Source organism: Mesorhizobium carmichaelinearum, from assembly GCF_900199455.1.
In the GTDB taxonomy this organism is placed as follows: domain Bacteria; phylum Pseudomonadota; class Alphaproteobacteria; order Rhizobiales; family Rhizobiaceae; genus Mesorhizobium; species Mesorhizobium carmichaelinearum.
Genome location: NZ_FZQR01000009.1, coordinates 1 through 55749, shown reverse-complemented (window position 1 = coordinate 55749; position 55749 = coordinate 1). Strand labels below are relative to the sequence as shown.

52 protein-coding genes (1 of these 52 only partly in view) are annotated in these 55749 nt (G+C 62.7%); 31 read left to right on the top strand and 21 right to left on the bottom strand.

Features of this window, described 5'->3' with window-relative positions; all coding sequences use genetic code 11:
- From CKW40_RS20930 to CKW40_RS20915, 4 genes are all read left to right on the top strand, one after another.
- On the top strand, window positions 1–158 hold the 3' end of the coding sequence (locus tag CKW40_RS20930; protein WP_095201771.1) for a cupin domain-containing protein. 307 nt of this gene lie to the left of the window's left edge; only the last 158 of its 465 coding nucleotides appear in the window; its start codon lies beyond the left edge, outside the window; the stop codon is at window positions 156–158.
- Between the two features lie 238 nt (window positions 159–396).
- Window positions 397–774, top strand: coding sequence for a RidA family protein (locus CKW40_RS20925; RefSeq protein WP_095201770.1), 378 nt, complete (start codon window positions 397–399; stop codon window positions 772–774).
- Window positions 775–826: 52 nt separating this feature from the next.
- Window positions 827–1219 (top strand): RidA family protein, encoded by a 393-nt coding sequence (locus tag CKW40_RS20920; RefSeq protein ID WP_095201769.1) that lies wholly within the window; start codon window positions 827–829, stop codon window positions 1217–1219.
- Between the two features lie 310 nt (window positions 1220–1529).
- Window positions 1530–3110 carry an anti-phage dCTP deaminase gene (locus CKW40_RS20915; protein ID WP_179298051.1) on the top strand — a complete coding sequence of 527 codons (1581 nt, stop codon included), beginning with the start codon at window positions 1530–1532 and terminating at the stop codon, window positions 3108–3110.
- 100 nt (window positions 3111–3210) lie between these two features.
- Here CKW40_RS20915 and carB read toward each other — a convergent pair whose 3' ends face one another.
- From carB to CKW40_RS20890, 4 genes are all read right to left on the bottom strand, one after another.
- Window positions 3211–6714, bottom strand: a complete 3504-nt coding sequence (carB, locus tag CKW40_RS20910; protein WP_095201767.1) for a carbamoyl-phosphate synthase large subunit — start codon at window positions 6712–6714, stop codon at window positions 3211–3213.
- Window positions 6715–7029: 315 nt separating this feature from the next.
- A complete protein-coding gene (locus CKW40_RS20905) occupies window positions 7030–7992 on the bottom strand; it encodes an SH3 domain-containing protein (protein WP_244571235.1) in 963 nt (320 codons plus the stop codon).
- A gap of 181 nt (window positions 7993–8173) precedes the next feature.
- Window positions 8174–8932, bottom strand: coding sequence for a metallophosphoesterase family protein (locus CKW40_RS20900; protein ID WP_095201766.1), 759 nt, complete (start codon window positions 8930–8932; stop codon window positions 8174–8176).
- A 277-nt stretch (window positions 8933–9209) separates the two neighbouring features.
- Window positions 9210–9566, bottom strand: a complete 357-nt coding sequence (locus CKW40_RS20890; protein WP_095201764.1) for an ArsR/SmtB family transcription factor — start codon at window positions 9564–9566, stop codon at window positions 9210–9212.
- A 207-nt stretch (window positions 9567–9773) separates the two neighbouring features.
- Here CKW40_RS20890 and CKW40_RS20885 point away from each other — a divergent pair, with 207 nt between their 5' ends.
- Window positions 9774–10952: an MFS transporter gene (locus CKW40_RS20885; protein WP_095201763.1), complete on the top strand. Its 1179-nt coding sequence runs from the start codon at window positions 9774–9776 to the stop codon at window positions 10950–10952.
- Window positions 10953–10978: 26 nt separating this feature from the next.
- Here CKW40_RS20885 and CKW40_RS20880 read toward each other — a convergent pair whose 3' ends face one another.
- A complete protein-coding gene (locus tag CKW40_RS20880) occupies window positions 10979–11434 on the bottom strand; it encodes a MarR family winged helix-turn-helix transcriptional regulator (protein ID WP_095201762.1) in 456 nt (151 codons plus the stop codon).
- Between the two features lie 214 nt (window positions 11435–11648).
- On the opposite strand from CKW40_RS20880, the gene CKW40_RS20875 reads away from it, so the two are divergent.
- Window positions 11649–12443 carry an SDR family NAD(P)-dependent oxidoreductase gene (locus CKW40_RS20875; protein WP_095201761.1) on the top strand — a complete coding sequence of 265 codons (795 nt, stop codon included), beginning with the start codon at window positions 11649–11651 and terminating at the stop codon, window positions 12441–12443.
- Window positions 12444–12817: 374 nt separating this feature from the next.
- On the opposite strand, the gene CKW40_RS20870 is transcribed toward CKW40_RS20875, so the two are convergent.
- From CKW40_RS20870 to CKW40_RS20860, 3 genes are all read right to left on the bottom strand, one after another.
- On the bottom strand, window positions 12818–13468 hold the full coding sequence (locus tag CKW40_RS20870) for a dihydrofolate reductase family protein (RefSeq protein WP_095201760.1): 651 nt from the start codon (window positions 13466–13468) through the stop codon (window positions 12818–12820).
- A 116-nt stretch (window positions 13469–13584) separates the two neighbouring features.
- On the bottom strand, window positions 13585–14427 hold the full coding sequence (locus CKW40_RS20865) for a protein-L-isoaspartate O-methyltransferase family protein (protein ID WP_179298050.1): 843 nt from the start codon (window positions 14425–14427) through the stop codon (window positions 13585–13587).
- Window positions 14428–14481: 54 nt separating this feature from the next.
- Complete coding sequence (locus tag CKW40_RS20860; protein ID WP_095201758.1) at window positions 14482–15846, bottom strand: Nramp family divalent metal transporter; 1365 nt, start codon at window positions 15844–15846, stop codon at window positions 14482–14484.
- A gap of 232 nt (window positions 15847–16078) precedes the next feature.
- Here CKW40_RS20860 and mntR point away from each other — a divergent pair, with 232 nt between their 5' ends.
- Complete coding sequence (mntR, locus tag CKW40_RS20855) at window positions 16079–16531, top strand: manganese-binding transcriptional regulator MntR (protein WP_095201757.1); 453 nt, start codon at window positions 16079–16081, stop codon at window positions 16529–16531.
- A gap of 96 nt (window positions 16532–16627) precedes the next feature.
- Here the strand turns inward: mntR and CKW40_RS20850 are convergent, their stop codons facing one another.
- Window positions 16628–16927, bottom strand: a complete 300-nt coding sequence (locus CKW40_RS20850; protein WP_095201756.1) for a GlsB/YeaQ/YmgE family stress response membrane protein — start codon at window positions 16925–16927, stop codon at window positions 16628–16630.
- A 313-nt stretch (window positions 16928–17240) separates the two neighbouring features.
- On the opposite strand from CKW40_RS20850, the gene CKW40_RS20845 reads away from it, so the two are divergent.
- From CKW40_RS20845 to CKW40_RS20830, 3 genes are all read left to right on the top strand, one after another.
- Window positions 17241–17627 carry a DoxX family protein gene (locus tag CKW40_RS20845; RefSeq protein WP_095201755.1) on the top strand — a complete coding sequence of 129 codons (387 nt, stop codon included), beginning with the start codon at window positions 17241–17243 and terminating at the stop codon, window positions 17625–17627.
- A 1497-nt stretch (window positions 17628–19124) separates the two neighbouring features.
- Window positions 19125–19355, top strand: coding sequence for a hypothetical protein (locus tag CKW40_RS20835; protein WP_095202012.1), 231 nt, complete (start codon window positions 19125–19127; stop codon window positions 19353–19355).
- 188 nt (window positions 19356–19543) lie between these two features.
- On the top strand, window positions 19544–19732 hold the full coding sequence (locus CKW40_RS20830; protein WP_019860505.1) for a hypothetical protein: 189 nt from the start codon (window positions 19544–19546) through the stop codon (window positions 19730–19732).
- 132 nt (window positions 19733–19864) lie between these two features.
- On the opposite strand, the gene CKW40_RS20825 is transcribed toward CKW40_RS20830, so the two are convergent.
- Window positions 19865–21934, bottom strand: coding sequence for a hypothetical protein (locus tag CKW40_RS20825; RefSeq protein ID WP_244571234.1), 2070 nt, complete (start codon window positions 21932–21934; stop codon window positions 19865–19867).
- 257 nt (window positions 21935–22191) lie between these two features.
- Between CKW40_RS20825 and ypfJ the strand changes: the two genes are divergently transcribed.
- From ypfJ to CKW40_RS20810, 3 genes are all read left to right on the top strand, one after another.
- A complete protein-coding gene (gene ypfJ / locus CKW40_RS20820) occupies window positions 22192–23115 on the top strand; it encodes a KPN_02809 family neutral zinc metallopeptidase (RefSeq protein ID WP_095201753.1) in 924 nt (307 codons plus the stop codon).
- A 154-nt stretch (window positions 23116–23269) separates the two neighbouring features.
- On the top strand, window positions 23270–24535 hold the full coding sequence (locus CKW40_RS20815) for a TCR/Tet family MFS transporter (RefSeq protein ID WP_095201752.1): 1266 nt from the start codon (window positions 23270–23272) through the stop codon (window positions 24533–24535).
- Window positions 24532–25452 (top strand): aldo/keto reductase, encoded by a 921-nt coding sequence (locus CKW40_RS20810; RefSeq protein WP_095201751.1) that lies wholly within the window; start codon window positions 24532–24534, stop codon window positions 25450–25452. Before CKW40_RS20815 ends, CKW40_RS20810 begins: the two co-directional genes overlap by 4 nt.
- Before the next feature lie 222 nt (window positions 25453–25674).
- Here CKW40_RS20810 and carA read toward each other — a convergent pair whose 3' ends face one another.
- Entirely contained in the window at window positions 25675–26880 is a 1206-nt protein-coding gene (carA, locus tag CKW40_RS20805; RefSeq protein ID WP_095201750.1) for a glutamine-hydrolyzing carbamoyl-phosphate synthase small subunit, read from the bottom strand.
- 274 nt (window positions 26881–27154) lie between these two features.
- On the opposite strand from carA, the gene CKW40_RS20800 reads away from it, so the two are divergent.
- On the top strand, window positions 27155–27604 hold the full coding sequence (locus tag CKW40_RS20800; RefSeq protein WP_095202010.1) for a GatB/YqeY domain-containing protein: 450 nt from the start codon (window positions 27155–27157) through the stop codon (window positions 27602–27604).
- Window positions 27605–27611: 7 nt separating this feature from the next.
- Here CKW40_RS20800 and CKW40_RS20795 read toward each other — a convergent pair whose 3' ends face one another.
- Complete coding sequence (locus tag CKW40_RS20795) at window positions 27612–28547, bottom strand: LysR family transcriptional regulator (RefSeq protein ID WP_095201749.1); 936 nt, start codon at window positions 28545–28547, stop codon at window positions 27612–27614.
- 101 nt (window positions 28548–28648) lie between these two features.
- Between CKW40_RS20795 and CKW40_RS20790 the strand changes: the two genes are divergently transcribed.
- Window positions 28649–29440 (top strand): alpha/beta fold hydrolase, encoded by a 792-nt coding sequence (locus tag CKW40_RS20790; RefSeq protein WP_095201748.1) that lies wholly within the window; start codon window positions 28649–28651, stop codon window positions 29438–29440.
- A gap of 54 nt (window positions 29441–29494) precedes the next feature.
- On the opposite strand, the gene CKW40_RS20785 is transcribed toward CKW40_RS20790, so the two are convergent.
- On the bottom strand, window positions 29495–30493 hold the full coding sequence (locus CKW40_RS20785; RefSeq protein WP_095202009.1) for a hypothetical protein: 999 nt from the start codon (window positions 30491–30493) through the stop codon (window positions 29495–29497).
- Between the two features lie 245 nt (window positions 30494–30738).
- Here CKW40_RS20785 and CKW40_RS20780 point away from each other — a divergent pair, with 245 nt between their 5' ends.
- The 4 genes from CKW40_RS20780 to CKW40_RS20765 all read left to right on the top strand — a co-directional run bounded on the left by CKW40_RS20780 (window position 30739) and on the right by CKW40_RS20765 (window position 34183).
- Window positions 30739–31647 (top strand): AraC family transcriptional regulator, encoded by a 909-nt coding sequence (locus CKW40_RS20780; protein ID WP_095201747.1) that lies wholly within the window; start codon window positions 30739–30741, stop codon window positions 31645–31647.
- Between the two features lie 175 nt (window positions 31648–31822).
- Window positions 31823–32566: an SDR family oxidoreductase gene (locus CKW40_RS20775; RefSeq protein ID WP_095201746.1), complete on the top strand. Its 744-nt coding sequence runs from the start codon at window positions 31823–31825 to the stop codon at window positions 32564–32566.
- Window positions 32567–32865: 299 nt separating this feature from the next.
- A complete protein-coding gene (locus tag CKW40_RS20770; RefSeq protein WP_095201745.1) occupies window positions 32866–33576 on the top strand; it encodes a DNA helicase in 711 nt (236 codons plus the stop codon).
- Window positions 33577–33625: 49 nt separating this feature from the next.
- Window positions 33626–34183 (top strand): GNAT family N-acetyltransferase, encoded by a 558-nt coding sequence (locus tag CKW40_RS20765; RefSeq protein ID WP_095201744.1) that lies wholly within the window; start codon window positions 33626–33628, stop codon window positions 34181–34183.
- A gap of 287 nt (window positions 34184–34470) precedes the next feature.
- On the opposite strand, the gene CKW40_RS20760 is transcribed toward CKW40_RS20765, so the two are convergent.
- Window positions 34471–34887, bottom strand: a complete 417-nt coding sequence (locus tag CKW40_RS20760; RefSeq protein ID WP_095201743.1) for a MerR family transcriptional regulator — start codon at window positions 34885–34887, stop codon at window positions 34471–34473.
- A 112-nt stretch (window positions 34888–34999) separates the two neighbouring features.
- Between CKW40_RS20760 and CKW40_RS20755 the strand changes: the two genes are divergently transcribed.
- Window positions 35000–37213, top strand: coding sequence for a heavy metal translocating P-type ATPase (locus tag CKW40_RS20755; protein WP_095201742.1), 2214 nt, complete (start codon window positions 35000–35002; stop codon window positions 37211–37213).
- Between the two features lie 2 nt (window positions 37214–37215).
- On the opposite strand, the gene CKW40_RS20750 is transcribed toward CKW40_RS20755, so the two are convergent.
- The 3 genes from CKW40_RS20750 to CKW40_RS43045 form a co-directional block, all read right to left on the bottom strand.
- Window positions 37216–38400, bottom strand: a complete 1185-nt coding sequence (locus CKW40_RS20750; protein ID WP_095201741.1) for an MFS transporter — start codon at window positions 38398–38400, stop codon at window positions 37216–37218.
- 305 nt (window positions 38401–38705) lie between these two features.
- The gene (locus CKW40_RS20745) at window positions 38706–40370 is read right to left on the bottom strand and encodes a Na/Pi cotransporter family protein (protein ID WP_095201740.1); all 1665 of its coding nucleotides are present in this window, start codon (window positions 40368–40370) and stop codon (window positions 38706–38708) included.
- Window positions 40367–40696 carry a hypothetical protein gene (locus CKW40_RS43045; RefSeq protein WP_143748348.1) on the bottom strand — a complete coding sequence of 110 codons (330 nt, stop codon included), beginning with the start codon at window positions 40694–40696 and terminating at the stop codon, window positions 40367–40369. The genes CKW40_RS20745 and CKW40_RS43045 overlap by 4 nt, the downstream gene beginning before the upstream one ends.
- 61 nt (window positions 40697–40757) lie before the next feature.
- On the opposite strand from CKW40_RS43045, the gene CKW40_RS20740 reads away from it, so the two are divergent.
- The 3 genes from CKW40_RS20740 to rpoD all read left to right on the top strand — a co-directional run bounded on the left by CKW40_RS20740 (window position 40758) and on the right by rpoD (window position 45651).
- The gene (locus tag CKW40_RS20740) at window positions 40758–41126 is read left to right on the top strand and encodes an RcnB family protein (protein WP_095201739.1); all 369 of its coding nucleotides are present in this window, start codon (window positions 40758–40760) and stop codon (window positions 41124–41126) included.
- Window positions 41127–41267: 141 nt separating this feature from the next.
- A complete protein-coding gene (dnaG, locus tag CKW40_RS20735; RefSeq protein ID WP_095201738.1) occupies window positions 41268–43205 on the top strand; it encodes a DNA primase in 1938 nt (645 codons plus the stop codon).
- Between the two features lie 421 nt (window positions 43206–43626).
- Window positions 43627–45651, top strand: a complete 2025-nt coding sequence (rpoD, locus tag CKW40_RS20730; protein WP_095201737.1) for an RNA polymerase sigma factor RpoD — start codon at window positions 43627–43629, stop codon at window positions 45649–45651.
- Window positions 45652–45744: 93 nt separating this feature from the next.
- Here rpoD and CKW40_RS20725 read toward each other — a convergent pair whose 3' ends face one another.
- Entirely contained in the window at window positions 45745–46800 is a 1056-nt protein-coding gene (locus CKW40_RS20725; protein WP_095201736.1) for a TauD/TfdA family dioxygenase, read from the bottom strand.
- 232 nt (window positions 46801–47032) lie between these two features.
- Between CKW40_RS20725 and CKW40_RS20720 the strand changes: the two genes are divergently transcribed.
- The 4 genes from CKW40_RS20720 to CKW40_RS20705 all read left to right on the top strand — a co-directional run bounded on the left by CKW40_RS20720 (window position 47033) and on the right by CKW40_RS20705 (window position 49193).
- Window positions 47033–47326 carry a GYD domain-containing protein gene (locus CKW40_RS20720; protein ID WP_095202008.1) on the top strand — a complete coding sequence of 98 codons (294 nt, stop codon included), beginning with the start codon at window positions 47033–47035 and terminating at the stop codon, window positions 47324–47326.
- Window positions 47327–47433: 107 nt separating this feature from the next.
- Window positions 47434–47703 carry a putative hemolysin gene (locus CKW40_RS20715; protein WP_095201735.1) on the top strand — a complete coding sequence of 90 codons (270 nt, stop codon included), beginning with the start codon at window positions 47434–47436 and terminating at the stop codon, window positions 47701–47703.
- Between the two features lie 25 nt (window positions 47704–47728).
- Complete coding sequence (locus CKW40_RS20710; RefSeq protein WP_095201734.1) at window positions 47729–48787, top strand: DMT family transporter; 1059 nt, start codon at window positions 47729–47731, stop codon at window positions 48785–48787.
- 13 nt (window positions 48788–48800) lie between these two features.
- Window positions 48801–49193, top strand: coding sequence for a thiol-disulfide oxidoreductase DCC family protein (locus CKW40_RS20705; protein WP_095202007.1), 393 nt, complete (start codon window positions 48801–48803; stop codon window positions 49191–49193).
- 55 nt (window positions 49194–49248) lie between these two features.
- Here CKW40_RS20705 and CKW40_RS20700 read toward each other — a convergent pair whose 3' ends face one another.
- Entirely contained in the window at window positions 49249–49506 is a 258-nt protein-coding gene (locus CKW40_RS20700; RefSeq protein WP_095201733.1) for a DUF2798 domain-containing protein, read from the bottom strand.
- A 330-nt stretch (window positions 49507–49836) separates the two neighbouring features.
- Between CKW40_RS20700 and CKW40_RS20695 the strand changes: the two genes are divergently transcribed.
- Both CKW40_RS20695 and CKW40_RS20690 read left to right on the top strand, forming a co-directional pair.
- Window positions 49837–52701, top strand: coding sequence for a KAP family P-loop NTPase fold protein (locus CKW40_RS20695; protein WP_095201732.1), 2865 nt, complete (start codon window positions 49837–49839; stop codon window positions 52699–52701).
- 110 nt (window positions 52702–52811) lie between these two features.
- Window positions 52812–53498 (top strand): PadR family transcriptional regulator, encoded by a 687-nt coding sequence (locus CKW40_RS20690; RefSeq protein WP_095201731.1) that lies wholly within the window; start codon window positions 52812–52814, stop codon window positions 53496–53498.
- A gap of 77 nt (window positions 53499–53575) precedes the next feature.
- On the opposite strand, the gene CKW40_RS20685 is transcribed toward CKW40_RS20690, so the two are convergent.
- Together CKW40_RS20685 and CKW40_RS20680 are read right to left on the bottom strand one after the other, a co-directional pair.
- Window positions 53576–53836 carry a YiaA/YiaB family inner membrane protein gene (locus tag CKW40_RS20685; RefSeq protein WP_095201730.1) on the bottom strand — a complete coding sequence of 87 codons (261 nt, stop codon included), beginning with the start codon at window positions 53834–53836 and terminating at the stop codon, window positions 53576–53578.
- 61 nt (window positions 53837–53897) lie between these two features.
- Entirely contained in the window at window positions 53898–54575 is a 678-nt protein-coding gene (locus tag CKW40_RS20680; RefSeq protein WP_095201729.1) for a PspA/IM30 family protein, read from the bottom strand.
- A gap of 185 nt (window positions 54576–54760) precedes the next feature.
- Between CKW40_RS20680 and CKW40_RS20675 the strand changes: the two genes are divergently transcribed.
- Complete coding sequence (locus CKW40_RS20675; RefSeq protein WP_095201728.1) at window positions 54761–55402, top strand: TetR/AcrR family transcriptional regulator; 642 nt, start codon at window positions 54761–54763, stop codon at window positions 55400–55402.
- A 47-nt stretch (window positions 55403–55449) separates the two neighbouring features.
- Window positions 55450–55746, top strand: a complete 297-nt coding sequence (locus CKW40_RS20670) for an HlyU family transcriptional regulator (protein WP_095201727.1) — start codon at window positions 55450–55452, stop codon at window positions 55744–55746.
- Window positions 55747–55749: the final 3 nt, after the last annotated feature.

Genomic DNA, 55749 nt, shown 5'->3' with positions numbered 1-55749 from the left:
ACATGATCAACCGCTCATCGGTCACGGCACGCTACCTAGAGGTCGGCTCGCGCAATCCGGACGATGTCATCACCTGCTCCGACATCGACATGATGAGCCCGAGTTCGGATGGACGATTTCTGCACAAGGATGGCATGCCGTATCCGGGGCAGGGGTGAGCGCTGGACCATGCTTCGGCGCTGGCGTTCCGCCAGCGGCGGGGTAAGCTCCCGGTAATTACAGGTTGGCGCCAAGCCCCCTCATCCGACCGCTTCGCGGCCACCTTCTCCCCGAGGGGAGAAGAGGGAAGCGCTGGCGCTCGTAGTCTCCTCTCCCCTCGGGGAGAGGTCAGCCGAGCGAAGCGGAGGCTGGGTGAGGGGGCTTGGCGCCAACCTGCCAACCCAGGGGAGCATCACCATGAAAAAACAAGTCATCGAAGTACCCGTCATGTCGGCCAAGGTTCGCTCACTTGGCCTGCCCTGTTCGACGGCGGTGAGGGCCAACGGTTTCGTGTTCATCTCGGCGACGCCGCCGGTGGACATGGTGACCGGCGAGATGGTGCGCGGCGACATCGAGGTGCAGACCGAGGCGTCGCTGAAGGCGCTGAAACATTGCCTGGAGGCGGCCGGCACCTCGCTGGACAATGTGGTGATGGTGCGCATCTACGCCGTCAATTCCGGCTTCTACAACGCCATCAACCGGGTCTATGCCAAGTATTTCTCCACCAACCCGCCGGCGCGCAGTTTTGTGCCGGTGGCGTCGTGGCCGATGGAATTCGATATCGAGATCGAGTGAGTGGCCGTGGCGTGAGTTTTTCTTTTCTCACCGTAATCACAGGGAGATCGTCATGACCAAGGAAATCGTCGAAGTGCCGGTGCTGTCGGCGGCGGTGCGCGCGCTCGGCGTGCCGTTGTCGCTGGTGACCAGGGCTGCCGGGCTGGTCTTCGTCTCCGGCATGCCACCGCTCGATCTTGCGACCGGCAAGCTGGTCAAGGGCGACATCGAGGTGCAGACCGAGGCATCGCTGAAGGCGCTGAAACACTGCCTAGAAGCGGCTGGCACCTCGCTCGACAATGTGGTGATGGTGCGCATCTACGCCGTCAATTCCGGCTTTTACGGCGCCATCAACCGGGTCTATGCCAGGCACTTCCCCGAAAGCCCGCCATCGCGGACGTTTGTGCCGGTGGCGTCGTGGCCGATGGAGTTTGATATCGAGATTGAGTGCGTGGCGGTGGCGTGAGGCTAGGCGAGGATATCCTACCGAAGCAGCACTAATCTCACTTTTTCTTATCGTTCACCGAAGACGCCTTCAAAGACTCCGAATGCGACCTCACGTTGAACGGCCCGCGCAATTCTTGTGGGCGGGCGCTTAGGGATTTAGCTACCTGACTCAAATTTCTGTGTAGCTGGCTGGAGTGCTGCTTAACATTTGTGTTTGTCACAGATTCCCCTCGCAGATTTTGAGCCATCAGTTGATTCCTCCGTGATTCCTATTAATGAATCTTTTCGTTTCAACGGACAAGTTAAATGTCCGGTTCCGGGGGGAACTCATGACATTCAATGACAACGCATTAAACGAGTCCACAGATTGGCCCGAACTCATATTCGGATTGGTGGGTCCGATCGGCGTCAACATGCGCATCGTAGAACAAAAATTGCGCGAAGCGCTCGTCTCAGTTGGTTACAATCCACAGTCAATTCGGCTGACCGATCTGATGTCGCGAATTGCGGTTGAAGGTATCGAAATTGACGATGGGTCGAATCCGGTCGCGAAATATGAATCAAAAATCAGATATGCAAACGCGGTTCGGAAGAAATGTGAAAATGATGCCGCTCTTGCGGCGTTGGCGATCGATGAGATTCGAAATTGTCGTGAGGCCTATTGGAAGGAAACGGATCCTTCTCCGGATGCGGAAAAACGCCCTGTAGAGCGCGCAGCTTATATCCTTCGGCAATTGAAAAGGGCCGAAGAAATTCTACTACTTAGAAAAGTTTATGGGAGGAAGTTCATTCAAATATCGGTCCATTTGAGCGAAAAGGATCGAAAGAAAAATCTCGAACGTGATATTGCGCTCAACAATGCGAATTTGACACCAAAGCAATGCGCCGACTATGCCGAGAGCCTCGTTGAGACCGATATGAGCGAGCGCTCAGATATCCATGGTCAGCGCATTGAAGAGGTGTTTCACATGGGAGATGCTTTTATAAGTGGGCGTAATGAGGATAGCATTTCGCGGACGACAGATCGCTTCATAGCTGCGTTCTTTGGCAAAAACTCGATAAGCCCGACAAAGGATGAGTACGGCGCCTATATGGCAGCCTCAGCCTCACTTCGATCTATCGACCTTTCTCGCCAAATCGGAGCGGCAATATTTTCAACGCGAGGCGAAGTTATATCGCTTGGCTGCAATGAAGTTCCAAAATTTGGTGGGGGGACCTATTGGACTGAGGACGACGATCACCATCGAGATTTTGACGATGGGATTGATGCCAACCGTACCGAGAAAAATCGCATAATTTTTGATTTTCTTCGCACGCTCGAAGGTGCTCAAGTTTTGAGGGATGGGGCATCCGCCGCAACGATCTACTCTGATGAGAATGTCCGCAAGCGCATCAAGGATGCTGCAATTTCGGACATAACGGAGTTCGGTAGGATGACACATGCCGAAATGACGGCATTATGCGACGCTGCTCGTTTGGGCAGAGCCACCTCCGGGGCGACGATATTCGTGACCACGTTTCCATGTCACAACTGCGCCAAACATATTATTGCATCGGGAATCAGAAGGGTCGTATTTATCGAACCTTATCCGAAGAGCAAGGCGTTATCATTGCATGAGGATTCCGTTTCATTGGACGACGGTCAAGAAAAGAGAGTTATTTTCGAACATTTCGTTGGAATTTCTCCGAGAAGATACAGGGATATATTCGAGAAAACGTCTCGAAGGGGCGGCGGTGGGCAGCTTTCAGAATGGTATGAGGACAGTGCAAAGCCACGGCTTGAAGACAAAGGCCCATCTTATATCTGGAATGAGGAATCTGGAATTTTCTCCACCCTCGAAAAGGTGGCGCGAGAGCTCGGTATTGAGTTAGAAAATCGGCAAGAGCCTAGTGCTGAGGTGGTCCACTAAGAGCGATCGGCGCAAGGTTGATAGGATAGCAGCGTCGGCGGGACAGCGCTCCCCTCTGGCCTGCCGGCCATCTCCCCCACGAGGGGAGATCACCTAATCTCTAAGCAAAATACTCCTGCAGCGGCCTGACTTCCAGGCTCCCCGCCTTCAGCGCTGCGATCGCCTCCGCCACAGCAGCCGCGCCCGACAGTGTCGTGTAATACGGCACCTTCTGCATCAGCGTCGCCCTACGCAGCGACTTCGAGTCCGACACCGCCTTCTGGCCATCCGTCGTGTTGAACACGATCTGCACCTGGCGGTTGCGGATGGCGTCTTCGATGTGGGGGCGGCCTTCGAGCACCTTGTTGATCTTTTCCGCCACCACGCCGTTTTCGGCGAGGAAGCGCTGGGTGCCTGATGTCGCCAGCACCTTGAAGCCGAGGCCGGCCAGGCGTTTCACCGCCGGCAGGATGCCCTTCTTGTCTTCGTCGCGCACCGAGACGAACAGCGTGCCCGAGCGCGGCAGGTCGACGCCGGCGCCGAGCTGGCTTTTGGCGAAGGCCAGCGCGAAATCGCGGTCGAGGCCCATGACCTCACCGGTCGAACGCATTTCCGGTCCGAGCAGGATGTCGACGCCGGGGAAGCGGGCGAAGGGGAAGACGGCTTCCTTGACGGCGATGTGGCCGGGATTTCTGGGGTCGGGCATCGCGCCGTAGTGGGCGAAGGCGTCTTCCAGTGTCTCGCCGGCCATGATGCGAGCGGCGATTTTCGCGATCGGCCGGCCGATGGTCTTGGCGACGAAGGGCACGGTGCGCGATGCGCGCGGGTTGACCTCCAGCACATAGACCGTGCCGTCCTTGATCGCATACTGCACGTTCATCAACCCGCCGACATTGAGCGCGCGGGCAAGGGCCGCCGTCTGGCGCTCCAGCTCGTCGACCAACTCGGAAGGCAGCGAGTGAACGGGGAGCGAGCAGGCACTGTCGCCCGAATGGATGCCGGCCTCTTCGATGTGCTCAAGAATGCCGGAGACGAAGGTTGCCTTGCCGTCGCAGAGGCAGTCGACATCGACCTCGATGGCGCCCGAGAGATAGGTGTCGAACAAAAGCGGGTTCTTGCCCAGCAGCGTGTTGATCTGGCCGGTCTTGTCGTTGGGGTATTTCTGCTTGATGTCCTCCGGCACCAGGCCGGGCACGGTGTCGAGCAGGTAGGATTGCAGCATGCCCTCGTCATGGATGATCTGCATGGCGCGGCCGCCAAGCACATAGGACGGGCGCACCACCAGCGGGAAGCCGAGCTCGCCGGCGACGAGGCGGGCCTGCTCGACCGAATAGGCGATGCCGTTCTTCGGTTGGCTGAGGTTGAGCTTGTGCAAGAGCTTCTGGAAGCGATCGCGGTCTTCCGCCAGGTCGATCATGTCGGGCGAGGTGCCGAGGATCGGGATACCGGCCTTCTCCAGCGCATCCGCCAGCTTCAGCGGCGTCTGGCCGCCGAACTGGACGATGACTCCGACCAGCTCGCCCGACGCCTGTTCGGCGCGCAGGATCTCCAGCACGTCCTCGGCCGTCAGCGGCTCGAAATAGAGCCGGTCCGATGTGTCGTAGTCAGTCGAGACCGTCTCCGGGTTGCAGTTGATCATGATCGCTTCATAGCCGGCATCGCGCAGCGCAAAGGCGGCATGGCAGCAGCAATAGTCGAACTCGATGCCCTGGCCGATGCGGTTCGGCCCGCCACCGAGGATGACGACTTTCTTGCGCGACGAGACCTGCGCCTCGTTGGCCAGCGCGCCAGCAAACGGGACTTCGTAGGTCGAGTACATATAGGCGGTCGGCGAGGCGAACTCGGCCGCACAGGTGTCGATGCGCTTGTAGACGGGATGGACGTCGAGCTTGTCGCGGATCCTGGAAATCTCCTCGGCATCGGTCTTGGTCAGCGAGGCCAGCCGAGCGTCCGAAAAGCCCATCGCCTTCAGCATGCGCAGATTGACGGCGTCCTGCGGAATGCCGTGCTCGCGGATGCGGGCCTCCATGGCCAGGATGCCTGCGATCTGCTCGAGGAACCACGGGTCGATCTTGCACATGGCGTGCACATCTTCGAGCGAGGTGCCCATGCGGATCGCCTGCGCCACCATGCGCAGCCGGTCGGGCGTCGGGGTGCCCAAAGCGGCGCGGATGGCGTTGCGGTCGTCGGCGTGGTTGGCAACTGCCGCCCCATGGCCGAGGCCGGGGATCTCGATCTCGTCGAGGCCGGTGAGGCCGGTTTCCAATCCCCGTAGCGCCTTCTGCAGCGATTCCTGAAAGGTGCGGCCGATGGCCATGACTTCGCCGACCGACTTCATGGCTGTGGTCAGCACCGGCTCGGCGCCGGGGAATTTCTCGAAGGCAAAGCGCGGGATCTTCGTCACCACGTAATCGATCGACGGCTCGAAGGAGGCGGGCGTGGCGCCGCCGGTGATGTCGTTCTCCAGCTCGTCCAGCGTGTAGCCGACGGCTAGCTTGGCGGCGATCTTGGCGATCGGGAAGCCGGTCGCCTTCGAAGCCAGGGCGGAAGAGCGCGAGACGCGCGGGTTCATCTCGATGACGACAAGGCGGCCATCGGCCGGGTTGACGGCGAACTGCACATTGGAGCCGCCGGTCTCGACGCCGATCTCGCGTAGCACCGCGATCGAGGCGTTGCGCATCATCTGATACTCTTTGTCGGTGAGGGTCAGCGCCGGGGCGACGGTGATGGAATCGCCGGTGTGCACGCCCATCGGGTCGATGTTCTCGATCGAGCAGACGATGATGCAATTGTCCGCCTTGTCGCGGACGACCTCCATCTCGTACTCCTTCCAGCCGAGCACGCTCTCCTCGATCAGCACTTCGGTGGTCGGCGAGGCGTCGAGGCCGGACTGGACGATGTCGTAGAATTCGGCCCTGTTGTAAGCGATGCCGCCGCCGGTGCCGCCCATGGTGAAGGAAGGGCGGATGATGGCGGGCAGGCCGACATGGTCGAGCGCTTGCGCCGCGATCGCCATGCCATGGCTGATGTAGCGCTGCTTGCGGTCGCCTTCGCCGAGGTTCCAGCGGGTTTCCAGCGCATCGAGCGCGGCGTCGAGATCGGCCGGCTTCTCGGCCTTCAGTGCCGCGCGCTCGGCCTCATGCGTCTTGCGGTCGGTGTTCTTGACGTCGGTGGCGTTTGCCAGCATCGACTTCGGCGTTTCCAGGCCGATCTTGCTCATCGCCTCGCGGAACAGCGCGCGGTCCTCGGCCTTGTCGATAGCCGTGGCGTCGGCGCCGATCATCTCGACATTGTAACGCTCGAGCACGCCCATGCGGCGCAGCGACAGAGCGGTGTTGAGCGCGGTCTGGCCGCCCATGGTCGGCAGCAGCGCGTCGGGCCGCTCCTTGGCGATGATCTTGGCGACGACTTCAGGCGTGATCGGCTCGATATAGGTGGCGTCGGCCAGTTCCGGGTCGGTCATGATGGTGGCCGGGTTGGAATTGACCAGGATGACGCGGAAACCCTCTTCCTTCAGCGCCTTGCAGGCTTGGGTGCCGGAATAGTCGAACTCGCAGGCCTGACCGATGACGATGGGGCCGGCCCCGATGATCAGGATCGACTTGATGTCAGTGCGTCTTGGCATGTCATAGGTCCGTTCGGCGGGCGGCTTGCACAAAAAACCGGGACGGGAAGACCCGGCCGGTTGTGCTCGCGATTCTGGTATCAGGCTAGGTGGGCCTTATAGGGAAGAGTTTTGGCGGATGTAACCCCGAAAATGAGGGAGTAGGGCAGTGGGGCAGTGGGGCAGTAGGGCAGTAGGGCAGTAGGGCAGTAGGGCAGTAGGGCAGTAGGGCAGTAGGGCAGTAGGGCAGTAGGGCAGTAGGGCAGTAGGGGGAGGGCTCGAGCGCCCTTAAAACATATTGCCCTATTGCCGTACTGCCCTACTGCCCACTGACACCTAGTGCCCAAACGCCACAGTGTCGGTGATCTCGAAGCGTTCGGAGACGCCGATGCGGATCATGCTCAGGCTGCCCTCCCGGGTGAAACGGAAATCGCTCTTAGCGTCCGAGCCGGCCGGCACGCCGGCGTCGAAGGAGATGAGGCGGGTGCCGCCATCGGGCCAGGTCACGGTGATGTCGGCCTTGTCGGCGGCCTTGTGCACGATGGCTGCCGCGCAGCGCTGCATCGGCTGGCCGACATAGCGGGCGCAGGGGATTTCGACGGCACCGCCCGAGGCGAGGGAGCTCGGTTGCGGCGGCAGTTCGGCGACGGTCTGGGTGTCGAGGGCGGGCGCGGCGCCGTCAGGACGCGGCGTGGGAACGGGGACCGATCCCGCCGCCGAGCCGCTATCGGCGGCCGTGCCGGCGGCCGTATCCTGGGCGAGGGCGGGGATTTCTCCGGTCGGCGGGGTTTCATTCGCCGCCAGCGCCAGGCCGTAGGCATCCTGCATGGCGATGTCGGCGGCGGATTTCATCGGGGCTTCTGGCGTGACGGGATGGGCCACGCCGCCGAGCCGCGCCGTCAGGTCGGGCTGCGCCGCCGGCGGCGACATCGCCGCATCGGGCGCCGTGCCTGCATCCCCCGCCTGGTCGAGGGGCACCGTCGCCGGATTGACGGGAACGAGGTAGCGCGCCGGGGCCCAGCCGCTGGCTTTGGGGTTGTCAGACTCGACCTTGCACCAGGGGTGTCCGTCAATGTCGTTGCAGCCGAGGTTCCTGACGCTGGCACCAGCGGCCAGACGCGTCTCGGTCTTGCCGATCGCCGATGGCTTGGCGCGGACATTGAGCAGGTCGTCGGGAGCGAGACCGGTGACGATGGAGATGAAGGGCGTGTCTTCGGCATGGGCAGGCACAGCAGCCGCAAGCGCCGCCAGCAGGGACGGAGCGGCTATCAGCGCCAAGAGCGTTGTCCGCGACGTCATTCGGCGCCCTTGGCTGTCGGCGATCAATTGCATTAACAAAGGCACCGCCAGAACCCAAAAACGCTGCCGCACGCGAAGCCGGTTTATAAGCGACGGTGCGCCGCCGTGTCTACAAGCGAGATGTTCACACCTTTTTCAGCCCGAATGTGAAGCGCACTGCGAGGCGGGCAGGAACGCGGTTTCAGCCCGGCATGAAGCCAGTCCTGAGCGCATAGGCCCATTCCGGGCGGCCCGCCTGTTCGGCCTGTCGTGCCGCCGCCCCGTGGTCGTAGTCGACCGCGATCGCCTCGAAACGGTCGGGCCGGCCTTCGCCCCCCAAGGTGACGATGCCGTAGCGCGCATGCGGCGAGCCCTGTTCGGACACATGCGCCGGCGGGGTGGAATCGTCATAGGCGGGACAGCCGATGCTGCCCGGATTGAAGATCACGGGACCGTCGGGGATGCGGATCAGCTCCGCCCGATGGCTGTGGCCGCACAGCGCGATGCGGCAGGCGGGGTCGAGCGCCTTCAGCCGCCGCCTTATCGCCGCCAGCGGCGCGCGCACCAATTGGCTATCGACAACCGCGTCGAGCAGGTATTTTTCATCGTGGTCGGGACGGGCATGGAAGGCGACGATGCCTGGAGCGATCTCCAGCGTCAGCGGCTGGGCGAAAAGCACCTCGCGTTGCGCCTCGGTCAGCCGCTCCTGCGCATAGACATCGGAAGCCCACATGGTCTCGTCGGCCGGATCGGCGGCGACGCGGCGGTCATGGTTGCCGCGCACCGTCGGCAGGTTCAGCGCTTCCAGGCGCTCAAACGTCTCGCGCGGCCAGAGCGGGCCGGAAACGCTGTCGCCGAGATTGACGGTGAGGTCGGCACCGCCACGACGCGCCAAGTCCTCCAGCACGGCATCGAGTGCCAGGACGTTGCCATGGATGTCGGCGAGGACGGCGATGCGCATTTTTAGGGGCTCCGTGGATTGGCGAACGACTGATCGGAAGGGCAAACCTATCAGGACTTGGGTTCCTCGCCCCCGCAAAGCGGGGGGTCCGAAGGACGGGCGAGACCCGTGGCTCGCCCCGGCTGGGTGGCCGCGAAGCGGTCGGAGAGGGGGCTTCGTAGGGCGGATGCCTTGCAGAACTTGATCACCGTCTCGGCAGCCCCCCTCTCCGTCTCGGCTTCGCCGAGCCACCTCTCCCCCACTCACGTGGGGGCGAGGAACCCAAGTTCTTCAAAGGTCAGGCCGGCACTTCGATATCATGCCCACCGACCGCCGGCAGGGCGGGGTCGTCCACCGCCGCCGCGATGACGCTGTCGAGCAGGCCGGGGAAGCGGGCGTCGAGGTCGGCGCGGCGCAGCGTGATCATGCGGTTGGTGCCGACCACTTCGGCGCGGGTGACGCCGGCCTCGCGCAGCTTGGCGAGGTGATAGCTGAGATTGGTCTTGGAGCCGAGATCGAGGAACTGGCTGCAGTTCAGCGCCATGCCTTCCTTGCTGGCGAGGTAGCGCACGATGGCGAGCCGTGTCGGATCGCCGAGCACGCCAAGCACGATCGGCAGGCTGATCTGGTCCGTATTGGGATGAGGTAACGTCATGGCCCGAACCTAAGCACAGTTCGAGCCGATTTCAACGCATCCATCTTTCCCCTGGCGTCCACACTGTTTCTCCCGCCCATGGCCGTGCCAACAGGCTGTCCTGACACAGGGCTGTCAGGATGGTTCAGCTATTTTGCCCTGGCTTCATTGACATCATGCCTTGTTATGTCCAATTGTTCAATAACTTTTGAACTAAGGACATCAGCCATGGACAAGCGGCTCTTCTGGCTTGCGCTCGGATCGTTCACGATCTCGACCGAAGGCTTCGTCATCTCCAGCCTTCTGCCCGACATTGCCAGGGATGCCGGCATTTCCATCCCACTCGCCGGCACGCTGATCACCGCCTTTGCGCTCGCCTATGCGGTCGGCACGCCGATCCTGGCGACGCTGACCGGCGAATGGGACCGGCGCCGCGTCATCCTGTGGACGCTGGTGTTCTTCGTCATCGGCAACATCGCCGCTGCCTTGAGCTCTTCCTTCGAAGTGCTTCTGATCGAGCGCATCATCATGGCGCTGTCGTCGGGCCTGTTCGCCGCGACCGCCCAAGGGACCGCCGTGGCGCTGGTCGATGACCATCACCGGGCACGCGCCATCGCCGTCGTCGTCGGCGGCACCACGGTGGCCGTCGCCGTCGGGGCGCCGCTTGGCGCGCTGGTCGCGGCCGTCGCCGGCTGGCGCGGCACCTTCTATGCCATTGCCGGGCTCGGCGCGCTCGCCGGCGCCATCCTGTGGTACCGGCTGCCGCGCGGCATCGTCGGCACCAGGCTGCCGCTGAAGCGCAGGCTTGCGGCGGCCATGCGGCCCGGCGTGATGCCGATCCTGGTGACGACATTGCTGGCGCTGACCGGCGCCTTCACCGTCTTTGCCTATGTCGCGCCGCTGGCCATCGAGGGCGGCGGGCTCAGCCAGATCGCGCTGCCCGGCATGCTGCTCGCCTTCGGCGTAGGCGCCGTGATCGGCAACATCGCCGGCGGCCAGGCGGCCGACCGGTTCGGCGCCACCCGCACCGTCGGCTGGTCGCTGACGCTGAGCGCGGCCATGCTGGTGATGCTGTCCGTCATCCCGGCCTTCCTGCCGCAGCACATTGCCGGCCCGGCGCTGATGGCGATGATGGTGCCGTGGGGCATCGTCGGCTGGGCGTTCCCGCCGGCGCAGGCCAGCCGCATCATCAAGCTGGCGCCCGATGCCGCGCCGATCGTGCTGTCGCTCAACGGTTCGGCGCTCTATCTCGGCGTGGCGCTGGGCGCGGTGGTCGGCGGTGGCGTGCTGCGCTACGGCGCGCCGGCCGATCTCGGCCTGGTCGCGGCGGCCTTTCCGTTGATCGGGCTGGGCATCGTGCTGGCCGGCCGCTGGGCGGCACGGCCGGTCGCGATGCCGGCTGAGTAGGACCAGTCTCGAACCCGCCGGCCAGCTCAGTTGGCCGGCGGCAGATCAAAATCCAGTGCGGAAATATCATCCAGCGCCGCGCGCAACCTCGCCGCCTTCTCCTTGCCGACCACGTCCTCGAAACGCTGCTGGGCGACCTGCCACAGCTTCATCGCCTCATCGAGCTTGACCAATCCTCGAGGCGTCAGCCGCACCCGCTTGATGCGGCGATCATCCGGATCGGCGAAGGTCTCGACATAGCCGTCGCGGATCAGCGGCTTCAGAGTGTGGCCGAGCGCCGACAGGTCCATGATCAGGGCAGACGCAATGGCGCCCATCGCCGGTTCGTTGCCAATGTGGATCTGATAGAGCAGGCCCTGCTGCGTGGCTTTCAGGCCCGAGGGCGCCAGCACATCATCATAGTACTGGCCAATCTTGCGCGTCGCGCGACGCAGCATGGCGTTGTTGCAGAGCGACAGTCCGGGCACGGCCTCTTTCGACATAGCGATTCCTTGGCGGCGCAGACATGATGTCCGGCTGCTGCCTGACAAATAATCCCGGATGCGCTCATTGACAAGATAGTGGCATATGCCTATTTCGTTGATAGTGGTATATGCCACTAAATCAATCAGGCGGCTTTCCGGTGAGCCGAGGCGAATGCCTGCGGTGCCGGCGGCCACGTCGAAGCGAACAGCTCGAAACAGAAGGAACAGGACAATGAGTGGACAGACAAACAAGGGCACGGCGGTCGTCACCGGTGCCTCATCGGGCATCGGCGCGGTCTATGCGGACCGGCTGGCGGGGCAGGGCTATGATCTGGTGCTGGTGGCGCGGCGCGCCGACCGGCTTGAGGAATTGGCCGAGAAGCTGCGCTATGCCTATGGCCGCAAGGTCAGCTTCATCACAGCCGATCTGTCCGACGACGACGATGTGCGCCGTGTCGAGCGGCTGATATCAGCCGACGACAGCGTAACGCTGCTCGTCAACAATGCCGGCCTTGGCGGCCAGCAGGTGGTGGCGACGGCCGACGCCGACGCGGCCGAGCGCATGATCAAGGTCAATGTCATCGCCTTGACCCGTTTGACCCGTGCCGTGCTGCCGGGGCTTCTGGCGCGCAACCACGGCGCCATCGTCAACATCGCCTCGGTGCTCGCCTATGAGACCTCGTTCGGCGGCATCTACAGCGGCACCAAGGCCTATGTGGTCAATTTCACCGAGGCTTTGCACCGCGAGGTCGCGGGCACCAATGTCAAGGTGCAAGTGGTGTTGCCGGGCGCGACCCGGACCGATTTCTGGGAGCTTGCCGGCAGCGATATCGACCAGCTTCCGAAGGAGATCATCATGACCGCCGACGATATGGTCGATGCGGCGCTCGTCGGCCTGGCCAGGGGCGAAGCCGTCACCGTGCCGGCGCTGGCCGATGCCGGCAAGCTGGACACGTTCCTCGGCGCCCGCCAGGCCTTCTATGGCAGCCTGCACGCCGACAAGCCGGCGGCGCGCTACGCGGCTTGAGGCCATATCTGTCCCCGCTCTGACGCTACGCTATTCACACATTTTCTGTGACTGGCGTGACTGGTCAGCGCGAAGCTTGATTGCCAGGTGGTTCCCCCAATCCGTCGCTGCTTCGCAGCGCCACCTTTCCCCCCTCCGGAGGGAAAGGAAGGGAGCTTTGCTGGACGAGCGTTGACGGCAAAAAAGCTTGGCGCCTTTCCTCTACCCCGTCGATCGGGGGAGAGGTGGCTCGGCTGTCCGAACCGGATAGATAGGTAACAGTTTGAACCGGATACATGGGGGAGAGGCGGCCGCGAAGCGGCCGGAGTGGGGCGGGCGCTGCCATATGCGATTGCCCTCTCCGGAGGGAGAGGAAAGGTGCCAAGGCCGTCCCGCTACTTCCAATTCCTGCGCCGCTCGAGCTCGGCGTTCGACGGCTCCCCCGTGACAAACGAGCCGACCTCGATTTCACCGGCGCGTTCGTAGGTCGCGATGATGACGCCGGTGCTCGACGTCTGCGACTTGGCAAGCTTGAAGGCGGCCGGCATGGCACTATCGCCGAACAGGCGCTTGCCCTTGCCCAGCAACAGCGGGAAGATCATCAGTCGGATCTCGTCGATCAGGCCGTTGGCGAGCAAGGTCTGGATCAGATTGGCCGATCCCTGGATGAGCAGGTCGGGTCCATCTTCTTGGCTTAGGCGGCGCAGCGCCGCGACGATGTCAGATCCAAGCGATTGCGTGTTCTGCCAGGAGAGTGTGTCAGGCCGGTGCGTCGCCACATATTTGGTCGCGGGGTTGAAGGCATCGGCGATCGGATCTTTCTGGTACGGCCAGTACGCGGCGAAGATGTCGTAGGTTCTGCGGCCGAGCAACAGGGCGAAGGGCTTGGAGAAGAGTTCTTCCATCGCCGCGCCGCCCACCTCGTCAAAGTAATGGAAGGTCCAGCCGCCAAATTCGAAGCCGCCGACCGGATCCTCTTCCGGCCCGCCGGGTGCCTGCATGACGCCGTCGAGGCTGACGAAGGTGGCGGCGATGATCTTTCTCATAGTGCTCTCCCTTGTTCCATCCACGCCGTCGCGGCCGGACTATGGCCCAAGGACGGCCGGCCCGCACCCATCCCGACAGGGCCTGCGAAATTTGGACAAATCGGCGCATCGATGCGTCATCTGCCGGGTTTGGCGCGGACGTTTTTCGTCGAGAACCAGACGTCGCCGAAAATGGCCGTGGCGGTGCGGTCCGGCGCCTTGTCGCTCGTCAACCAGATCGAGCGGCTGCGCGTGGCCTGCTCCGGTGTCGGGATCTTTGCCGCAAGATCCGCGACCGAGGCACCGAAGCACGGGATGAACCAGGAGCGCATGAAGGGATTGCAGGCAAAACCCTTCTCGGTGCGGGTCACCAGCACCGCCAGCGGGACGCGCTCGGCCGGGCGCCAGGGGAAGATCATGCGGCCGCCGGGGCGCAACGCCTTCAGCCATCCGGCCGGAGGGGCGACGACACCAGCATTGACATAGATGATATCGGATGGCGGCAAAGGGGTGGTCACGGCATCGCCGTGGACGACAGTCGCATTGCCATAGGCTTCGAGATTTTTACGCGCCAGCTCGGCCAGTCTGTCGTCGAGTTCGAGGGCGGTGACCGTGCCGCCAGGTGAAACCAGCTTGGCCAGCACGGCGGAGTAATAGCCGGTGCCGGCGCCGATATGCGTGACGGTCTCGCCGGGTCTCGGCGCCAGTTTTCCGATCCACATGGCGTGCAGGAACGGCTCGCCATTGTTGATGCCCTTGTCGGCATCGAGTGCCACCAGCACGTTCTGGTAGACATGGGCCGGGTCGGCGCTCGGCGTGGTGATCTTGTCGCCGCTGGCGACGATCGTCCATGGTCCCGGGCCGAGAAAGGCTTCGCGCGGCACGCTGGCGAACACCTCTTCCAGGCGCGGATCCGATGAGCCGGCATTGGCCGCCATCAGCCGCGCGTAGAATCTCCTGATGTCTTCAATGTTGCTCATGACGCCAGGAAAGATAGCGCGATTTGGCGGTTTGTCGCGCTATCCGGCGGAACTTCAGCCGACCCCGAACATCGTATCGTAGAGCAGCTTGAAATTGAGCACCAGGATGATCGCCGCGACCACCCAGGCGAGGGCGGCGACGCCACGCGGAATGGCGAGGTTGCCCATCTTCTTCTTGTCGGAGACAAACTGCACCAGCGGCACCACCGCGAAGGGCAGTTGCATCGACAGGATGACCTGGCTGAACACCAGCAGCTGGCCGGTGCCCTTTTCGCCATAAAGCGCGGTGATGACCACAACCGGAATGATGGCGAGGCCACGCGTCAGAAGCCGCCGCGCCCAGTTGGGGATGCGCAGCCGCAGGAAGCCTTCCATGACGATCTGGCCGGCAAGTGTCGCCGTCACCGTCGAGTTCAGGCCCGAGGCAAGCAGCGCCACGGCGAACAGGATGGAGGCGATGCCGAGGCCGAGCAGCGGCGACAAGAGCTCGAAGGCCTGGCCGATCTCGGCGACGTCCTGATGGCCGGTGTCGTGGAAAGCGACGGCCGAGACGATCAGGATGGCGGCGTTGACGAACAAAGCCAGCATCAAGGCGATGGTGGAGTCCGTCGTCGCCCATTTGATGGCGTCGCGCTTGCCCTTTTCGGTGCGCTCATAGGCACGGGTCTGCACGATCGAGGAGTGCAAATAGAGATTATGCGGCATGACCGTGGCGCCGATGATGCCGATGGCGATGTAAAGCATCGCCGGATTGGTGACGATCTCCGAGGACGGCACGAACATGGCGTGCAGGATCGTGCCGGCCGGCGGGGCGGCGACGAAGATCTGGATGGCAAAGCAGCTGAAGATGATGATCAAAAGCGCGATGACGAAGGCTTCGAGATAGCGGAAGCCCTTGTTCATCAACAGCAGCACGAGGAAGGCATCAAGTGCCGTGAGCATGGCGCCGCCGATCAGCGGAATGCCGAACAGAAGCTGCAAGGCGATCGCGGTGCCGATGACTTCGGCGAGGTCACAGGCGATGATGGCGAGTTCGCAGGCGATCCACAGCACGAAATTGACGGGGCGGGGATAATAGGCGCGGCAGGCCTGGGCGAGGTCGCGGCCGGTGGCGATGCCAAGCCTCGCGGCGAGCGCCTGCAAAAGGATCGCCATCAGGTTGGACAGCATGATGATGAACAGCAGCGTATAGCCGAACTGGGCGCCGCCGGCGAGGTCGGTCGCCCAGTTGCCCGGGTCCATATAGCCGACCGAAACCATGTAGCCCGGCCCCATGAAGGCGAACAGCCGGCGGAACCAGGCGCCCGAACTCGGCACGGCGATGGTGGAATTGACTTCGCGCAGGCTGGGCTGATCGTCCTCGTCCCGTCCGGCGAACCGCCATGTGGATCGAGGGGCTGTGGCTTCTGCGTCTGACATGAAAAGGCTTTCCGCGACTTCTAGGGGATGTCGCTAAGCTATGCCATGGCTCAACATTATGCAATAGGCTATATTTCATTGTTTATGCTTTTTACCGGCGTTCGGGCGGGTTTGCGAAGCGGCGAAGTGGAAACGCCGGTTGCGCCTGTGGGGGAATGCAAATAAACGGCCTGAAGAATCAGAGCCCGTGCTATAAAAGCGCCGACGGCCAAACTCCGAGGAGGAGCGCGCATTGGCGCTGAAGAACAGACCTGTCCCGCGTGAGCCATTGCCCGACGCCGATGTCCATTCGGAAGGGTTCCGGCAGCAGCGCCAAGCGCGCCGCAGCGCACTGGTCGAGGATTATGTCGAGCTGATCGCCGATTTGATCGAAGACGGCAACGAGGCGCGCCAGGTCGACATCGCCGCGCGGCTCGGCGTTGCCCAGCCGACGGTGGCCAAGATGCTGACGCGCCTGTGCGCCGATGGGCTGGTCTCGAGAAAACCCTATCGCGGCGTGTTCCTGACCGAGGCCGGCCGCAAGGTCGCGAAGGAAAGCCGCATCCGCCATCAGACGGTGGAAGCCTTCCTGCGCTCGCTTGGCGTCAGCGCCGAGACGGCGCGCATCGATGCCGAGGGCATCGAGCACCATGTCAGCGCCGAGACGCTGGAAGCGTTCCGCAAGGCGATGACGGCGCCGCGCTAGGGTCAGACCCAATCGTTCTGATGACCGAGTTCGACCGAGGTTGTGCGAAAACGCGATTGCGCCCGTCGTTCGGGACGATGGGTTTGCAACCCCGTGCTAGCGCCACCGACGACCCTTCCATCCGCCGCCGAAGCGACCGCCACCGGCAACCAACCGGATGATGAGGAGAAGTACGATCGCACCGACGGTGGCGTTGACGATCAAGCTGATCGTTCCGCTCCCAAGATGGATGCCTAAGCGAGGCAGTAGCCAGTCACCGATGAACGCGCCGATGATCCCGATTGCTATGTCCCCAATTAGGCCAAAGCCAGCCCCCCGCACGATCTTCCCGGCCAACCATCCGGCAACAAGGCCGACTACCAATATGACAATGATGCTCTCGTTCGACAGATGCATGGTGATCCTCCCGGGCTCCCTTTCTTTGCTGTGCGATTGGTGCCCGTAAATTAGCGCACTAATTCCATAACCGATCCTCCATCCCCACGAAAGCCAAAGCGCGTCGGCGACGCGACCGTCGGGCAGCGCCCAACCGCGACCATGAAGCCAGCATCTGTGAGCGCAAGCTCCAAATCCATGGCGATCAAAACCTCATCGTCAAGCACGAGTACAAGGGGTTCTCTCATGGTTGGCGAGTTCTCTTGGATGCCACCGGAACCTTCGCGGAGCGTCGCGGTTAAACTCGATAGAAATCAGCACGACGGAGTTTCCGATGCTCCAAGGTCTTTCCAGATATTCGCCTCAGGCGTTGGGAGTGCTCAGGATCGTTGTCGGGCTTCTGTTCCTTGAACACGGCAGCCAAAAGCTTTTCAACTTTCCACCATCGACGATGCCGGCACAGCCCGGCATGGAAACGCTGATGATTGTAACGGGCATTCTTGAATTGCTCGGCGGCTTGCTGATCCTGGTCGGCTTGTTAACCCGGCCCGTCTCGTTCGTTCTCTGCGGGATGATGGCGATCGCCTATTTCATGGTTCACGCCCAAAAGGGCTTTTTCCCCGCGAACAATATGGGCGATGCGGCGATCCTGTTCTGCTTTGCCTTCTTCTACCTGTTTTTCGCGGGGCCTGGAGCCTGGAGTGTCGACAACCGGGGCTGAGCGAGATGACGAGCGCCATGCCTTGCAAAATCATGGGCCTCCGCCACCAAACGTAAATGCATCCCGCCAGGACACTGCTCCACTCGCCAATCTTTCAGCGGATCGCCAACGCGTTCTAGCCATTCGCTTCTGGCGTAGCGCGTCGGGATTCTGGAGAACTGGCGCTTGATCAGCTGGATGATGTACCCCGGGAGACGCGCCGGGAGTTGAGAGCGAACGTCGGACGTTCTTGGCGCGAGGAAGGGCTTGGCTTACAGGAGCCTTGATGGTGTGGGTGTCGCTCACACGATCGAGCCGAGGACGTCGTTTTTTGTCTTCTGTTTGGGACCGCGAGGATTGCCTGACCGATCCGACCTCGTTCAACATGGAGCACGAGCGCCGTCCACGGGTTGATTCAGGCAAGAACGAAGCCCGCCAAAAGGACCGTAATGATAAGCAAAAGGGGTACGGCAAGAAGCCAACGAGCCTCCGAAACGCTATTGCGCCGAGTATTCAATGGCTCATGCCTCCAGGTATCTATTTCTCGGCACTGTGTCGGAAAACGGGACCAAGAGGCTCCGATTGACTCGACGACGATCCTCACAGTTTAGTACCAGCGCCCGCGGCCGTAGAAACCGCCGCCGCCTAGCAGCAAAACAATAAGAACGATGACCAGAATCGTGGTGATACCCATATGCGCCTCCAATGAGCGCTCCCGGCCATGTTCGCCGTTCGCCGCTCTTGCCCTGGGCAGGGCCTAATGCCTGTGACTTGATGCAGATAAACGTTCTGCGGAGCATCCTGTTCCAGCGGACCTATCTGAAATGCGGATATCTTTCGCAGTTGGGGCAAGTGGTTCAAGCGACGACGTTCTGAAAGAATCTCGAGGGATGCTCAACCAGGTGCAGCACATAGCTCACGGCGACCTGCCGGACGTCGAATCGTCCTCGCCCATTGCGATCGGAGGATCTTATTTCTTGGCCCTTGCAGCCACTGCTACAAACGCGACGGCGGCGGCATCACACATCCTCTTGGACGGCCCGTCGACGGTGAGGATGATCACTCAGCTGCTTTCAGGCTGATCCCGTGTTTCTCAGCGAAATACGCGATCTCATAAGAAGCGTCGGTGGCTGGAGTTCAAGACTTTGTATCACTGTCTTATTCCGGTCGACGATTTGCGCCTCCCGCCCTGAATAGTTGCAGAAAGGCGCCAAGCGCGATGCCGGGAAAAGCCGCCGATCGTGCCTTCCCGGCTGAGCTGCCCTGCAGACCACGGCTTGAATCCTTCGGAGGGCCGGCTTGTATCGTTGCGTTCAAACGCTTGGATGGCGAGCCTTTCGGCCCGCCACAGGTCACCGCTGCCAGGGGGCGCTTCAAAGAAAGGGAAGCCGGTTCCGCCAACAAGAAACAGGCACAGGGAATACGGATGCTTGCGAATGCGTTGAAGCTGTCAGGAGCGACACCGGTCAATCCGGTTCAGTGACGCTCAAAACCGACTGCAAAAAAGGAAATGAAACCATGAAGAAGTCCCTTCTCACCGCCCTCGGTCTTGCGTTCGCGCTCGCTGTCTCGATGCCGGTCCTCGGCGCCAGCAGCGCCAACGCCGCTATGAGCCAGGCCCCCGCAGCGACGACCGCAACGACCACCTCGCAAGGCTCGGATGCTATGGCGACGAAGCAGGTCAAGAAACACGTCAAGAAGCATAAGAAGCACGCCAAAAAGCACACGATTGCCAAGAAGGCCTATTAAGGCGCTCACAGAACTTCCTGTTTTATGAGCGGCCGCTCCGGCTAGATTTGGCTGGAGCGGCGTTTTTCACACTTTTCCTGGAATCGCTCTAAAGTCGCTCAGCCGTTCTCAGAGGTCGCCGGAACCGCCACACCTTACGCACGTTGCTTCTGACATCGCGCGATTGTCGCGCGCCAAGGGAGGAAGCAATGGGCGTCGAACAGGCACCGACCGCAAAGGGCAAGCAGGCAGCCAAGGGATTGAAGCAGGCCGCGGCGAAGGACGAGCGCAAGACCGAGGCCGAAACCGGTCATCCCCTGAAGAAGGGCGCCGCGCGTTTCGAGGAGCGCTCGAAAAGCTCGGACGGCAAGAGCGCCGGCGCCAAGCAGAAAAGCTGAGGCCGCGCCGAAGTCAGCGGCAGGCGGAAGCTGTCTGGTCAGCGGCTGGTTGCACTCCGCTATGGCTCCGGGCGTTCGAGCCCTTTGAAAGGTCCACTGGACCTTTCAATTTGCCTTCGGCAAACCGTTCTCTCACTCCCGGACATCCTGCACCCAGCTTCTGGGGTGACCGTCGACGCGGAACTGGAAGATGAAATAGGGCGGGATGCAGGTGCCTTCGCCGGGCTTGGCCTGGGGCAGGTCATCGTAGCCGGCGGTGCAGATATAATCCTCGCGGCAGGGATGCGCCTTGTCGCAGGCGCGCAGGCCGGCGGTCTTGGTGAATTCCCTGGTGCAGAATTTGTGGTCCTTGCCGGACGCGATGCAGTCGTTGAAGCCGGTCTTGGCGAGACGCCCGCATGTCGCCTCGTCAGGGAGCTTGTCGCAGGTCGCCTTGCGCAGCATGCCGCCGGGAAAGCCGCCGGTCTTCTGTTCGGGGTTGTCGTAACGCTGGCGCGCCGCGCCATAGCCGGCGATCTTCACCACCGGCTTCTTGTCGCGTGCCGGGTCTATGGCGCAGGCCTTGGCGGTGGCCGGCGAGAGGCGGCAATACTGGTCGTTGCCCCAAGTCGACATTTTGATCTCGCCGAATTCGACGGGGTCGCCGACCGCGGTGCCCTTCTCGCTGACGCAAGTGCCGAAGCCCGGATGGATGGCGCTTTCGTGGACACCGGCGCAGCGCAGGCCGGTACCACAGGTCCAGTCCTTGAAGCTTGCGTCGTCACCGCGATAACAGATCGAGCCCCAGCCATTGTAGAGGTCGGTGCCCTTCAGCGCTTCGGCATATTTCTGGTCCGGACGGGCGGCGAAACCTTTGGTGAAATCCGGATGGCCGCCGGCGGCGAACTGCTCGACGATAGCGCGGCGGCGTGGCAGATCGGCGAAGAACACCGCCGATCCCGGCACGAAGACCGCGTTGCGGCGCGGTTCGCTCGCCGGATCGGCGCCGGTATAGTGGAAGCCGGCAATGCCATGCGTCTGATGGCAGCCGGTGCAGCTCATTTCGTTCAGCCGCAAATTGAAGCCGGCCACCGACTTGATGGTGGCGAGCGTGTTGCCCTTGGCGACGTAATCCTTCAGCGCATTGTCGATATCGGCGTCGTCGACCAGCCCATAGGCGATGTTGTTCTGCGAGCGGCTCAGGCCACCTGGCGCGACGGAAACGGCACTCTTGGCCAGGAACTTTTCGTCGATGACCAGCCGGCCATGGTCGAGGTCGTAGATGTTACGGTCGGTGAGCAGCCATTTGGCGAAGGATGGTTTGTCGGCCAGCACGGTTGCCCGGTCGATCTGGTTCTCCATCCTCGATTCATAGAAGCCCGAGGTCGCCGGATTCCATTTGAAGATTTTCAGGAGATATTCGGCATGGCCGCCGAAATCGCGCCGCGTCGAGGCCGATAGCCGCAGCACCTGCATGTTGAGTTCAAGCCGCATGATCTGCGAGGAATTGAGCATGGCGCCGGACAGTGGCCCTTCGTCGGAACGCAGCCAGGCGGCCAACTGCTCGGGCGGCAGGTCCTTTTGGCCTGCTGCAAGCCAGCGCTGGGCGACGTCGGCGCAGGATACGTCGGTGGCGCTTGGCAGATCCTTCGAGGCGCGCGCCTGCGCCCGCACGGGCTTGGCGTTGAACACCAGGCTCATGGTCAGCGGCAGGCGCGACGAGATGCGCTGCGCCACCTTGCCCTTGGCCGGCTTTTCGGCGACCGAATAGTGGAAGCGGTAGATCAGCCGGATCTCGCCGCATTCGGTGTGGCCGAGATAGCCGCGATCCATGCGGTTGACGACGCCAGTCAGGTCCAGCGTCGAGCCGTCATCGTCGATGTATTTAGGATTGAATTTCTGGCTGGTGTCGTTCGACCTGGCCATGGCCGCGACATAGGGGTCGGGGCTGGTCTTCGGCTCGTCCGATATCTCCTGCTTGACCGTGTCACGCACCGTGGCCAGCGCCGGCACGGAAAACAGGCCGCCATTGTCGACGTCGCGGGTGAGGCCGAGCGCGGGGCCGAGCAGCCGGCTGATCGACAGGCCGCCGCGCTCCAGCGCCTGCAAGGTGGCCGGATCGGTAACGGCAACGCTGGAATCGAGCGTCACCGCGCTGGCCGGTCCGATCTCAAGGCGGGTCCATGCTATCAGCAACAGCAGGAATTGGCCGATGATCCGCAAGCGCCCCTCGCTACACAGAAAATCAAACACTAGCGGTCTTCCCGATCTTCGGCCATGGGGCGACAGTCGCAGCATCGAACTTGGCGGCAAGAGTTCCGTCTGTTTCTATCCGTGGCATGAACGAGGCCACCCGCCGGCTTTGATCGCCGAAAGGCCATCGAAAAACACTGTGACTTGGCGCAACCATTGGGATAATTGTTTGTTGGGTTGAGCCGGCCTTGCCGGAGCAATGAGAAAGTTTATCACGGGGAGTTGCCATGCTCTGGAGAGGCCGTCGTCAGAGTGACAATATCGAGGACGACCGCAGCGACAGCGGCGGCGGTGGGATCGGCGGCGGTGGCGGCTTCCAGCTCCCCATCGGCGGCCGCACCGGTGGCGGCGGCAGCATCATCCTCGTCATCCTGGTGGTGATCGCCGGATGGTATTTCGGCTTCGATCCCTCGGCGATCCTGGGTGGTGGCGATGGCGGCCTGCTGCCGGGCGGTGGCGGCCAGATCACCGACAATGGCGGTGGCGGCCAGGGCAGCGGCACAGCGCCCGCCAATGACGAGATGAAGCAGTTCGTGGCGACCGTGCTGGCCGAGACCGAGGACACCTGGACCGGCATCTTCAAGTCGCAAGGCCTGACCTATGAGGACCCGAAGCTGGTGCTGTTTTCCGGCCAGGTCCGTTCGGCCTGCGGCTTTGCCTCGGCGGCTGCGGGACCGTTTTATTGTCCGGGCGACCACAAGGTCTATCTCGACATGACTTTCTTTCAGGAGCTCGATCAAAAGTTCGGCGCTGCCGGTGAGTTCGCGCGGGCCTATGTCATCGCACATGAGGTCGGCCATCACGTGCAGAACCTCACCGGCATCATGGGCAAGTTCAACCAGATGCGGCAAGGCATGAGCGAAGCCGATGCCAACCAGCTGTCGGTGCGCATCGAGCTGCAGGCCGATTGCTTCGCCGGCGTGTGGGCGCACTACACCGCGCAGAAGGGCATATTGGAGCAGGGTGACATCGAAAGCGCGCTGAACGCTGCCAAGCAGATCGGCGACGACACGCTGCAGAAGAAGACGCAGGGCTATGTCGTGCCGGAAAGCTTCAACCATGGCACCTCGCAGCAGCGGCAGACCTGGCTGGCGCGCGGCTACAAGAGCGGCAAGCTGTCGGACTGCAACACGATGAGCGGTCCGCTTTAAGCACTCGTCTTGCGGCAATTCCCTGATGGCGAAGACGCCGTCAGGGGGTGTCAGGATCAAACATTCCTGCCTGTTCTCGCATTGTTCCTTTTTGCGGGTTCGCCTATAAGGTGCGTCCGCCTGCGCCAAGGCGGCCGGAGGAGCTTGACCCGTCATGATCGACCCCAAAACCGCCAGGCGGGGCTTGGCGCTGGTCTTCACCACGCTGCTGCTCGACATTATCGGCTTTGGCATGATCATGCCGGTGCTGCCGGCCTTTCTCAGGGAATTGACTGGCGTCGGCATCAGTGAAGCGGCGATCGAAGGCGGCTGGCTGTTCTTCGTCTATGCGGCCATGCAGTTCTTTTTTGCGCCGATCATGGGCGGCTTGAGCGACCGGTTCGGGCGGCGGCCGATCCTGCTTGCCTCGGTGCTGACCTTTTCCATCGACAATCTGATCTGCGCCATCGCCTGGTCCTATCCGATGCTGTTCATCGGCCGTGTGCTGGCCGGTATTTCCGGCGCCAGCTATTCGACCACGTCGGCCTTCATCGCCGACATCTCGAATGATGAGAACCGGGCGAAGAATTTCGGCCTGCTCGGCATTGCCTTTGGTGTCGGCTTCGTCATCGGCCCGGTGCTGGGTGGATTGCTCGGCACGTTCGGACCGCGCGTGCCGTTCTTTTGCGCCGCCGGGCTCGCCTTCGTGAACTTCCTGATCGCGATGTTCTTCCTGCCCGAAACGCTGGATGAAAAGCATCGCCGCCGTTTCGAGTGGAAGCGCGCCAATCCGGTCGGCACGCTGCTGCAGATGCGCCAGTATCAGGGCATCGGATGGATCGGGCTTGTCTTCTTCCTGATGACGCTCGGCCATATGATGTATCCGGCGGTGTGGTCGTTCGTCTCCAACTACCGTTATGGCTGGAGCGAGCAGCAGATCGGCTTTTCGCTCGGCGCCTTCGGCCTGTGCGGCGCGATCGTCATGGGTACGGTGCTGCCGCGCGTGATCCCCAGGCTCGGCGAGTGGAGGACGGCGGTCATCGGCCTGACATTCACGGCGGCCAGCGCCTTCGGTTATGCCTTCGCTTCGCAGGGCTGGATGGTCTATGCGGTGATCGTCGTCGGCTGCCTGGAAGCGCTGGCCGATCCGCCGCTCAGAAGCCTCGCCGCCGCCAAGGTGCCGCCTTCGGCACAGGGCGAGTTGCAGGGCGCGATGACCTCGATCTTCTCGATCACCTCGATCATCACGCCGCTGCTCTACACGGCGATCTTCTCCTGGTTCACCGGGCCAAGCGCGCCCGTGACCTTCGGCGGCGCGCCCTATCTGGTCGGTGCGTGCTTCCTGCTGCTGGCGGTTATCGTCTTCGTCACCAAGGTGGCGAGGCCGGCAACGGTCACAAACGCCACCACCGATGTCGCCGAAGATGGAGCGCAGGCATGAGCCATGACAGCCGCATTGCAATGACCAGGGACGGGGTGTCGCTGTCGCGGCTGGTCTTCGGTGCCTGGCGCCTGCTCGACGGCGGCGCCCGCCCGGATGCCGATCAGGTCGCCCGGCTGATCGGCACTGCCGTCGATCTCGGCCTGACGAGTTTCGACCATGCCGACATCTATGGGAATTACGAGGTGGAAGCGGCATTCGGCGCCGGGCTGTCGCGCTGGAAGGGCCAGCGCGACGAGATCGAGCTGATCTCGAAATGCGACATCATGCTGGCCTCGGCCAACCGGCCGCAAAACCGGCTGAAGCACTATGACACCAGCGCCGCCCATATAGCAGCTTCGGTCGATCACTCGCTCGCCAATCTCGGCACCGATTATCTCGACCTGTTGCTGCTGCACCGGCCGGATCCGCTGATGGATGCCGACGAGACGGTGGCGGCGCTGGCCGGGCTGGTCGAGGCGGGCAAGGTGAGGGCGGTCGGCGTTTCCAATTTCACGCCGTCGCAGTTCGATCTCCTGGCCTCGCGGCTGCCGTTCGCGCTCGCCACCAACCAGATCGAGATGTCGGTGCTTAAGACATCGGCGCTGACCGACGGCAGCCTCGACCACGCGCAGCGTCTGGGCTACACGCCGATGATCTGGTCGCCGCTTGGCGGCGGCTCGCTGTTCACCGGCAAGGAAAGCCGGGAAGCTCGGGTGCGGGCAGCGCTCGCGGCGGTGGCCGCCGAAGTCGGCGCCGGCGATCTCGCCGCCGTCGCCATCGCCTGGCTGCTGCGTCATCCGGCCCGGCTGGTGCCGGTGCTCGGGTCGATGAAACCGGAACGGCTGGCGGCCATGGTCAAGGCGCTGGAGATCGACCTCGACCGGCAGCAATGGTTCGCCATACTGGAGGCGAGCGAGGGCCGGCCGGTGGCGTAAGTTCAGGGCATTTTGCAGTACGAGGCTGTAGAGGCTTGCGCCGCCCCTCATTGCCCTGCCGGGCATTTCTCCCCGTATAGTGACGGGGAGAAAGACGCTGTGTCGCCGCTTTCGCAAATCGTGGACGTTGGAAGAAGAGCGCCGAGGTTGCGACACCCCCTTCTCCCCGTTCACGGGAGAAGATGCCGGCAGGCAGATGAGGGGCAGCGCTAACGGATCGAGTTAGGCCCGCTCCGCCAGCAATTCCTCGCCGCGCTTTTCGCGGATCAGGTTGACGAAACGGCGGAACAGATAGTGCGAATCCTGCGGGCCGGGCGAGGCTTCGGGATGGTGCTGGACCGAGAACACCGGACGGCCGGTGAGCGCGATGCCGCAGTTCGAGCCGTCGAACAGCGAGACATGGGTCTCCTCGACGCCCTCGGGCAGCGAGTCGGCATCGACGGCAAAGCCGTGATTCATCGAGACGATCTCGACCTTGCCTGTGGTGTGATCCTTGACCGGATGGTTGGCACCGTGATGACCCTGGTGCATCTTGGCAGTCCTGCCGCCGAGCGCCAGCGCCAGCATCTGGTGGCCGAGGCAGATGCCGAACACCGGAATGTCGGTCTTCAGCAGGTCCCGGATAACCGGCACGGCATAGCCGCCGGTGGCTTCCGGGTCGCCGGGGCCGTTGGAGAGGAAGATGCCGTCTGGCTGCATGGCGAGGATCTCTTCCGAACCGGTGCTGGCCGGAACCACGGTGACCTTGGCGCCAAGGCCGGCGAGCAGGCGCAGGATGTTGCGCTTGACGCCGTAGTCGATGGCGACGACGTGTAGCGACGGCTCGGCCTGTTCGCCAAACCCTTCGTTCCACACCCATGGCGTCTCGCGCCAGACCGAGGACTGGCCCGAGGTGACTTCCTTGGCGAGGTCGAGCCCGATCAGGCCCGACCAGGCGGCGGCGCGCTGTTTCAGATCGTCGAGGTCGAAGACACCGTCGGGCGCATGCGCGATGACGGCGTTGGGCATGCCCTTTTCGCGGATCAGCGCGGTGAGCGCGCGGGTGTCGATGCCCGAGAGTGCGACGATGCCGCGCTTCTTCAGCCACTGGTCGAGGCCACCCGCGGCGCGATAATTGGACGGGTTGGTGACATCGGCCTTGAACACCGCGCCGACAGCGCCGGCGCGAGCAGCGGGGTTGAGGTCCTCGATGTCCTCGCCATTGGTGCCGATATTGCCGATATGCGGGAAGGTGAAGGTGACGATCTGGCCGGCATAGGACGGGTCGGTGAGGATTTCCTGGTAGCCGGTGAGCGCCGTGTTGAAGCAGACTTCGGCGACGGCGGAGCCGGTGGCGCCGAGGCCGCGGCCCTCGATGACGGTGCCGTCGGCCAGAACCAGCAGGGCGGTCGGCTTTTCGGTTGCCCAGGCGGGCGTCATCTCGGCCATGGCGGCACTCCTATCAGGCTGCGTTCCATAGGCCCGACGGGCCATCCGCGCAGCAAACGACGCGGCGCCGATTTCTCGAGCCTCAGCGCGTCAATTCATTGTCTTATGCAAGGCCGAGTACATAGGGGAAGGTGCCAGAACGGTCAATGATACAGCCAGGGACCGGGATCGATTTATTTCGTCGAACAATATCAGTGGCTTGCCGGCTCATTCGAGATTTGCCTTGTGCTCCCGGCAAGGTTATGGTCCGCGCCGTTCGAAGGAGAAAAGCAAGATGCGCGCAAAAATCGCCGAATCCCTGAAAAGCGCGATGAAGGCGCAGGACAAGCACCGGCTGCCGACATTGCGGCTGATCCAGGCCGCCATTCATGATCGCGACATCGCCAATCGCGGTTCGGCCAAGGACCCCGCCAGCGACGAGGAGATCCTGCAAATACTGGCCAAGATGGTGAAGCAGCGCGAGGAATCGGCGAAGGCATTCGAAGACGGCAAGCGGCCGGAACTGGCGGCGCAGGAGCGTGGCGAGATGGAGATCATCCGCGGCTTTCTGCCGACGCAGCTCGACGATGCGGCGATCGCGGCTGCCGCACGCGAAGCGATCGCGGCGACGGGTGCGGCCAGCCAGAAGGACATGGGCAAGGTGATCGCCGCGCTGAAGCAGAAATATGCCGGCCAGATGGATTTCGGCAAGGCAAGCGGCATCGTCAAGGGCCTGCTGCAGTAGGGGGGTGTTAAGGGCACCGCCAAGTCTGGCCTTGCGGCTCCAATGCGCGGCGCAACGCAGGCGCTTCTTGCTGGACATGATCCCATAACCGGTTGGCCACCGGCCCGTGAGGCCGGTCGCGGCGGCGCGCCACCACCAGCTCGTCGGTGCGGCCAGGCATATGGCGGCCGGCAATGGAGTGCAGGCGTCCGTCACCCAACTCTTCCTCGATCAGGAAGCGGGGCAGGTGGCCCCAGCCGAGACCTTGCAGGATGATCTCCTTCTTCATGCCCTGGTCGGCCACCAGGCATTGTGGCGCGCCTTCGATCAGCGAATAGTTTTGTTGTGGCGAATGGCGGGCGCTGTCGCGCATGACGCATTGGGTGAGTGCCTGCATCTGATCGGGCGTGATCGGCTCTTTGATACGCTCCGGCAGAAAGCCCGGCGCCACTACGGGAATGAACGGCACCTTGCAAAGATCGACCCATTCCACCCGCGCATCGCCCTTGTCGACCCAGTGCAGGATCAGATCGGCCTCATCATCGAAGAGCCGCTCCCAAGGTCCGCCGACGGCCTCGAAATGCAGATGCAGGCGCGTGCCCGGGCATTGCGCGAAGAACCGTCCGAGCATGCCCAGCACTTGCGGCCGCGGGCAGAGATCGCCGATCACGACATGGATCTCGCTTTCCTCGCCCATCGAGAGCTGGGCGGCGTGCACCCGCAGGCCCTCCAGTTCGCGCAGCAGCGATTGCGCGCGGCGATGGAACGACAGCCCCGCCTCGGTCGGGCGCACCCGGTAGCCGCCGCGATCAAGGAGGACGAGGTCGAGCTGCCGTTCGAGCTTGGCGACGGCGGCGAACACCGCCGGGTGCGAGCGATGCAGGAGGGTGGCCGCCGGCTGAAAGCCGCCGGTGCGGATCACCGCATCGAAGCACTGCAAATCGTGCAAGGTGAATTCGGCCATGTCAGCTTTGTCTACAGAGTTTGTCCTATCTTTGTAATATCAACAAAAACACGTCGCGACTACGCTCTGCCTCATTCAACATTCCAGAAGGAATTTTCATCATGAGTGAGCTGAATTTCGTGACCGTCGGCGACGGCACGCGCATCGCCTATCGCTTCGACGGCGATGCCGCAAAGCCGGTGCTGATGCTGTCGAATTCCATCGGCACCACCTTGCACATGTGGGACGCACAGGTCGGCGAGCTGTCGAAACACTTCCGTGTTCTGCGTTACGACTTTCGCGGCCATGGCGGGTCGAGCGCCCCGATCGGTGCCTATTCGCTCGACCGGCTCGGCCGCGACGTGACCGAACTGCTCGACGCGCTCGGCCTTGCGCGCGTGCATTTCCTCGGCCTGTCGCTCGGCGGCTTCGTCGGACAATGGCTCGGCATCCATGCGCCCGAACGCATCGACCGGCTGATCCTGAGCAACACCTCGTCCCATCTCGGCCCGGCAAGCTATTTCGACGAGCGGATAGCCGTTGTCCGGCAGGCGCCGGACATGTCGGAAACCGCCGAAATCTTCCTCAACAACTGGTTCCCTGCTCAGATGCTGGCGGCCAACGCACCGGTGATTGAGGAGTTTCGTACTATGCTGCTGGCGATCGACCGGCATGGCTTGGCCGGCCTGTTCGCGGCGGTGCGCGATGCCGATCTTCGCCGCACGGTGGCGCTGATCAACCGGCCGACGCTGGTGATCGCTGGCGAGCATGACACGGTGACAGCGGCCAGCCACAGCGAGCTGATTGCGGCAGCGGTTCCCAGCGCGAAGCTGGTTGTCCTGCCTGCGGTTCACCTCTCGAACGTGGAATATCCGGCAGAGTTTATAGAGGCGGTGCTTGATTTTCTGCGCTGACCGCGCGCGATCCCGTGAGGTCCCCGCTATTTCCTCTACGACGTAGAGCGGACCTCACGGCTCCTTGCACATCGGCAGCGGCTGCGCGGGCGGTGCCGGATGATCTTTCCTGTACTGGGCGATCATCGGCTCGAGGGTTTTGCGCGGCCAGAATTTCGGCGCGCCGATTTCCTTCAGGCAGGACGCATTCCAGTAAGGTGCCTCGCCGGATGGCGAATGGCCTTTCGCCGCCTGCGCAACGGCGGCGATGTCGCGCGATTCCGGATAGATGTAGAGCGTCGTCGGGTTGTCCTTGACCATGGCGATGATCTGCTGCGCATCCGTCGGCGACCAGCTGGTGCAGCCATTGCTGCGGCCGCCGGCATAGTCCACCAGCTTGCCGAACGGCACCAGACCATCATGGTCGGCATAGGAGCTGTTGGGGCTTTTGCGCATGCACATGGCCCGCAGCACCTGCGCCGCGTGGCCGCCGATCACGCGCTGCCTGGCATTGGCCGCTTCGCCTTCGCCGTCGAACTGTATGAAGGTGCGCAGGAAAGCCGCGTCCTGTTTGGCGCCGGTGCGATAAAAACCCTTGAACGACGTTTTCGACTCCCGGGTCATGTATACCCCGCCAGCCGTTAGTTCCGAATCCATGGCATTGCCAAAATTCTTGGAGCACCGCCTGCCGTTTGAAAAATCGACCGTGCCTTTCAGGTTCTTGCCGGCCCCGTGACCCGATGCGATAGCGCGAAACGACTGGCTGGCTTCGCAGGCAATGTAGTACCGGCGCCCGAGCACGCCATTGCCGAGATCGCCGGGACGTGTCGCATCCATGGCGAAGTAGCAGGGGTTCCTGACCGCGCCTTGCGCCACCTTTTTCAGGTAGAGCGCGCGCGCCCGCTCCAGCACCACTTGCGAAATCTGGCCGTCGCTGTCGCCGACATGGGCCTGCAGCCAGGCCGGGATGGCCGAGGGCGCGGCGAAGGATCGTACTGTCGCCATCAGGGCGATGACGACGACAAGAAGGCTGAGGGTGACGACAATACCCAGAGGGACAGATCTCAACCGCACCGGTTCAATTCTCCTGCCGAAGCCATGCGAATCTTTGGCGGTGTTATATCCGCAATCAATCATAAAATGTCCCGCGCCCATCGGCGAGACACATCTTGTTCAGCGCGCCTTGTAACGATCGTTTTGCGATCAACCAGCCGCACTGCAGGTCAACCCAGCACACCTGCGCGCCGCCAAGCCAAGCTGGACAGCCTGGGAGGACGATCTATAACTATCAATAGCAAAATAATTATGGATCGTCTTGAATGGATCCCCTCAGTGACGTCATTGCTCTTCTGCAACCCAGCACGGCGATTTCCAAGCCCATCAAGGGTCGTGGCCGATGGGGTATCCGTTACGCCGCGTATGATGCGCCTGGCTTTACCATAATCGTGGAGGGCGCGTGCTGGATCGCCTTTGCGGGCCAGGATCCAGTCAAGTTCGAAAAGGGAGACTTCCTCCTGTTGCCTTCCACGCCGCCCTTCTCGCTCAGCAGCCATCCGGGCATCGACTGTGAGCTCAGGGCGCCGATGGACATTGCCATCCGGCACGGCGACCCAGATGGAGAGCCCGACTTTGTCGCGCTCGGCGGTACGTTCCGGATCGAGCCGGTCAACGCCCCGCTCCTGGTTGCGCTCCTTCCGAGCGTCATCCACGTGCCGGTATCGCAGGGGCGTTCCGGCAGGCTTGGCAAGGTTATCGAGCTCATCATGGAAGAGTGCGAGAACGAAGATCCGGGCAAGGAAATGGTTTTGCAGAGATTGCTCGAGGTTCTGCTCGTGGAAGCGCTCCGATGGCATGGCATCGCCCACGGCGCAGCTGGCCTGCTCAGCGGGATGCGGGACCCGGTGCTCGCGCGCGTGCTGCGCGCAATGCACGAGGATGTCCGGGCGGGCTGGACGGTCGCGGAACTCGCTACGGTTGCCGGGCTCTCGCGGTCGGCGTTCGCGGCTCGCTTTGTGGACGTGCTGGGTTGCGGCCCGATCGAGTACCTGGCTCGCTGGCGCATGGCGCTGGCCAAGGATGCTCTCATCCGCGGCTCGAAAACCTTGGACAAAATAGCAGATGAGATCGGCTACGAGTCCGCCAGCGCCTTCAGCACGGCCTTCAGGAAACGGCTTGGCTGCTCGCCGGGAAGGTTCGCCCGCGGCGGTGGTGTCGGCGTAACCGGCTGAGGCTGTTCCCTCGCGGCGAGGCCTCTTCAAACGCTTCCGCTGATAGCCCCGTCCACCTGCTCTCGCTCGGCCTAAGCGATTTTTGGACAGTTGGAAATAAAAATAGGCCTATCGATTATAGATCGTCTGCGTTGGCAAGCCTACGAAGGGTTTATCGAAACCAACGGAGCTTACCATGCAAACGATCCTGATCACTGGCTGTTCTTCTGGCTACGGCCTGGAGACGGCCCGCCATTTCCTCGCCAACGGGTGGAATGTCATCGCCACCATGCGGACACCGCGAGAGGACATACTGCCGCGCTCGGAGCGCCTGCGGATCCTGCCCCTGGACGTCACCAGCGAGGCCAGCATCTCGGCTGTGGTCAAAGCCGCCGGTCCGATCGATGTTCTGGTCAACAATGCAGGCATCGGCGTGGTCGGCGCCTTTGAAGCGACAACGATGTCGCACATCCGCAAGGTCTTCGACACCAACAGCTTTGGCGTGATGGCGATGGCGCAGGCCGTGATCCCACAGATGCGCGAGCGTCGGTCCGGGGCGATCGTCAACGTCACCTCCAGTGCCACCCTGGCGCCGATGCCCCTGGCGGCGGCCTACACCGCCAGCAAGCAGGCCATCGAGGGCTTCACCGGATCGCTCGCGCACGAACTCGGCTATTTCGGGATCCGCGCCAAGCTGGTCGAGCCCGGATACGCGCCGACGACGCGGTTTACGCAAAACACGTCGGTGCGCGTCGAAGACATGATCCCGGAAGCCTACGCCGATTTTGCTGCACCGATCTTTGCTGCCTTCGCCCAACCCGCGCTGACCACCAGGGAAAGTGACGTCGCCGAAGCTGTGTGGGCCGCGGTCCACGACACTTCAGGCCAACTCCGCTTTCCGGCTGGCCCGGATGCTGTCGCGTTGGCAAACGCTGGCTGAAGTCTCCAGTCGCGCCCCGGATGCGGCGCGGGACTGACGGTGTCCCGGCAGCTTTCTCAGCTTTGTCGGCCTCGGCCTGCTGTTTCGGGGGGCTGAGCCAGTTTGCGTCGGCCATCCGCTCATCCTCGATTTTCGATCCGCCAGGATTGGGCTATGATCTGATTCTGGCGTGGCCCACGCCTCCTCCCTCCGTCGGGAAAGCATTCGTTCATGCCGGGCACTCTCATCACCGAACCGACTGTTCGAGCATCAGGCATAAGGAGGGGTTGCGAAAACTGCTCGCACCAGGAGGTTTTGCTATGAGGTTACCTGCGCCCGTCTATCATCTGAAACGTCAGGCCAGGCTGTTGTCGCGCGAGGCAAAAATCCCGCTCCACCAGGCGCTTGACCGTATTGCCGCGCAGCAAGGTTTTGCCCGCTGGAGCCTGCTGGCGACCAAGGCATCCGAAGGCACACCAGCAAGCAAGTTGTTCGCGCAGCTGGCGCCGGGTGACCTGGTTCTGGTCGGCGCGCGGCCTGGCCACGGCAAGACCCTGATGAGCCTCGAACTGGCGGTCGAAGCCATGAAATCAGGACATCGCAGCGTGTTCTTCACGCTGGAATATACGCAACGGGATGTGCTGGAGCGGTTTCATGCCATCGGGGTCGAGCCCGCCCGGTTCAACGACCTGTTCGAGTTCGACACTTCCGATGCCATCTGCGCCGACTACATCGTCAGAAGGTTGGGATCGGTGCCGCGCGGCACGTTGGCGGTCATCGACTATCTGCAGCTGCTCGACCAGAAGCGGGAAAATCCGGCCCTGATGGACCAGGTTCGCACGCTGAAGGCTTTTGCGCGCGACTGCGGCGTGATCCTGGTGTTCATCTCGCAGATCGACCGATCGTACGATCCATCGACCAAGCCGGTTCCCGATATCGCCGATATCAGGTTGCCCAACCCGCTGGATCTGTCGCTGTTCGACAAGGCCTGCTTCCTGAACAAGGGCGAGATCCGCTTCCAGGCGGCTTGAGCGCTCCGGCAGCGAAGGCTATCCCTGCCTTACTTGGAGAGCATGGATCATGGTCGAGATCGTCAAACCAGCGCTTGAACATCTGCCGTCCTACAAGGCGGCGCTCGAGCGTGGCTGGTCGCCCGACAATGTTCGGCTCATGGAGGCGACGCGCGAGCAGCTTGCGGCCATAGAGGACGATCCGGTGGCGTTCCTGGCCAGTCTCGATGACCCAGAAGCCAAGGGTGGCCCGATCAGCTTGCCGGACGGTACGCAAGTGCAACGCCTGCCGGGATTCCGCCGCTGGATCTGGGACGGCGAGGCATCGGGCTCGATCGGCTTCCGCTGGCAGAGGGGCACGGCGGAACTGCCGTCGCATGTGCTTGGCCATATCGGCTATGCGGTGGTGCCGTGGAAGCGGCGTCGCGGCTACGCGACCGAGGCCTTGCGGCTGATGCTGGACGAGGCGAGGGCCGTTGGCCTTCCCTATGTCGAGGTTACCGCCAAGCCGGGCAATCCGGCCTCGCACAAGGTGATCCTGGCCAATGGCGGCAAGCTCGTCGAGCGCTTCTTCGAGGATGCCGCCTATGGCGGGGTGGAGAGCTTGCGGTTCCGCATCGATTTGTAGGCTGGAGGTTGAGCAGCCTGCCCTCATTTCGAGCGTCGGCGCTGCCCCTCATCTGCCTGCCGGCGTTCGTCACTCGAAAAGCCAAGCAATTGGCTTTTCGTCCGCTTCGCGGACCGCTCCTCAACTCCCCGTAAACGGGGCGAAGGGGCTGGTCGCAGCCTTGGCGCTCATTCTGCAACGCTGGTGATTGGCAAAACCATCGATGAGAGCGTCCTTCGCCCCGTTTACGGGGAGAGATGGCGGCAGCCAGATGAGGGGTGGCGCGGACTTCGACAATAGGGGACATCTTACCCATGCTCGTCGGCACACAGCGCATGGTCGGACAGCGCGCGGATGACGTAGCAGTCGCCGACCGTCTTACCGTCGCAGCAGGAGGCGATGCGCTCCAGCTCGGTTTCCAGCCGCTTCAGTTGGGCGATCTTTTCGCGCACCGAGATCAGTTGCTCCTCGGCGATCTTGTCGGCGTGGCCGCAGGGCTGCTCGGGGTGGCCGCTCAATTCGATCAGCGCGCGGATATCCTCGACGGCGAAGCCGAGATCGCGGGCGTGGCGGATGAAGGCCAGCCGCTCCAGCTCCTGCCTGGAGTAACGGCGCTGGTTGCCTTCCGAGCGTTCGGGCGCGGCGACCAGGCCCATCTGCTCGTAATAGCGAATAGTCGGCACCTTGACTCCGGTGCGGCGGGAAAGATCACCGATGGAAAACATGCATTTTGCCTCTTGAAGCTCTAGTGACTAGAGCAATTACAGTGCCTGACATCAGGGTTCAAGACCCAAGCGGCAGCACGCCGCCCGGGTGGAAGAGCAGATAGGTGATGGGATGACGGCTCCTCTCAAGCAGACGCGGTTCAAGATCGGCGGCATGGATTGCGCTTCCTGCGCGGCCAAGATCGACACGGCGGTGCGCCGCCTCGATGGCGTCGCCGACGTCTCGGTTTCAGTGACCGGCGCCAGCATGACAGTCAGCCATGGCGGGCCGCTCAATGACGACAAGGTGCTGCGGCAGGTTGCGCGGCTGGGCTATGGCATCGTCAAGGCCGAAGCCAGGGCCGAGGGGCCAGCAGCCAAGGCGCAGGACCATGCCGATCATGATCATGAAGGCCATGACCATGGCCAGCAAATCACCGAAGAGGCCGCAGGGTCATCCCATCTCCACAGCCACGCCGAGCCGGGGCAGGCGTGGTGGCGCAGCCGCCGCGCGGTGCTGACGCTGGCTTGTGCGGCAGCGCTTCTTGCCGCCTATGGCATCGGCCATCTGTTCCCGTCGGCCGAGCGCTGGGTTTTCCTGGCCGCGTTGCTGGTCGGTCTCGTGCCGATCGCGCGGCGTGCGCTGATGGCGGCGCTGGCTGGCACGCCGTTCTCGATCGAGATGCTGATGACCATCGCCGCTGTTGGCGCCGTGATGATCGGCGCCACGGAAGAAGCGGCCGCCGTCGTGGTGCTGTTCCTGATCGGTGAGCTTCTGGAAGGGGTCGCCGCCGGCCGCGCGCGGGCCAGCATCCAGGGCCTTGCCGATCTGGTGCCGAAGACGGCGCTGGCCGAGCGGGGCGGCGGCATCGTTGAAGTTCCCGCCGAACAGCTTGCTGTCGGCGACGTCATTGTGGTGCGGCCGGGCGATCGCATCCCGGCCGATGGCGAGATTGTGGAAGGGTCGAGCGATATCGACGAGGCGCCGGTGACCGGCGAGAGCACGCCGAAGCGCAAGGGTGTCGCGGAACCCGTCTTCGCCGGCACGATCAACAGCGATGGCGTGCTGAAAGTGCGGGTGACGGCGGCCGCGTCCGACAACACCATCGCCCGCGTGGTGCGGCTGGTGGAGGAGGCGCAGGAGGCCAAGGCGCCGACCGAGCGCTTCATCGACCGTTTCTCACGATACTATACGCCCGGCGTGCTGGCGGTCGGCGCGCTGGTGGCCGTGCTGCCGCCGCTCGTCGCCGGCGGCGACTGGAACGAATGGATCTACAAGGGCCTGGCGATCCTGTTGATCGGTTGCCCCTGCGCGCTGGTCATCTCGACGCCGGCGGCGATCGCTGCCGGCCTGGCGACCGGTGCGCGGCGTGGCCTGCTGATGAAGGGCGGTGCGGTGCTGGAGGGCTTTCGCCGGATCACCGCAGTGGCCTTCGACAAGACCGGCACGCTGACCGCGGGCAAGCCTGTTGTGACCGACATCGTCGCCTATGGCCGCGATGAACGGTCAGTGCTGGCGCTGGCGGCGGCGCTCGAGCAAGGCTCCAGCCATCCGCTGGCGCTGGCGATCCTGGACAGGGCCAAGGCCGACAAGGCGCCGGTGCCGCCGGCGCTCTCGGCAAAGGCGATCTCCGGCAAGGGTGTCGAGGGCAGCGTCGGCGGCGTGGCCGTCTTCCTGGGCTCCGGCCCGGCGGCGGGCGAACGCGCAGACATGACGCAAGCGCAGCGCCTTGCCGTCGACAGCCTCAACGGCCAGGGCAAGACCGTTTCGGTGCTGGTCGCCGCTGGCGTGGTGGCCGGGCTGATCGCCATGCGCGACGAGCCACGGCCGGATGCGGCGGCCGGCATCGCGGCGCTGAAAGGCGAGGGCATCCGCACGGTGATGCTGACCGGCGACAACCGCCGCACCGCGGAAGCTATTGCCGCTTCGCTCGGCATCGAGGCGCGGGCGGAATTGCTGCCGCAGGACAAGCAGCGGATGATCGGCGAATTGCAGCGCGAAGGGTTGACGGTCGCCAAGGTCGGTGACGGCATCAACGACGCGCCGGCGCTCGCCGCCGCCGACATCGGCATCGCCATGGGCGGTGGCACCGATGTGGCGCTGGAGACGGCCGATGCGGCGATCCTGCATGGCCGCGTCACGGACGTTGTCCGGATGCTGCGGCTGTCGCGGGCGGTGATGGCCAATATCGGCCAGAACATCACCGTGGCGCTTGGGCTGAAGGCGGTGTTCCTGGTCACCACCATCTTGGGCATCACCGGCCTGTGGCCGGCGATCCTGGCCGACACCGGCGCCACAGTGCTGGTCACAGCCAACGCCATGCGCCTCCTGCGCTGGCGCGGGTGAGGTTACTCGGCTGGAGCCGTGAGCGGCGGCGTGGCGTTGCTGCGCCCTTCCCAGACCTGGGAGACGACTGCGACCATCACGGCGACCAGCATCGCCAAAGCGCCGACCACCGGCAAGCTGCGATAGCCGTAGCCGGCATTGAGCATGGCGGCGCCCAGCGACGCGGCGAGCGCGATGCCGACATTGAAGCCGGACGGGATCAGCGAGGAGGCGAGATTGGACGCGTCGGCCGTCCAGGCCAGGATGCGGGTCTGGATCGGCGTGCCGATGGCGAAGTTGAGACCGCCCCAGATGACGATCGCGACAACCATCGGCACGGGGTATGGACTGACGGCATAGATGACCGCCAGCGTCACCGCTTGCAAGCCGAGCATCGTGATCAGCGACGGCATCAGCTTCCAGTCCGACAGCTTGCCGCCGAGGAAGACGCCAAGCGTGGCGCCGACGCCGTTGAGCAGCAGCACCCAGGGCACCAGGTTCTCGTCGAGCCCGGTGACCTCCAGCAAGGTAGGGGTGATGTAGGTGAACAGGCAGAACTGGCCGAGCATCAGCATCAGCATCAGGATCAGCGAGGTCCAGACCTGCTGGCGCGCCAGGACGCGGACCTCACGCGCCAGGCCGGCAGGCTTGGCCTGATATCCGGTGGTGCGCGGTAGAAGGGCCGTCATCGCCGCCGTTGCAGCGACGCCGAGCGCGCACATCACCCAGAAGGTCGCGCGCCAGCCCCAGATATTGCCGATCGCGGTGCCCGCCGGCACGCCGATGACGTTGGAGACGGTGAGGCCGGACAGGATGACCGCCACTGCCATGCCGCGTTTGTCCTCGGGAACAAGGCCAACGGCGACCACCATGGCGACGCCGAAATAGGCGCCATGCGCGACGGCCACGGCGATGCGCAAAAGCAGCATCGAAGTAAAGTCGGGCGCCAGCGCGCAGGCTGCCTGGCCGATGGTGAAGGCGACGGCAAGGCCGAGCAGCAAGGTCTTGCGCGGCAGCGTCTTAGTTGCGAGCGCCAGCAGCGGACCGCCAATGGCGATGCCGCAGGCATAGCCTGAGACGAGATAGCCGGCGGAGGGAACCGAGACGCCGAGCCCCTCCGCCACTTGCGGCAGCACGCCGGCGATGACGAATTCGGTGGTGCCGAAAGCGAAAGCGGCGATGAACAGGGCAATGAGCGGAAGCGACATGGGGAAGCCTTTGGCTGGAACGGCCTCAAACCATGGATGGGTGGCGCAGGCAATCCAGAAATTTTTGTCGCGACTTTAGGTTTTCTTGAGTGGTGCGAGGAAGAGCGATCTCCCCCCTTGTGGGGGAGATGGCCGGCAGGCCAGAGGGGGGGCGCTGTCCCGCCGGCCTGTCAAATTTGCTGCCTGAGGCTGGCGACGGAAACAAAATTAGGAAAGGGCGTTATCAACGTTAGCGCTCTGCGGCGCCCCCCTCTGTCCTGCCGGACATCTCCCCCACAAGGGGGGAGATTGGCAGCTTCAACGCCTCAGCTCGCCTTCAACCTCGACCCCGTGAGCAGGCCGCGCTCTTCCAGCACCGGATAGGCCATAGACGCCAGCAGCGAGTTGATCTGCTTCAGGTCGCGGATGGTGTCGAGGTGGATCGAGCTGGTTTCGACGCTTTTGGCGGTGCCTTCGCGCAGCCGCAGGAAATGGCTGGCGCTGGTTTCTTTCTCGCGGTCGCGCAGCTGGTCCTTCTCCAGCACCAGCTGACGCGCGGTTTCGGGGTCGCGCGAGACCAGCACGTTGAAGGCAAGTCTTGCATTGGCGAGCACCGAGGCGTGGAAGGCGGACAATTCGCTCCAGCCCTCGTCGGTGAATTCCAGCCCGCGGTCGAACTTCTTCTTCACATGTACCAGCATGTTGCGCACGATGATGTCGCCGACCTGCTCGAGCTTGACGCAGGCGCCGATCAACTCCTGGCAGCGCAGCGCTTCGTCCTCGGTCAGCGGGTTCTTGGTGACCTTGGCGAGGTAGAGTTTTATCGCCGCGTGCTTGCGGTCGACGCGGTCGTCGAGGGCTGCAAGTGCCTTGATCTTGTCGGCGTCGGCGCTCTCATAGAGCTCGATGATGCGCTTCAGCATGATCTCGACCGTCTCGCACACTCGCACCACTTCGCGCGTGGCGTTGGCCAATGCCTGGCTCGGCACATCCAGAGCGCTTTCGTTGAGCGCCGACAATTCGATGACGTCGAGCGAGGCCGCCGGCGCCGGCTTGGTGCCGAGCGCCACGATCTTTTCCGAGGCACGGTAGACAAAACCGGCCAGCGGCAGGCCGGCAAGCAAGATGATGACATTGAACAGGATATGGGCGTTGACGATCTGGTCGGCGGCCGTCGCGCCGAGGAAGCCGACATGCGGGCGGACGATCATGAACAGGATCAGTATGACCAGCGAGCCAAGCCCGCGCATCAGCAGATTGCCGATCGGCACGACGCGCACGGCCGGCCCGGCCGAGCGGGTCAGCATCGGCGCGATGATCGAGGAGCCGAGATTGACGCCGAGGATGAGGACGACGCCGAGTTCCGGGCTGATCAGGCCGCGGCCGGCCAGCGTCGCCATCAAAAGCACCGCCGCGATGCTCGACTGGAACAGCCAGGTGATCAGCGCCGCCAAGAGATAGGCGGTGATGGAATCGCTGGAGAAGTAATTGATGATGACCGGCATCAGTTGGCTGTTGCGCAGCGGCTCGGAGGCCTGGCCGATCATTTCCAGCGACAGGATCAAAAGGCCTATGCCGACCAGGATGCGGCCGGTCTGGCGCCAGTCGCGCCGCTCGGTGGCCATGAACATCACCGTGCCGGTGATCAGGCAGAGCGGCACCAGGAGCGTGAGATCGAAGGTCAAAAGCTTGACCACGAGCGCCGAGCCGATCTCGGCGCCGCGCACGGCCAATTGGCCGGCCGCACCGGAGACGATGCCGGAACCGGCGAAGGAGCCGACCAAAAGCGTGACCGCAGTCGAGCTTTGCAGGGCGATGGCGAGGCCGGTGCCGGCCAGCACCGCCATGATCGGATTGCGCATGGTGGCGCGCAGCCTGTGGCGCAACACGTCGCCATAAGCGCGTTCGACGCCGGTCTTCACCATGCGGGTGGCAAACAGCATCAGCGCGACCGCGCCGGCGAGATGCAGAAGGACGACGGAACCGCTCATCGAAGCGCCTGCATGCGAATGGCGCGCACGATGCGGACATCGCGGCGATCAGGAGAGAAAGCGAGGGTACGAATCATGGTCATGGCAGCCGTGGATAATAGCCGGAATATTTTAGCCGGATAATAAAATTTTGTCGATTTCAAGGGGTCGTCGCGGCGCGACAGGCCGTGTCGGGAAATGGATGGGTGCGCAAATCGTTGCATCGCCGACCCAGGGTGATGCAGCGGACCGCAGCGTTTGCTGAGCATCTCGTTGTCAACTTTGCGGTGATGTTCAAATCTCCGGAATAAGTAGAAGATTTCATTACACAATTGTAATGCTGGCATTCAGTTTCAGTTCATCCGCTGGCCGCTATTCCTCGGGCATCGACAACCAAGGAGACTTCTCATGAAACGCATTGTTCTTTCTGCTCTCGCTGTCGCGATGCTGGCCGCCACGTCGCTCACCGGCCAGGCCGCGCCGATGAATGCTCCGGTCGCGCCGCAGTCGAATTATACCAAAGTCGACTGGCAGAAGCCCGGCCACCACAACGATGTGAGGAAGCGCGTCTTCAAGAAGAAAGTCGTCGTGAAGCGCAACCACTGGCGCAACGGCCAGAAATATTCGGGCTGGAGGCAACACCAGCCGATCCGCGACTATGGCCGCTACGGCCTGCATCGCCCCGGCCGCGGCCAGGAATGGATCCGCGTCGGCAACGACTATGTGCTGGTCGGCATCCTGTCGGGCGTCATCTTCGGCGCGCTCGCCGCGCAGTAAGGTTCGATTGCTGGATTGAGAAGGAAGGGCGGCCCGCCACGGCCGCCCTTCTTTTTGCCCTGTGGAAACCGGGTATGGCCCGTATTGGGGGTCGTCGGATTTCGCTGGCATGATTATATGGTGGGGAAACGAGTTCCCTCAATGCGCTTTCCGCCCGCCTTTCTCGACGAGATCCGCGACCGCGTGCCGATTTCACAGGTCATCGGCCAGCGCGTCGCGTGGGATCGCAAGAAGACCAATACGTCGCGAGGCGACTATTGGGCCTGTTGCCCGTTTCATGGCGAGAAAAGCCCGTCTTTCCACTGCGAGGACAAGAAGGGGCGTTACCATTGTTTCGGCTGCTCGGTCTCGGGCGACCATTTCAAATTCCTCACCGAACTTGAAGGATTGAGTTTTCCCGAGGCGGTCGAGAAGATCGCCGACATGGCCGGCGTGCCGATGCCGGTGCGCGACGAACGGGAAGAGCGGCGCGAGCAGGAACGCGCCAGCCTGACCGACGTCATGGAGATGGCGACCGCCTTCTTCCAGGAACGGCTGCAGGGACCCGAGGGAGCCAAAGCCCGCGCGTATCTCAGGGATCGCGGGCTGACGCCGGCGACGCAGCAGTCATTCCGGCTCGGCTTCGCGCCCGACAGCCGCAATGCGCTGAAAGAGCATCTCGCGGCAAAGGGCGTGCCGAAAGCCGATATCGAGGCCTGCGGCCTGGTGCGCCACGGCGACGACATTCCGGTCTCCTATGACTGGTTCCGCGACCGCATCATGTTCCCGATTCCGGATTCGCGCGGCAAGATCATCGCTTTCGGCGGTCGGGCGCTGGCGCCCGATGCGCTGGCCAAATACATGAATTCGCCCGACACCGAGCTCTTCCACAAGGGCAATGTGCTCTACAATTTCGCCCGTGCGCGCAAGGCGCTCGCGAAAGGCGGCACGGTCATCGCCGTCGAAGGCTACATGGACGTGATCGCGCTGGCGCAGGCCGGCTTCGAGAATGTCGTGGCGCCGCTCGGCACCGCGCTTACCGAAAACCAGCTGGAATTGCTTTGGCGTATGGCGCCCGAACCGATGCTGTGCTTCGACGGCGACAAGGCCGGGCTGAAGGCGGCGTGGCGTGCCGCGGATCTGGCATTACCCTCGGTGCAGGCCGGGCGCTCGGCGCGCTTCGCGCTGCTGCCGGAAGGCAAGGATCCCGACGACCTGGTCAAGGCCGAGGGGCCGGACGCTTTCCGTGCCGTGCTTGCCGATGCGCGGCCGCTGGTCGACCTGTTGTGGATGCGCGAGACGGCGGGTGGTGTCTTCGACACGCCGGAGCGGCGGGCGGAACTGGGAAAGACGCTGCGGGAGTTGACCAGCCGCATCCGCGACGAAAGCACGCGCTATCACTACCAGCAGGAGATGCGTGAGCGGGAAAAGAGCTTCTTCGGCTCGCAGCGCGAGGCGCGGCAAGGGCGCCAGGACTGGAAACCGGGGCAGCAGGGCAAGGCAGCCGCACCCGGCGGACAATTCGCCAAGCCTGGTGGCGGCCGCATGGCGATCACGGAAAGCCTCGGCCAGTCCGCCCTGGTCAAGCGCGGCAGCGAGGGCATGTCGGTGCGCGAGGCGACGATCATCGTGGCGCTGGTCAACCATCCGCCGCTGATCGACGAGAATTTCGCCCATGTCGAATTTCTCGACCTTGCCAATTCCGATCTGCAGCGGCTGCATGCCGCCATCCTCGACGCGATGGCGCATGACACGGCCAATGACCGCCACGCCGTGGTGGCGACGATCGAGCGCGCCGGCTGCGCCGAGATCTGGGAGCGCGCCGTCGGCCTGATCCGGCGGGCGCGGCAATGGCCGGCGCTGGAGACGGCGGCACTCGACGACGCCCGCGACGCTCTGAACCAGGCGCTGCACTTGCAGCGCAGCGCGCGCACCTTACATAAGGAGCTGAAACAGGCGGAAGCGGCGCTCGAAGCAGATCCCTCGGACGAAAACTTCCGCCATCTGATCGAAATTCAGGCGCAATTTCAGGATGTACAGGCGACGGAAGCGCTGATCGAAGGATTCGGCGTTTCGTCGGGCAGGGCCGGGCGAGCCTAGGTGCAGCTGAGTACAGGAATGAGAGCGTGGCCGGGCTTCCCTAGGGGGCAAGGCGCGCTAAGTCGGGTAATTGATTCGCTTTTTTCATGCGAATCATGCCAGAGGCGCTTGACCTTCTGACAGAATGGCGGAATCAGGACGATTCGAAACGTTAACCCGCACCCGCGCCGACGGGAAATGAGCGATGTGAGGTACTGGTGACTGGACAGGCGGAGAGCCTGCCACAGATATCAGGGTTAATCTGGACTTAATGCATGTCGCCCAAAAGGGGAAACCAGCTTTGGGGCAACGACGTGTACCAAACAAGGTAGATGCGGCTACTGGCCCGGTGAAAGCGCGTTTTTAAGCGAGCACATCCGGTTTTGACTGGTCCGACAGTTTATGCGGCTTCGATGGCAGCCGCTTGGAGAAGATAAAAAAAATGGCGACTAAGGAAAAGGAAGAGGTCGAGACCGAACGCGAAGGCGCCACCGATGGCCCTCTGCTCGACCTTTCCGATGATGCTGTCAAGAAGATGATCAAGGCCGCCAAGAAGCGCGGCTATGTCACGATGGACGAGCTGAATTCGGTGCTGCCTTCCGAGGAAGTGACCTCCGAGCAGATCGAGGACACGATGGCGATGCTGTCCGACATGGGCATCAACGTCGTCGAGGACGACGAGCAGGGTGAAGAGGCCGAGGCCGGCGACACCGCGGCCGACGCCGAGGAAGACGCCAACGAGCTGGCCGAACAGACCGGCACGGCGGTTGCCGCCACCACCACCAAGAAAGAGCCGACCGACCGTACCGACGATCCGGTGCGCATGTATCTGCGCGAGATGGGCTCGGTCGAGCTTCTGTCGCGCGAAGGCGAAATCGCCATTGCCAAGCGCATCGAGGCCGGCCGCGAGACGATGATCGCGGGCCTGTGCGAAAGCCCGCTGACCTTCCAGGCTATCATCATCTGGCGCGACGAGCTCAACGAATCCAAGATCCTGCTGCGCGAGATCATCGATCTTGAAGCCACCTATGCCGGCCCCGAAGCCAAGCAGGCGCCGGTGGTCGAACGCATCGAGGAAGCGCCCAAGCCCGAGGAAAAGTCGCGCCGCGGACGCGACGAGGAAGACGACATCACCAATGTCGGCGCCGATACGCGCGGCATCGGGGATGACGACGAGGAAGACGAGGACGAGGCGAGCCTGTCGCTGGCGGCGATGGAAGCCGAACTGCGCCCCCAGGTGATGGAGACGCTCGACGTCATCGCCGACACCTACAAGAAGCTGCGCAAGCTGCAGGACCAGCAGGTCGAGAACCGTCTGGCCGCCGCTGGCACGCTGTCGCCCAGCCAGGACCGCCGGCTTAAGGAGCTGAAGGACCAGCTGATCAAGGCGGTGAAGTCGCTGTCGCTCAACACGGCGCGCATCGAGGCGCTGGTCGAGCAGCTTTACGACATCAACAAGCGCCTGGTGCAGAACGAAGGCAAGCTGTTGCGGCTGGCCGAAAGCTATGGCGTGCGCCGCGAGGAGTTCCTGAAGGAATATCAGGGTTCCGAGCTCGACCCCAACTGGACGCGTGCGATCGGCAATCTGACCTCGCGCGGCTGGAAGGAATTCACCAAGAACGAGAAGGATGCGATCAAGGACCTGCGTGCCGAGATCCAGCATCTGGCCACCGAAACGGCGATCTCGATCCTGGAATTCCGCAAGATCGTCAACCAGGTGCAGAAGGGCGAGCGCGAAGCCGCGATCGCCAAGAAGGAAATGGTCGAGGCCAATCTGCGCCTCGTCATCTCCATCGCCAAGAAGTACACCAACCGTGGCCTGCAGTTCCTCGACCTGATCCAGGAAGGCAATATCGGCCTGATGAAGGCGGTCGACAAATTCGAATACCGCCGCGGCTACAAGTTCTCGACCTACGCGACATGGTGGATCCGGCAGGCGATCACGCGTTCGATCGCCGACCAGGCGCGCACCATCCGCATCCCGGTGCACATGATCGAGACGATCAACAAGATCGTGCGCACCTCGCGCCAGATGCTGCACGAGATCGGCCGCGAGCCGACGCCGGAAGAACTGGCCGAAAAGCTCGCCATGCCGCTCGAAAAAGTGCGCAAGGTGCTGAAAATCGCCAAGGAGCCGATCTCGCTCGAAACGCCGGTCGGCGACGAGGAGGATTCGCATCTGGGTGATTTCATCGAGGACAAGATGGCGATCCTGCCGATCGACGCGGCAATCCAGGCCAATCTGCGCGAGACCACCACGCGGGTTCTGGCTTCGCTGACGCCGCGCGAGGAGCGTGTGCTGCGCATGCGCTTCGGCATCGGCATGAACACCGACCACACGCTGGAAGAAGTCGGCCAGCAGTTCTCGGTCACCCGCGAGCGCATCCGCCAGATCGAAGCCAAGGCGCTGCGCAAGCTCAAGCACCCGAGCCGGTCGCGCAAGCTGCGCAGCTTCCTCGACAGCTGAGCTTATCTGCCGCGAAGAATTGAGGGCGCCGACTGGCGCCCTTTTCGTTTCAAGCCTCGGCGGAAGCGGTTTCGCACTTTCCGGGAATTTGCCCTACAACGGCACATTCAGCCGCGTTCCCTTGACGATGATGCCGCCGCGATCGCCGATCGCTATCGAGCCATAGCGCTGCCTGAAACACTCGGGCAAAGGGCGGTCGCCGGGAACCGACAACCACAGCCGCAGCATGTGGCGCCGCTTGTCGGGATCCGGCCAATCGCGAAAACCCATACGGTCGTGCAGCAGCGAGTGATTGTAGACGAACTGCATGTCGCCCGGCCGAAGCCGCATCGACAGTTTCAGCCGGAGATCATTAGCTAGGTTATCGAAGAGATCCAGCGCTTCGACATGGGCGGCGCTGGGCCGCATGGCATCGGGGAAGCGCTGGGCGCTGTCGATGTACTGGCGCTGATAGATGCCGGTCAGCAGTCCCGCATGCCAGTTGAGGACCGGGATTTCGAAATAGGGTTTTTCGCCTTCCGGGATCTCGCCGCGCCGGTCGGTGGCGATCGGATCAAACAGCAGGCGGACCAGGTCGGGTCGGCTTTTGCGCATCTCGTTGTAGATCGTCACCGTGCTGACCAGCAGGGACTCGCCGCCTTGCATGGCATCCCTCAGGCAGAGCAGGCCGACGACATCAGCGGAATCGGTGTGAAACGTCTGGCGCTCCGCCGTCTGGTAGATGCGTGTCGTGGCGTTTCTGGCATCGGCGCCGATGTCGCGGACATGGCCTAGAATATGGCCTTGGGCATTCTGCGACCGTGCGCTTCCCAGATGCGCGCCGATACCGCAGAAGATCGTTGCCGCCATTTCAGCAGAATACTTTTCAACCGGCAGGCCGCGCAGCACCTCGAAGCCTATGCCTGTAATCAGTTTTTGGCGAAGCGTGGCAAGATGGCCGGCAAGCCGGGGCAAGGGGAAATCGACCTTGGTCAGGCTGCCGATCTCGCGTGAGCCGGCGAGGAAGCCGGTTGCCGCCGATTCCAGTTCCGTGACGTCTTTCGCGTCGAGTTCTACCAGCCATTGTTCAGAATGCCTGGCAATGTCCTCGCCGATCCATGCCGCTGGAATGTCGATCCGGTCCGGCGGCAGGTCTGTTGTCTCGTTCATGAAGTTCTCCTGCGAGCCGGATCGGCCCCGGACTGACGGCGACGACGGAGATTGCCGCAATCAGACGGGTTTTTAAACCGGCTTTCCCTTGGTCCGCGCCGACGCGCGGTGGTCCTTGCGGGACGTTCGCTGCGGGAGGATAATTTCGCGTCGGATGCATTTTCTGGGCGACAACCCGGATGCCCGCCCCGGCGAAGCCGCCGTGCTCCGTGGCTCCGGAAGGAGGCGTACCATGACGACCTACATCATGCTGATGAACTGGACCGAGCAGGGCGCGAAGAACGTGCGCGATTCGCCCAAGCGCCTCGACGCCGCCAGGAAGCAGCTGGGCGAGATGGGAGGATCGTTCAAGGCGTTCTACCTGACCATGGGCGAGTTCGACATGGTGGCGGTGGTCGAAGCGCCCGATGATGCGGTGCTGGCGCGTTTCGCGCTGATGCTGGCCGCGAACGGAAATCTCAAATCACGGACGCTGAAGGCTTTCCCGGAATTCGCCTACCGCGAGATCATCTCCTCGCTTGGATGAAGCAAGCGGCAGGGCTCTTGAAGGCAACGGCTAGGTGCCGGCCTGACGGCGCTTTGCCGCAGGACAGGACGCGTCGCCATGATAGACTGCGGCCAGAGGAGATCGCGATGAAGAACGTCTCGATACTGGCTGCCAGCCTTGCCTTGATATCGGCGATGCCGTTCGCCGCCGGCGCTGTCGCGCAGAAACCGGTCGGCATGGCCAATCCAGCATCGGTGCATTGCGGCGAGATCGGCGGGCGCCTGGTGATCAGGAAGGACAAAGCCGGCAATGAATACGGGTTTTGCCGGTTGCCCAAAGGGCGCCTGTGCGAGGAGTGGGCGCTGTTTCGCGACAACAAATGCGTCGGGCCAAAGGCTGCCATGCGCGGTAAGTGATGCGCATGCTGTATAGAGTGAGATAATGTCCGAAACACATTCGCATCTTTGGCCCGGCGTGCCGCTCGCCCTCGGCTCCGCCGCTCTGTTCGGCGCGACGCCGCCACTTTCCAAGCTGCTGCTCGATGCCGTGAACCCCTTCATGCTGGCCGGCCTGCTCTATCTCGGCGCCGGCGTCGGCCTTGCTCTCTACCGCCTGCTTCGCGGCAAGCAGGCGGCTGCCGGCGAGGCGCAACTGGCCGCCAGGGATATTCCCTGGCTGGCGCTGGCAATCGGCATGGGTGGCATCGTCGCGCCGGTGCTTTTGATGTTCGGCCTCAGCCTCAACACGGCATCCAGTTCAGCGCTGCTGCTCAACCTGGAAGGGCTGGCGACGATGGCGATCGCCTGGCTCGTCTACCGCGAGAATGTCGACCGGCGCCTGCTTTTCGGCGCCTTCGCCATCCTGGCCGGCGCGGTCCTGTTGTCATGGGATGGCGGCGGTGTTGCCTTCAACCCGGGCGCCTTGCTGGTGGCGGGGGCTTGCCTGGCCTGGGGACTGGACAACAATTTCACGCGCCGGATATCCGCCACCGACCCCGTGGTGATCGCCATGCTGAAAGGGCTGGTGGCAGGTGCGGCCAATATCGGGTTGGCGCTTGCCGCCGGGGCGTCATTTCCGGCGGTATCCATTGTCGCGGCCACGGCCGCCGTCGGCTTCCTTGGCATCGGCGTCAGCTTGGTGATGTTCATCCTGGCGCTGCGCCATCTCGGCACCGCGCGGACAGGCGCCTACTATTCGCTGGCTCCGTTCATCGGTGCGTTGCTGGCCATTGCCATGCTGGGCGATACCGTCACCCTCAAGCTGGCGATCGCTGGGCTGCTGATGGGCGTCGGCCTGTGGCTGCATCTGTCGGAGCGCCACGACCACGAGCATGACCATGAGGCGCTGGAACACGAGCACAGCCATGTGCATGACGAACACCATCAGCACCATCATGATGGGCCGGTGAGCGAGCCGCATTCGCACTGGCACCGGCATGCGCCGATGCGCCACCGGCATCCGCACTATCCCGACCTGCATCATCGTCACGGCCACGGCTGAGCATGCCAAGATCATGCTCAAGCAAACACCCAGGCCTGAACTGACCGTTTGGTACAACACGCGTTGCCCGGTCTGCGATGCGGGCATCAGCTGGCAGAAGCGGCGGCTGATCGAAGCGGTCAAGGCCGGGCGGATCGAGTTTCGCGACATCAATCTGGAGCCGGCGGCACTTGGCCGTTTTGGCGCCTCGCTGGAAGACATCCGCCGCCGGCTGCATGCCACCGATGAGGATGGCCGGCTGCTGGTCGGCGCCGATGTCGCCATCGCCATATGGCAGGCGACGCCCGGCGAGGGCTGGCTGGCCACGCTCTTCGGCAATCCGGTTGCCTTGCCGCTGACGCGCCTTGCCTATGACCGGTTCGCCGATCTGCTCTCCGCCTGGAACCGGCGCAAGGGGCGCTGGTAACATTCGATGAGGCGCAAAGGTCCGGAAGATGTCTCCGGACCCTTGTCTGCCGGCTCTATCGGCCAGCCGGCTCGCACAGCGCGCCGACGATGCGGCGCACCATGGGCAGCACCAGCAGCAGCGTCGGAAACGCCACCAGCCAGGACAGGCCCCAGGCGGTCATCCAGATGGACGGCAGGCTGGGGTGGAAGCCGAGGCTTTTCAGCGTCGAGATGAATGAGACGATGAAGGTCATCAGCAGCGACAACACCAAGGGGCTGAGGATCGCGGCATAGCGCGCAGGCAGCTTCCTGCGCTGAGGTCTTGCAGTCATTTTGGGAGTTCCCTGAAGTGTCCGGTCGTTCGCATGTGGCATCCGTTCGCCGGTTTCGGCGTAACTGCCCGGAAGGACCGGGGTTGGATGCGTTGCTTGACGTCAGACGCTTACGGAGCGGTCTTCGACCCTCGAGCGCCTTCTAGCCGCGCGTTTCGGCGAAAGCAAGCCGACACCTCTCATCTTAGGGCACCTATGATGCCAGATTTTGGCGTTTTCCAATAGAGAATTCTACGAAGGCAGCAATATAGAATAAAGCTCTGTCTCTATTGCCTAAGGCTATGGTGATGATGATGATCCTCCCTCAGAAAGAAACCGTGAGGAAGCGGGATGGCAACGAAAAGAGCGTCCAGTGGGAACGACAAAATTGACAGCATAAGAGCTCTGCAGGCTTGGCTGGGAGGCGAGACTTCTGAGGTAGCCCACGTGATCGCCTTGCGGATCGCGCTTAGAGTTCTGCCTACGGTCGGCCATATCCTCGACGAGTCCTATCCCGTCACGTTTGATCGAGGGAAACTTATTATCCTCCAATCATTTCGCGCATGTTTTGTTTCATGGGTAGTCGGCAAGTATCCCGCCCGGAGAATGACGACTGCTGCTTTTGCAGCTGCCGCCGCTGCTGGTTCTGACGGTCCAGCGGATATTGCTTCCAGTGCTATCAATGCAAGCGCGGCTGCTGCCGGTGCCGCTGCGGATATGCAAAGCGATGATTTGGGCGCAGCCCGTGCCGCTGCATTGAATGCTGCACGCGCGGCTGCCCAAGCGGCTCACAGCACGCCATCACCTGCAGGTTATGACGAAGTACTCTCCTCGTCTGAGATTGTCGCGACTCCTGATCGCGACATGTGGACTTCAATCGACGCAGATAGAGAATGGCTGGAAAGCAATCGAGGCCGACGCCTAGTCGACCAACCGTTGTGGTTGGTGGATGTGCGAGGAGCGGGGCATTACCAAGCCAATATGCCGATTTGGGCACGCAAGCCTTTCGATGACATTGATAAAAGCGATTTGGTTGTGCGGGGTCCTTGGCTTGTTTGGCTGCAGTGGTATCGGGCGATCCTTCCGAATTCGTTGAACAGCTCTCCTCAAAGTTTGTTTGGCGAAAAACTCGACTTTGAAATCGCAACACAGCCTGATTCCTTTTGGCAAGGCGACGCCGATGAGGTGGTTGGCGAGATCGCCAGAATGGTTGGCCCACGCATTCCCAACATCGCGGGCAGTGCTGTCGAGAATGTCCGTCAAAAGCTGGAGTCAGCTGGCGAAATCTTCGCCGATGGCGCCCGTCAACTCGCCGAAGAGGCGAAGCAGACCAAAGCCAGTGAAACGCAGCGGACCAAACAAGCTGTTGCTGGCACCCGGCCTATCGTCCGGCGCCCGGGAACTAGAAAGAAACAGAGCATCTCATCGAAGTCGATGCCACGCGAGAATGTGCGCACCTTGTCCGACGAACCGACGGCCCGCGATAGGCTAGGGCGACGACCATTCGCTCAGGCAGTTGTAGAGCGGATGGATGATGTGCGGGCACAGGGCGCGCCGGATGGGTTCGCCGTTCATCTGCACGCGCCTTGGGGCGCGGGAAAGACTTCCATACTGATGATGATGGAAGAATTGATGTCCGCCGTAGCGCGGCCAGTAAACAGACGTTGGGTGGTCGTTTCCTTCAACGCCTGGAAAAACGAGCGGCGCAGGCCGCCCTGGTGGCCGCTAATACACCAGACCTTCAAATGCTGCCGTCAAAGTTTATGGCAGGACCGCAGCTACTGGCTTTGGTTGTCCGTGACGACGCGCTGGTTGTTCTGGCGTATTATAGCGGATTGGTTTCCGTTAGTTGTTGCCGCACTGGTAATGTTCTTGCTTGTCTATTTCTGGTGGTTTTCAGGCAATCCTCAGACTGAGGCCATGACTGGCGGGTGGCTTGGTTATCTGAAACAATTGGCACATGGCAACATGCCATGGGATGCAAACCCTCCAGTCCTTCATGAAAGCGCATTGGACAGACTACAGGACGTTGTGGCTGGCATTTTAGGTAGGGTGGTCGCCTTGATCACTGCGCTAGCAGCGGCTTTTGCTACGTTCTTCGCTGTTGGCCGGGCCATCCTTTTTGGCTCGCAGGATACCGCGAAATTCTATTCGGACCTTTCCGCCGATCCGCTCAAGCGCATCACAGATTTGTTCCGGTCCATTGTCCGCCATACAGGCAGGCCCGTTGCGATATTCATCGATGACCTTGATCGATGCAACTCCGACTGTGTGGTCGAATTGCTTGAAGGTATCCAGACGTTGTTTCGCGGCCGCGATGTTGCGTATGTCGTCGCCGCTGATCGGACTTGGATTAAGGCAGCTTTCGAAAAGCGTTATGATGCGTTCGGTGCGGATGTGGGTGATGCCGGGCAGCCGCTCGGCTATCTGTTTCTTGAGAAGATATTCCAGATTTCAACACCGATTCCGGGGATGAACGCGCCGATTCTAGAAACGTACTGGCAAGAGCTCATCGAAGGTGAATCTGGGCTGCAGGGCGAAACTGTCTCGGCAGTTCAGAATGAGACGACCCGTTCTGATCCAGCTTCTGCCGACAATGTTGCTCAGCGGGAATTCGACAAGCGCGTCGCGACCGCGCGCGTGGAGCTTAGAACTGAGTCTGGCGGCAACGTAACGAGCGCGAAGGTCGAGAATTTCCTTGGAAAAAGAGGTAATTCAGCGGAAGTACGTGCGGCAGCTGCACTAGAGATCAACGTCTCGCGCGCTGGCGACACGGAAGCGAAGCACCTTCTTGGTCCTTTTATGAATATTGTTGGCGAAGTTCCGCGTGTGATGAAGCGCATGATCAACGCCTTCGCGATGCGCCGTGCCGTAGGAATTCTTGAGGGCAGCAATGTTCCGCAAGAAGCGTTGGCTCGGTGGACTATCCTCGAACAACGTTGGCCCGCACTCGCCGATCTGCTGATCGAAAGCCCAGATCGGCTAGACGATCTTGCTGTAAAACTTTCGTCCGCCAAACTAAGTAGGCTGGAGCCAGTTTGGAAACCCTTCGCCAACTTGGTACCTTTGCAGATGGTGATCGGGCGAGGACCCACAGCCCTGACTGCCGCGCTAGTGAGCGTGATTACTCACGGCTCGGCAGGGTTCTCACGCCCCAACAATACTGCGTCGAGCGCCAGGAAGTCGTCGCTCAGATCAGGATCACGCGCGGCCTGATTGGGATTTTGGGAAAGTCGACACGAGATACATCGTAAGATATATCTTGACGCCACGAGAGCGTGCGCCTAATTAAGATATATCGTAAGATAGAACTTAAGGAGCAATCAATGCACAAGGACAATCATTTCGGACGCGGCCATTTCGGCGAGCGCATATTCATGCACATGGCCGGCAAGTTCGGCAGAGGGGGTGGCGGCTTTGGCCCGTTCGGACATGGCGGTCGCGGTGGCGGTCGTGGTGGCCCGGGCGACATGTTTCGCGCCGGCCGCATGCTCGCCGACGGCGACCTCAAGCTGATCACGCTGTCGCTGCTGGCCGAGGCGCCGCGCCACGGCTACGACATCATCAAGGCGCTGGAAGAGCGCACCAGTGGCATCTACAGCCCGAGCCCGGGCGTGGTCTACCCGACGCTGACCTTCCTGGAAGAGGCCGGCTATGCTGCCTCTGCGGCGGACGGCAACAAGAAGGTGTTTTCGATCACCGAGGCCGGGCAGTCGCATCTTGCCGACAACCGCGAGATGATCGACGGCGTGCTCGAACACCTCGAGCGTTTCGGCCGCAAGATGGCCAAGGCGCGCGACTGGTTCGGCTGGAACGACGATGGCGAAGACCGGCGCGGTGGCCGTGGTGGCCGTGGCGAGCGCTCGGAAACGCGCGACGAATTCCGTGCCATCCGCCACCGCCTGCGCGCGGCGCTGGGCGAGATCGTCGATGCCCCGGCTGAAAAGCAGGCCGAGGCGATCGCCATCCTCGAAGCCGCGGCGGAAGCGCTGGAAGCGCTGACGCACCGCTGAGGCGGGCGGTACTTCGTGGTATGCAAAAAAAGCCTGGGGAGACCCGGGCTTTTTTGTTGGCGGTGATGCGGATGGGATCATTCCTTGCCGACATACTCGCTGATCAGCTTTTCGTTGCGGGCCTTTTCGATCTTGGCGGTCATCTCGGCCGACAGGCGTTCGTCGGTGCGGTACTTGACCAGGTTCACCAGGCTGCCGGTCAAGAGCAGGATGCCCATGGCCCAGTAGCCCTTGGTCGCCAGGTCGACCGGTGCCAGCCACAGCGACAGGCCGAGCATGAAATAGGCGGCACCGACCGAGACGGTGTTGAACATGATGTAGGTCTGATTGGCGTTCATTGGAGTTCTCCGTTGGTTCGACGATGTTGGATTGGATGGAAGTCAGGTTCGAAAGCAGGTTTCAGTTGATGGCCTTCAGGCGCTCGAGCACGTCCTTGGCGCGCACCTTCACCGCCGGACCGTGACCGGCGTCGGCGAGACGGTCGCGGATCGCTTCGTGACGCAGTTCGCCGTCGATCTCGTCGAGAATGCCGGCCTCTTCGAACGGGTCGCTGGCTCCCTTGATGCGGGCCAAAAGCTCCTCGGCGTCGTTGAGATTTCCCGAATTGCCGATCGACCTGACCAGACGTGACTGCGCCTTGCGCTCGGCATCGATGGCCCGGGCCGAGATCATGCCCTGGTTGAGGTCGATGATGCGGCGATGCGCCCGCTCCACCGAAACGCGCATCCGCAACGTCTTTTCGCCAAGGCTCTGCACTGTGGCGCGGCGGACTTCGCGTTCATTCTCCAGTTCGGCGATGGCCGCCGCGCCGCTTTCGGCGAGCCCGTTGTTGCCGGCGGCGAGCGCACTGAGCGTGCGGCTTTCGAGATCGGCATGGCGGCGTTCGATCTGGTCGAGACCGGCCTGCTCGGCGCGCTGACGAACGATCAGCGAAGCAAGCGTCTGTTTGGCGGCGGCAAGGCCCGCCTCGGCGTCGCGGATGCGCTGCGCCAGAAGGTCGATGGCGAAGCGATCCTTGAGGCCGTCCTCGGCCCGTGCGCTGGCGCCGTCGAGCAATGTTCTGATCAGGCTGAGCATGGTTCTTCTCCCTTCGAATTGTTTCGGTGAACAATGTTCACGAAGCCAACATAACAGGAAATGAACATTGTTCAAGAGGTTTTTGAACGCTGTTCACGAAATCCCGGATATGGTAAACGAAGGGACGATCACGGTTCGAACACTTGCAGCCTGGGCCGAGGGCACGGGCATCTATAAGGACAAGCATGGCACTGGACAGGGAGGAAATAGGCGAGCGGGTGCTGGCGATTGCCGAGGTGCTGCTCAACGAGGGCGGCATGGACAATCTGAAGGCGAGGACCATCGCCGAGCAGGCGGGCATCTCGGTCGGCTCGGTCTACAATCTGTTTTCCGATCTCGACGGGGTGCACCGTGCGGTCAACATGCGGCTGCTCGACCGGCTGGGCGCGGCAGGGGCGGCGGCTATGGCGGATCTTGGCCAGCGCGGCATCACCGACGTGCGCCAGCGCCTGCTGGCGCTGGCCGGCGCGTATGTCCGTTTTGTCGAGGCGCATCCCGGCAGCTGGCCGGCGCTGCTCGCCTTCAACAGGCGCCGTCCGACGCTGACCGAGCCGGATGCCTATGAAGCGCGGCTCGACCAGCTGTTCGAGATCATTGCCCGGGTGCTTGCCGGCGGCGACTTCGACATCGACGACGACACACGCCGGATCGCCGCGCGCACGCTGTGGTCGAGCGTGCATGGCATCGTCACCAGCGGCTATGCGGCCAGGTCCGTGCGCCGGCAGGCGGACGAGATCGACCAGCAGATCGAGCTCCTGGTCGCCGTCTTCATCAGGGGGCTGGAACGCGACGGCACATTCGCGCATGCTGGGACGAAAACGTCGTGAATCGCGAACAGGCCGCGGTTTGCAGGACGAACAAGGAGATTTGAGCGATGTCTTTTCTGAAACGTCTTTTCGGTGGTGGCAGCAGTGGTGAAGCGGCCGAGCCCAAGAGTGCGGCACCCGCCAAGCAGGTCGAGCACAAGGGTTTCCTGATCAGCGCCACGCCCTACAAGGCCGACGGCCAGTACCAGACCTGCGGCATCGTCTCCAAGGAGATAGACGGCGTGGTGAAGGAACACAAATTCATCCGCGCCGACCGCTTCGCCGGCCTCGACGACGCCGTCGACATTTCGATCAAGAAGGGCATCCAGCTGGTCGATGAACAGGGCGATCGGATTTTTGGGTAGGGC

Coding starts and splice junctions, on each gene's coding strand:
- CKW40_RS20925 (WP_095201770.1), top strand. CDS start 397: ATGAAAAAACAAGTCATCGAAGTACCCGTCATGTCGGCCAAGGTTCGC.
- CKW40_RS20920 (WP_095201769.1), top strand. CDS start 827: ATGACCAAGGAAATCGTCGAAGTGCCGGTGCTGTCGGCGGCGGTGCGC.
- CKW40_RS20915 (WP_179298051.1), top strand. CDS start 1,530: ATGACATTCAATGACAACGCATTAAACGAGTCCACAGATTGGCCCGAA.
- carB (WP_095201767.1), bottom strand. CDS start 6,714: ATGCCAAGACGCACTGACATCAAGTCGATCCTGATCATCGGGGCCGGC.
- CKW40_RS20905 (WP_244571235.1), bottom strand. CDS start 7,992: ATGACGTCGCGGACAACGCTCTTGGCGCTGATAGCCGCTCCGTCCCTG.
- CKW40_RS20900 (WP_095201766.1), bottom strand. CDS start 8,932: ATGCGCATCGCCGTCCTCGCCGACATCCATGGCAACGTCCTGGCACTC.
- CKW40_RS20890 (WP_095201764.1), bottom strand. CDS start 9,566: ATGACGTTACCTCATCCCAATACGGACCAGATCAGCCTGCCGATCGTG.
- CKW40_RS20885 (WP_095201763.1), top strand. CDS start 9,774: ATGGACAAGCGGCTCTTCTGGCTTGCGCTCGGATCGTTCACGATCTCG.
- CKW40_RS20880 (WP_095201762.1), bottom strand. CDS start 11,434: ATGTCGAAAGAGGCCGTGCCCGGACTGTCGCTCTGCAACAACGCCATG.
- CKW40_RS20875 (WP_095201761.1), top strand. CDS start 11,649: ATGAGTGGACAGACAAACAAGGGCACGGCGGTCGTCACCGGTGCCTCA.
- CKW40_RS20870 (WP_095201760.1), bottom strand. CDS start 13,468: ATGAGAAAGATCATCGCCGCCACCTTCGTCAGCCTCGACGGCGTCATG.
- CKW40_RS20865 (WP_179298050.1), bottom strand. CDS start 14,427: ATGAGCAACATTGAAGACATCAGGAGATTCTACGCGCGGCTGATGGCG.
- CKW40_RS20860 (WP_095201758.1), bottom strand. CDS start 15,846: ATGTCAGACGCAGAAGCCACAGCCCCTCGATCCACATGGCGGTTCGCC.
- CKW40_RS20850 (WP_095201756.1), bottom strand. CDS start 16,927: ATGCATCTGTCGAACGAGAGCATCATTGTCATATTGGTAGTCGGCCTT.
- CKW40_RS20845 (WP_095201755.1), top strand. CDS start 17,241: ATGCTCCAAGGTCTTTCCAGATATTCGCCTCAGGCGTTGGGAGTGCTC.
- CKW40_RS20835 (WP_095202012.1), top strand. CDS start 19,125: ATGAAGAAGTCCCTTCTCACCGCCCTCGGTCTTGCGTTCGCGCTCGCT.
- CKW40_RS20830 (WP_019860505.1), top strand. CDS start 19,544: ATGGGCGTCGAACAGGCACCGACCGCAAAGGGCAAGCAGGCAGCCAAG.
- ypfJ (WP_095201753.1), top strand. CDS start 22,192: ATGCTCTGGAGAGGCCGTCGTCAGAGTGACAATATCGAGGACGACCGC.
- CKW40_RS20815 (WP_095201752.1), top strand. CDS start 23,270: ATGATCGACCCCAAAACCGCCAGGCGGGGCTTGGCGCTGGTCTTCACC.
- CKW40_RS20810 (WP_095201751.1), top strand. CDS start 24,532: ATGAGCCATGACAGCCGCATTGCAATGACCAGGGACGGGGTGTCGCTG.
- carA (WP_095201750.1), bottom strand. CDS start 26,880: ATGGCCGAGATGACGCCCGCCTGGGCAACCGAAAAGCCGACCGCCCTG.
- CKW40_RS20800 (WP_095202010.1), top strand. CDS start 27,155: ATGCGCGCAAAAATCGCCGAATCCCTGAAAAGCGCGATGAAGGCGCAG.
- CKW40_RS20795 (WP_095201749.1), bottom strand. CDS start 28,547: ATGGCCGAATTCACCTTGCACGATTTGCAGTGCTTCGATGCGGTGATC.
- CKW40_RS20790 (WP_095201748.1), top strand. CDS start 28,649: ATGAGTGAGCTGAATTTCGTGACCGTCGGCGACGGCACGCGCATCGCC.
- CKW40_RS20780 (WP_095201747.1), top strand. CDS start 30,739: ATGGATCCCCTCAGTGACGTCATTGCTCTTCTGCAACCCAGCACGGCG.
- CKW40_RS20775 (WP_095201746.1), top strand. CDS start 31,823: ATGCAAACGATCCTGATCACTGGCTGTTCTTCTGGCTACGGCCTGGAG.
- CKW40_RS20770 (WP_095201745.1), top strand. CDS start 32,866: ATGAGGTTACCTGCGCCCGTCTATCATCTGAAACGTCAGGCCAGGCTG.
- CKW40_RS20765 (WP_095201744.1), top strand. CDS start 33,626: ATGGTCGAGATCGTCAAACCAGCGCTTGAACATCTGCCGTCCTACAAG.
- CKW40_RS20760 (WP_095201743.1), bottom strand. CDS start 34,887: ATGTTTTCCATCGGTGATCTTTCCCGCCGCACCGGAGTCAAGGTGCCG.
- CKW40_RS20755 (WP_095201742.1), top strand. CDS start 35,000: ATGACGGCTCCTCTCAAGCAGACGCGGTTCAAGATCGGCGGCATGGAT.
- CKW40_RS20750 (WP_095201741.1), bottom strand. CDS start 38,400: ATGTCGCTTCCGCTCATTGCCCTGTTCATCGCCGCTTTCGCTTTCGGC.
- CKW40_RS20745 (WP_095201740.1), bottom strand. CDS start 40,370: ATGAGCGGTTCCGTCGTCCTTCTGCATCTCGCCGGCGCGGTCGCGCTG.
- CKW40_RS43045 (WP_143748348.1), bottom strand. CDS start 40,696: ATGCCAGCATTACAATTGTGTAATGAAATCTTCTACTTATTCCGGAGA.
- CKW40_RS20740 (WP_095201739.1), top strand. CDS start 40,758: ATGAAACGCATTGTTCTTTCTGCTCTCGCTGTCGCGATGCTGGCCGCC.
- dnaG (WP_095201738.1), top strand. CDS start 41,268: ATGCGCTTTCCGCCCGCCTTTCTCGACGAGATCCGCGACCGCGTGCCG.
- rpoD (WP_095201737.1), top strand. CDS start 43,627: ATGGCGACTAAGGAAAAGGAAGAGGTCGAGACCGAACGCGAAGGCGCC.
- CKW40_RS20725 (WP_095201736.1), bottom strand. CDS start 46,800: ATGAACGAGACAACAGACCTGCCGCCGGACCGGATCGACATTCCAGCG.
- CKW40_RS20720 (WP_095202008.1), top strand. CDS start 47,033: ATGACGACCTACATCATGCTGATGAACTGGACCGAGCAGGGCGCGAAG.
- CKW40_RS20715 (WP_095201735.1), top strand. CDS start 47,434: ATGAAGAACGTCTCGATACTGGCTGCCAGCCTTGCCTTGATATCGGCG.
- CKW40_RS20710 (WP_095201734.1), top strand. CDS start 47,729: ATGTCCGAAACACATTCGCATCTTTGGCCCGGCGTGCCGCTCGCCCTC.
- CKW40_RS20705 (WP_095202007.1), top strand. CDS start 48,801: ATGCTCAAGCAAACACCCAGGCCTGAACTGACCGTTTGGTACAACACG.
- CKW40_RS20700 (WP_095201733.1), bottom strand. CDS start 49,506: ATGACTGCAAGACCTCAGCGCAGGAAGCTGCCTGCGCGCTATGCCGCG.
- CKW40_RS20695 (WP_095201732.1), top strand. CDS start 49,837: ATGGCAACGAAAAGAGCGTCCAGTGGGAACGACAAAATTGACAGCATA.
- CKW40_RS20690 (WP_095201731.1), top strand. CDS start 52,812: ATGCACAAGGACAATCATTTCGGACGCGGCCATTTCGGCGAGCGCATA.
- CKW40_RS20685 (WP_095201730.1), bottom strand. CDS start 53,836: ATGAACGCCAATCAGACCTACATCATGTTCAACACCGTCTCGGTCGGT.
- CKW40_RS20680 (WP_095201729.1), bottom strand. CDS start 54,575: ATGCTCAGCCTGATCAGAACATTGCTCGACGGCGCCAGCGCACGGGCC.
- CKW40_RS20675 (WP_095201728.1), top strand. CDS start 54,761: ATGGCACTGGACAGGGAGGAAATAGGCGAGCGGGTGCTGGCGATTGCC.
- CKW40_RS20670 (WP_095201727.1), top strand. CDS start 55,450: ATGTCTTTTCTGAAACGTCTTTTCGGTGGTGGCAGCAGTGGTGAAGCG.